This window comes from Burkholderia sp. 9779_493, assembly GCF_015712215.1.
In the GTDB taxonomy this organism is placed as follows: Bacteria; Pseudomonadota; Gammaproteobacteria; order Burkholderiales; family Burkholderiaceae; genus Burkholderia; species Burkholderia cenocepacia.
Map to the genome: position 1 here is coordinate 1 of NZ_JACCQA010000020.1, position 51,929 is coordinate 51,929.

At 64.3% G+C, this 51,929-nt stretch carries 75 protein-coding genes and 1 pseudogene (1 of these 76 running past the window's edge); 45 read left to right on the forward strand and 31 right to left on the reverse strand.

What is annotated here, in order from left to right:
- From H0X95_RS20940 to H0X95_RS20960, 5 genes and pseudogenes are all read left to right on the forward strand, one after another.
- A pseudogene (locus H0X95_RS20940) lies at positions 1-266 on the forward strand (acetyl-CoA C-acetyltransferase); the annotation flags it as partial.
- A 121-nt stretch (positions 267-387) separates the two neighbouring features.
- Positions 388-1,128, forward strand: a complete 741-nt coding sequence (locus tag H0X95_RS20945) for a 3-ketoacyl-ACP reductase (protein ID WP_006491801.1) — start codon at positions 388-390, stop codon at positions 1,126-1,128.
- A 119-nt stretch (positions 1,129-1,247) separates the two neighbouring features.
- Positions 1,248-1,814: a polyhydroxyalkanoate synthesis repressor PhaR gene (phaR, locus tag H0X95_RS20950; protein ID WP_006485265.1), complete on the forward strand. Its 567-nt coding sequence runs from the start codon at positions 1,248-1,250 to the stop codon at positions 1,812-1,814.
- A gap of 406 nt (positions 1,815-2,220) precedes the next feature.
- Entirely contained in the window at positions 2,221-2,355 is a 135-nt protein-coding gene (locus H0X95_RS20955; RefSeq protein WP_034201652.1) for a hypothetical protein, read from the forward strand.
- Between the two features lie 40 nt (positions 2,356-2,395).
- Positions 2,396-3,004: a dihydrofolate reductase family protein gene (locus H0X95_RS20960; RefSeq protein WP_227746348.1), complete on the forward strand. Its 609-nt coding sequence runs from the start codon at positions 2,396-2,398 to the stop codon at positions 3,002-3,004.
- Positions 3,005-3,088: 84 nt separating this feature from the next.
- Here the strand turns inward: H0X95_RS20960 and H0X95_RS20965 are convergent, their stop codons facing one another.
- Positions 3,089-3,343 carry a hypothetical protein gene (locus H0X95_RS20965; RefSeq protein ID WP_012328614.1) on the reverse strand — a complete coding sequence of 85 codons (255 nt, stop codon included), beginning with the start codon at positions 3,341-3,343 and terminating at the stop codon, positions 3,089-3,091.
- A gap of 144 nt (positions 3,344-3,487) precedes the next feature.
- Positions 3,488-3,748 carry a transporter suffix domain-containing protein gene (locus H0X95_RS20970; protein ID WP_048986472.1) on the reverse strand — a complete coding sequence of 87 codons (261 nt, stop codon included), beginning with the start codon at positions 3,746-3,748 and terminating at the stop codon, positions 3,488-3,490.
- A gap of 785 nt (positions 3,749-4,533) precedes the next feature.
- On the opposite strand from H0X95_RS20970, the gene H0X95_RS20975 reads away from it, so the two are divergent.
- Entirely contained in the window at positions 4,534-5,583 is a 1,050-nt protein-coding gene (locus H0X95_RS20975) for a hypothetical protein (RefSeq protein WP_196446153.1), read from the forward strand.
- A gap of 328 nt (positions 5,584-5,911) precedes the next feature.
- On the opposite strand, the gene H0X95_RS20980 is transcribed toward H0X95_RS20975, so the two are convergent.
- From H0X95_RS20980 to H0X95_RS21015, 8 genes are read right to left on the reverse strand one after another with little or no spacing between them, the layout of a single operon-like run.
- A complete protein-coding gene (locus tag H0X95_RS20980) occupies positions 5,912-6,241 on the reverse strand; it encodes a hypothetical protein (protein ID WP_196446154.1) in 330 nt (109 codons plus the stop codon).
- 57 nt (positions 6,242-6,298) lie between these two features.
- Positions 6,299-6,577 carry a hypothetical protein gene (locus tag H0X95_RS20985; protein ID WP_196446155.1) on the reverse strand — a complete coding sequence of 93 codons (279 nt, stop codon included), beginning with the start codon at positions 6,575-6,577 and terminating at the stop codon, positions 6,299-6,301.
- On the reverse strand, positions 6,574-7,278 hold the full coding sequence (locus H0X95_RS20990; protein ID WP_196446156.1) for a hypothetical protein: 705 nt from the start codon (positions 7,276-7,278) through the stop codon (positions 6,574-6,576). Before H0X95_RS20990 ends, H0X95_RS20985 begins: the two co-directional genes overlap by 4 nt.
- Complete coding sequence (locus H0X95_RS20995; protein ID WP_034201656.1) at positions 7,275-7,472, reverse strand: hypothetical protein; 198 nt, start codon at positions 7,470-7,472, stop codon at positions 7,275-7,277. Before H0X95_RS20995 ends, H0X95_RS20990 begins: the two co-directional genes overlap by 4 nt.
- The gene (locus tag H0X95_RS21000) at positions 7,469-8,470 is read right to left on the reverse strand and encodes a phage Gp37/Gp68 family protein (protein WP_196446157.1); all 1,002 of its coding nucleotides are present in this window, start codon (positions 8,468-8,470) and stop codon (positions 7,469-7,471) included. Before H0X95_RS21000 ends, H0X95_RS20995 begins: the two co-directional genes overlap by 4 nt.
- Positions 8,467-8,847 carry a hypothetical protein gene (locus H0X95_RS21005; RefSeq protein WP_196446158.1) on the reverse strand — a complete coding sequence of 127 codons (381 nt, stop codon included), beginning with the start codon at positions 8,845-8,847 and terminating at the stop codon, positions 8,467-8,469. The genes H0X95_RS21000 and H0X95_RS21005 overlap by 4 nt, the downstream gene beginning before the upstream one ends.
- Positions 8,844-9,080 carry a hypothetical protein gene (locus H0X95_RS21010; RefSeq protein WP_196446159.1) on the reverse strand — a complete coding sequence of 79 codons (237 nt, stop codon included), beginning with the start codon at positions 9,078-9,080 and terminating at the stop codon, positions 8,844-8,846. Before H0X95_RS21010 ends, H0X95_RS21005 begins: the two co-directional genes overlap by 4 nt.
- Positions 9,077-9,637, reverse strand: coding sequence for a hypothetical protein (locus H0X95_RS21015; protein WP_196446160.1), 561 nt, complete (start codon positions 9,635-9,637; stop codon positions 9,077-9,079). The genes H0X95_RS21010 and H0X95_RS21015 overlap by 4 nt, the downstream gene beginning before the upstream one ends.
- 35 nt (positions 9,638-9,672) lie before the next feature.
- On the opposite strand from H0X95_RS21015, the gene H0X95_RS21020 reads away from it, so the two are divergent.
- Positions 9,673-9,897, forward strand: a complete 225-nt coding sequence (locus H0X95_RS21020; protein WP_196446161.1) for a hypothetical protein — start codon at positions 9,673-9,675, stop codon at positions 9,895-9,897.
- Between the two features lie 207 nt (positions 9,898-10,104).
- Here the strand turns inward: H0X95_RS21020 and H0X95_RS21025 are convergent, their stop codons facing one another.
- Together H0X95_RS21025 and H0X95_RS21030 are read right to left on the reverse strand one after the other, a co-directional pair.
- The gene (locus tag H0X95_RS21025) at positions 10,105-10,857 is read right to left on the reverse strand and encodes a hypothetical protein (protein ID WP_196446162.1); all 753 of its coding nucleotides are present in this window, start codon (positions 10,855-10,857) and stop codon (positions 10,105-10,107) included.
- A gap of 292 nt (positions 10,858-11,149) precedes the next feature.
- Positions 11,150-12,931 carry a DNA cytosine methyltransferase gene (locus H0X95_RS21030; RefSeq protein WP_196446216.1) on the reverse strand — a complete coding sequence of 594 codons (1,782 nt, stop codon included), beginning with the start codon at positions 12,929-12,931 and terminating at the stop codon, positions 11,150-11,152.
- 147 nt (positions 12,932-13,078) lie between these two features.
- Between H0X95_RS21030 and H0X95_RS21035 the strand changes: the two genes are divergently transcribed.
- Positions 13,079-13,666 (forward strand): DUF4145 domain-containing protein, encoded by a 588-nt coding sequence (locus tag H0X95_RS21035; protein WP_196446163.1) that lies wholly within the window; start codon positions 13,079-13,081, stop codon positions 13,664-13,666.
- A gap of 176 nt (positions 13,667-13,842) precedes the next feature.
- Here H0X95_RS21035 and H0X95_RS21040 read toward each other — a convergent pair whose 3' ends face one another.
- The 16 genes from H0X95_RS21040 to H0X95_RS21115 all read right to left on the reverse strand — a co-directional run bounded on the left by H0X95_RS21040 (position 13,843) and on the right by H0X95_RS21115 (position 23,653).
- Positions 13,843-14,325 carry a hypothetical protein gene (locus H0X95_RS21040; RefSeq protein ID WP_196446164.1) on the reverse strand — a complete coding sequence of 161 codons (483 nt, stop codon included), beginning with the start codon at positions 14,323-14,325 and terminating at the stop codon, positions 13,843-13,845.
- A 1-nt stretch (position 14,326) separates the two neighbouring features.
- Positions 14,327-14,521: a hypothetical protein gene (locus H0X95_RS21045; RefSeq protein WP_196446165.1), complete on the reverse strand. Its 195-nt coding sequence runs from the start codon at positions 14,519-14,521 to the stop codon at positions 14,327-14,329.
- Positions 14,518-14,958, reverse strand: a complete 441-nt coding sequence (locus H0X95_RS21050; RefSeq protein ID WP_196446166.1) for a zinc-finger-containing protein — start codon at positions 14,956-14,958, stop codon at positions 14,518-14,520. The genes H0X95_RS21045 and H0X95_RS21050 overlap by 4 nt, the downstream gene beginning before the upstream one ends.
- A gap of 83 nt (positions 14,959-15,041) precedes the next feature.
- Positions 15,042-15,656, reverse strand: a complete 615-nt coding sequence (locus tag H0X95_RS21055) for a 1-pyrroline-5-carboxylate dehydrogenase (protein ID WP_196446167.1) — start codon at positions 15,654-15,656, stop codon at positions 15,042-15,044.
- Positions 15,653-17,419, reverse strand: a complete 1,767-nt coding sequence (locus H0X95_RS21060; protein WP_196446168.1) for an AAA family ATPase — start codon at positions 17,417-17,419, stop codon at positions 15,653-15,655. The genes H0X95_RS21055 and H0X95_RS21060 overlap by 4 nt, the downstream gene beginning before the upstream one ends.
- On the reverse strand, positions 17,416-18,294 hold the full coding sequence (locus H0X95_RS36305; RefSeq protein WP_196446169.1) for a DNA translocase FtsK: 879 nt from the start codon (positions 18,292-18,294) through the stop codon (positions 17,416-17,418). Before H0X95_RS36305 ends, H0X95_RS21060 begins: the two co-directional genes overlap by 4 nt.
- Before the next feature lie 30 nt (positions 18,295-18,324).
- Positions 18,325-19,611: a hypothetical protein gene (locus H0X95_RS21070; protein ID WP_164531165.1), complete on the reverse strand. Its 1,287-nt coding sequence runs from the start codon at positions 19,609-19,611 to the stop codon at positions 18,325-18,327.
- A 15-nt stretch (positions 19,612-19,626) separates the two neighbouring features.
- Positions 19,627-20,436, reverse strand: a complete 810-nt coding sequence (locus H0X95_RS21075; protein WP_196446170.1) for a RecB family exonuclease — start codon at positions 20,434-20,436, stop codon at positions 19,627-19,629.
- The gene (locus H0X95_RS21080) at positions 20,433-20,732 is read right to left on the reverse strand and encodes a KTSC domain-containing protein (protein ID WP_196446171.1); all 300 of its coding nucleotides are present in this window, start codon (positions 20,730-20,732) and stop codon (positions 20,433-20,435) included. Before H0X95_RS21080 ends, H0X95_RS21075 begins: the two co-directional genes overlap by 4 nt.
- Before the next feature lie 93 nt (positions 20,733-20,825).
- Entirely contained in the window at positions 20,826-20,969 is a 144-nt protein-coding gene (locus tag H0X95_RS21085; RefSeq protein ID WP_196446172.1) for a hypothetical protein, read from the reverse strand.
- The gene (locus H0X95_RS21090) at positions 20,966-21,115 is read right to left on the reverse strand and encodes a hypothetical protein (RefSeq protein WP_176331581.1); all 150 of its coding nucleotides are present in this window, start codon (positions 21,113-21,115) and stop codon (positions 20,966-20,968) included. Before H0X95_RS21090 ends, H0X95_RS21085 begins: the two co-directional genes overlap by 4 nt.
- Complete coding sequence (locus tag H0X95_RS21095; protein WP_196446173.1) at positions 21,112-21,288, reverse strand: hypothetical protein; 177 nt, start codon at positions 21,286-21,288, stop codon at positions 21,112-21,114. Before H0X95_RS21095 ends, H0X95_RS21090 begins: the two co-directional genes overlap by 4 nt.
- A 1-nt stretch (position 21,289) precedes the next feature.
- Positions 21,290-21,562 carry a hypothetical protein gene (locus tag H0X95_RS21100; RefSeq protein WP_330165499.1) on the reverse strand — a complete coding sequence of 91 codons (273 nt, stop codon included), beginning with the start codon at positions 21,560-21,562 and terminating at the stop codon, positions 21,290-21,292.
- Positions 21,559-21,909, reverse strand: a complete 351-nt coding sequence (locus tag H0X95_RS21105) for a hypothetical protein (RefSeq protein WP_196446174.1) — start codon at positions 21,907-21,909, stop codon at positions 21,559-21,561. The genes H0X95_RS21100 and H0X95_RS21105 overlap by 4 nt, the downstream gene beginning before the upstream one ends.
- A gap of 48 nt (positions 21,910-21,957) precedes the next feature.
- Entirely contained in the window at positions 21,958-22,428 is a 471-nt protein-coding gene (locus H0X95_RS21110; protein WP_230878252.1) for a hypothetical protein, read from the reverse strand.
- An 880-nt stretch (positions 22,429-23,308) separates the two neighbouring features.
- Positions 23,309-23,653 (reverse strand): helix-turn-helix domain-containing protein, encoded by a 345-nt coding sequence (locus H0X95_RS21115; protein ID WP_059584260.1) that lies wholly within the window; start codon positions 23,651-23,653, stop codon positions 23,309-23,311.
- Positions 23,654-23,737: 84 nt separating this feature from the next.
- Here H0X95_RS21115 and H0X95_RS21120 point away from each other — a divergent pair, with 84 nt between their 5' ends.
- The 3 genes from H0X95_RS21120 (at position 23,738) to H0X95_RS21130 (ending at position 24,761) form a co-directional block, all read left to right on the forward strand.
- Complete coding sequence (locus tag H0X95_RS21120) at positions 23,738-24,049, forward strand: transcriptional regulator (protein ID WP_196446175.1); 312 nt, start codon at positions 23,738-23,740, stop codon at positions 24,047-24,049.
- Positions 24,050-24,165: 116 nt separating this feature from the next.
- Positions 24,166-24,540 carry a hypothetical protein gene (locus tag H0X95_RS21125; protein WP_124503284.1) on the forward strand — a complete coding sequence of 125 codons (375 nt, stop codon included), beginning with the start codon at positions 24,166-24,168 and terminating at the stop codon, positions 24,538-24,540.
- Positions 24,537-24,761, forward strand: coding sequence for a hypothetical protein (locus tag H0X95_RS21130; protein ID WP_196446176.1), 225 nt, complete (start codon positions 24,537-24,539; stop codon positions 24,759-24,761). The genes H0X95_RS21125 and H0X95_RS21130 overlap by 4 nt, the downstream gene beginning before the upstream one ends.
- 85 nt (positions 24,762-24,846) lie before the next feature.
- On the opposite strand, the gene H0X95_RS21135 is transcribed toward H0X95_RS21130, so the two are convergent.
- Positions 24,847-25,311 carry a hypothetical protein gene (locus H0X95_RS21135; RefSeq protein ID WP_196446177.1) on the reverse strand — a complete coding sequence of 155 codons (465 nt, stop codon included), beginning with the start codon at positions 25,309-25,311 and terminating at the stop codon, positions 24,847-24,849.
- A gap of 173 nt (positions 25,312-25,484) precedes the next feature.
- On the opposite strand from H0X95_RS21135, the gene H0X95_RS21140 reads away from it, so the two are divergent.
- Genes H0X95_RS21140 through H0X95_RS21175 form a run of 8 tightly spaced genes read left to right on the forward strand, consistent with a single transcriptional unit; the run spans position 25,485 to position 30,793 of the window.
- A complete protein-coding gene (locus H0X95_RS21140) occupies positions 25,485-26,273 on the forward strand; it encodes a hypothetical protein (protein WP_230878253.1) in 789 nt (262 codons plus the stop codon).
- Positions 26,270-27,508, forward strand: coding sequence for a phosphoadenosine phosphosulfate reductase domain-containing protein (locus H0X95_RS21145; protein WP_196446179.1), 1,239 nt, complete (start codon positions 26,270-26,272; stop codon positions 27,506-27,508). The genes H0X95_RS21140 and H0X95_RS21145 overlap by 4 nt, the downstream gene beginning before the upstream one ends.
- Complete coding sequence (locus H0X95_RS21150) at positions 27,505-28,092, forward strand: HNH endonuclease (protein WP_196446180.1); 588 nt, start codon at positions 27,505-27,507, stop codon at positions 28,090-28,092. The genes H0X95_RS21145 and H0X95_RS21150 overlap by 4 nt, the downstream gene beginning before the upstream one ends.
- On the forward strand, positions 28,089-29,075 hold the full coding sequence (locus tag H0X95_RS21155; protein WP_230878254.1) for a YdaU family protein: 987 nt from the start codon (positions 28,089-28,091) through the stop codon (positions 29,073-29,075). Before H0X95_RS21150 ends, H0X95_RS21155 begins: the two co-directional genes overlap by 4 nt.
- Positions 29,072-29,332: a hypothetical protein gene (locus H0X95_RS21160; protein WP_164531147.1), complete on the forward strand. Its 261-nt coding sequence runs from the start codon at positions 29,072-29,074 to the stop codon at positions 29,330-29,332. The genes H0X95_RS21155 and H0X95_RS21160 overlap by 4 nt, the downstream gene beginning before the upstream one ends.
- Entirely contained in the window at positions 29,329-29,799 is a 471-nt protein-coding gene (locus H0X95_RS21165; RefSeq protein WP_196446219.1) for a RusA family crossover junction endodeoxyribonuclease, read from the forward strand. Before H0X95_RS21160 ends, H0X95_RS21165 begins: the two co-directional genes overlap by 4 nt.
- Positions 29,800-29,810: 11 nt before the next feature.
- Positions 29,811-30,137: a hypothetical protein gene (locus H0X95_RS21170; RefSeq protein ID WP_196446181.1), complete on the forward strand. Its 327-nt coding sequence runs from the start codon at positions 29,811-29,813 to the stop codon at positions 30,135-30,137.
- Positions 30,134-30,793, forward strand: a complete 660-nt coding sequence (locus H0X95_RS21175; RefSeq protein WP_164531145.1) for a hypothetical protein — start codon at positions 30,134-30,136, stop codon at positions 30,791-30,793. The genes H0X95_RS21170 and H0X95_RS21175 overlap by 4 nt, the downstream gene beginning before the upstream one ends.
- A gap of 317 nt (positions 30,794-31,110) precedes the next feature.
- Here the strand turns inward: H0X95_RS21175 and H0X95_RS21180 are convergent, their stop codons facing one another.
- Positions 31,111-31,293 carry a hypothetical protein gene (locus H0X95_RS21180; RefSeq protein ID WP_156349303.1) on the reverse strand — a complete coding sequence of 61 codons (183 nt, stop codon included), beginning with the start codon at positions 31,291-31,293 and terminating at the stop codon, positions 31,111-31,113.
- Positions 31,294-31,488: 195 nt separating this feature from the next.
- Between H0X95_RS21180 and H0X95_RS21185 the strand changes: the two genes are divergently transcribed.
- From H0X95_RS21185 to H0X95_RS21295, 23 genes are all read left to right on the forward strand, one after another.
- Positions 31,489-32,148: a putative metallopeptidase gene (locus H0X95_RS21185; RefSeq protein WP_196446182.1), complete on the forward strand. Its 660-nt coding sequence runs from the start codon at positions 31,489-31,491 to the stop codon at positions 32,146-32,148.
- Positions 32,118-32,669, forward strand: coding sequence for an HNH endonuclease (locus H0X95_RS21190; RefSeq protein WP_077056326.1), 552 nt, complete (start codon positions 32,118-32,120; stop codon positions 32,667-32,669). The genes H0X95_RS21185 and H0X95_RS21190 overlap by 31 nt, the downstream gene beginning before the upstream one ends.
- A gap of 34 nt (positions 32,670-32,703) precedes the next feature.
- The gene (locus H0X95_RS21195; RefSeq protein ID WP_077056327.1) at positions 32,704-33,183 is read left to right on the forward strand and encodes a DUF2280 domain-containing protein; all 480 of its coding nucleotides are present in this window, start codon (positions 32,704-32,706) and stop codon (positions 33,181-33,183) included.
- Positions 33,134-34,687: a phage terminase large subunit gene (gene terL / locus H0X95_RS21200; protein WP_196446183.1), complete on the forward strand. Its 1,554-nt coding sequence runs from the start codon at positions 33,134-33,136 to the stop codon at positions 34,685-34,687. The genes H0X95_RS21195 and terL overlap by 50 nt, the downstream gene beginning before the upstream one ends.
- Positions 34,688-34,707: 20 nt before the next feature.
- Entirely contained in the window at positions 34,708-36,174 is a 1,467-nt protein-coding gene (locus H0X95_RS21205) for a DUF1073 domain-containing protein (protein WP_196446184.1), read from the forward strand.
- On the forward strand, positions 36,171-36,926 hold the full coding sequence (locus H0X95_RS21210; RefSeq protein WP_196446185.1) for a phage head morphogenesis protein: 756 nt from the start codon (positions 36,171-36,173) through the stop codon (positions 36,924-36,926). Before H0X95_RS21205 ends, H0X95_RS21210 begins: the two co-directional genes overlap by 4 nt.
- Position 36,927: 1 nt before the next feature.
- Positions 36,928-38,382 (forward strand): DUF2213 domain-containing protein, encoded by a 1,455-nt coding sequence (locus tag H0X95_RS21215; RefSeq protein WP_196446220.1) that lies wholly within the window; start codon positions 36,928-36,930, stop codon positions 38,380-38,382.
- Positions 38,383-38,392: 10 nt separating this feature from the next.
- Positions 38,393-38,899 carry a structural cement protein Gp24 gene (locus H0X95_RS21220; protein ID WP_059602238.1) on the forward strand — a complete coding sequence of 169 codons (507 nt, stop codon included), beginning with the start codon at positions 38,393-38,395 and terminating at the stop codon, positions 38,897-38,899.
- Between the two features lie 69 nt (positions 38,900-38,968).
- Positions 38,969-40,069, forward strand: coding sequence for a DUF2184 domain-containing protein (locus H0X95_RS21225; protein ID WP_196446186.1), 1,101 nt, complete (start codon positions 38,969-38,971; stop codon positions 40,067-40,069).
- Between the two features lies 1 nt (position 40,070).
- Positions 40,071-40,547, forward strand: coding sequence for an STY1053 family phage-associated protein (locus tag H0X95_RS21230; protein WP_196446187.1), 477 nt, complete (start codon positions 40,071-40,073; stop codon positions 40,545-40,547).
- Between the two features lie 63 nt (positions 40,548-40,610).
- Positions 40,611-40,991, forward strand: coding sequence for a DUF4054 domain-containing protein (locus H0X95_RS21235; RefSeq protein WP_077056335.1), 381 nt, complete (start codon positions 40,611-40,613; stop codon positions 40,989-40,991).
- Between the two features lie 29 nt (positions 40,992-41,020).
- Complete coding sequence (locus H0X95_RS21240; protein WP_196446188.1) at positions 41,021-41,500, forward strand: hypothetical protein; 480 nt, start codon at positions 41,021-41,023, stop codon at positions 41,498-41,500.
- A gap of 61 nt (positions 41,501-41,561) precedes the next feature.
- Positions 41,562-41,933 carry a hypothetical protein gene (locus H0X95_RS21245; protein ID WP_196446189.1) on the forward strand — a complete coding sequence of 124 codons (372 nt, stop codon included), beginning with the start codon at positions 41,562-41,564 and terminating at the stop codon, positions 41,931-41,933.
- A 4-nt stretch (positions 41,934-41,937) separates the two neighbouring features.
- On the forward strand, positions 41,938-42,528 hold the full coding sequence (locus H0X95_RS21250) for a phage neck terminator protein (RefSeq protein WP_196446190.1): 591 nt from the start codon (positions 41,938-41,940) through the stop codon (positions 42,526-42,528).
- A 9-nt stretch (positions 42,529-42,537) separates the two neighbouring features.
- Positions 42,538-44,013: a DUF3383 domain-containing protein gene (locus H0X95_RS21255; protein WP_196446191.1), complete on the forward strand. Its 1,476-nt coding sequence runs from the start codon at positions 42,538-42,540 to the stop codon at positions 44,011-44,013.
- A 15-nt stretch (positions 44,014-44,028) separates the two neighbouring features.
- Complete coding sequence (locus tag H0X95_RS21260; RefSeq protein ID WP_196446192.1) at positions 44,029-44,469, forward strand: phage protein; 441 nt, start codon at positions 44,029-44,031, stop codon at positions 44,467-44,469.
- A 137-nt stretch (positions 44,470-44,606) separates the two neighbouring features.
- Positions 44,607-44,966 carry an HNH endonuclease signature motif containing protein gene (locus tag H0X95_RS21265; protein WP_230878255.1) on the forward strand — a complete coding sequence of 120 codons (360 nt, stop codon included), beginning with the start codon at positions 44,607-44,609 and terminating at the stop codon, positions 44,964-44,966.
- Between the two features lie 8 nt (positions 44,967-44,974).
- Positions 44,975-45,538 (forward strand): phage tail assembly chaperone, encoded by a 564-nt coding sequence (locus H0X95_RS21270; protein ID WP_196446194.1) that lies wholly within the window; start codon positions 44,975-44,977, stop codon positions 45,536-45,538.
- A 47-nt stretch (positions 45,539-45,585) separates the two neighbouring features.
- On the forward strand, positions 45,586-45,729 hold the full coding sequence (locus H0X95_RS21275; RefSeq protein ID WP_164531129.1) for a DUF6889 family protein: 144 nt from the start codon (positions 45,586-45,588) through the stop codon (positions 45,727-45,729).
- Entirely contained in the window at positions 45,722-47,821 is a 2,100-nt protein-coding gene (locus tag H0X95_RS21280) for a mannosyl-glycoprotein endo-beta-N-acetylglucosamidase (RefSeq protein ID WP_196446195.1), read from the forward strand. Before H0X95_RS21275 ends, H0X95_RS21280 begins: the two co-directional genes overlap by 8 nt.
- The gene (locus H0X95_RS21285; RefSeq protein ID WP_196446196.1) at positions 47,818-48,393 is read left to right on the forward strand and encodes a phage baseplate protein; all 576 of its coding nucleotides are present in this window, start codon (positions 47,818-47,820) and stop codon (positions 48,391-48,393) included. The genes H0X95_RS21280 and H0X95_RS21285 overlap by 4 nt, the downstream gene beginning before the upstream one ends.
- Positions 48,393-48,710, forward strand: a complete 318-nt coding sequence (locus H0X95_RS21290; protein WP_034201702.1) for a phage baseplate plug family protein — start codon at positions 48,393-48,395, stop codon at positions 48,708-48,710. Before H0X95_RS21285 ends, H0X95_RS21290 begins: the two co-directional genes overlap by 1 nt.
- Entirely contained in the window at positions 48,707-49,675 is a 969-nt protein-coding gene (locus H0X95_RS21295) for a phage protein (protein ID WP_196446197.1), read from the forward strand. Before H0X95_RS21290 ends, H0X95_RS21295 begins: the two co-directional genes overlap by 4 nt.
- On the opposite strand, the gene H0X95_RS21300 is transcribed toward H0X95_RS21295, so the two are convergent.
- Positions 49,672-50,049: a hypothetical protein gene (locus H0X95_RS21300; protein WP_196446198.1), complete on the reverse strand. Its 378-nt coding sequence runs from the start codon at positions 50,047-50,049 to the stop codon at positions 49,672-49,674. The genes H0X95_RS21295 and H0X95_RS21300 overlap by 4 nt on opposite strands.
- A gap of 3 nt (positions 50,050-50,052) precedes the next feature.
- On the opposite strand from H0X95_RS21300, the gene H0X95_RS21305 reads away from it, so the two are divergent.
- The 3 genes in view from H0X95_RS21305 to H0X95_RS21315 are tightly spaced (at most 7 nt apart) and all read left to right on the forward strand, a layout consistent with a single transcriptional unit that may run on beyond the window.
- Positions 50,053-50,802, forward strand: a complete 750-nt coding sequence (locus H0X95_RS21305; protein WP_196446199.1) for a Gp138 family membrane-puncturing spike protein — start codon at positions 50,053-50,055, stop codon at positions 50,800-50,802.
- A gap of 7 nt (positions 50,803-50,809) precedes the next feature.
- Complete coding sequence (locus H0X95_RS21310; RefSeq protein WP_196446200.1) at positions 50,810-51,163, forward strand: hypothetical protein; 354 nt, start codon at positions 50,810-50,812, stop codon at positions 51,161-51,163.
- Positions 51,160-51,929, forward strand: the 5' portion of a protein-coding gene (locus tag H0X95_RS21315) for a baseplate J/gp47 family protein (RefSeq protein WP_196446201.1). It continues 412 nt past the right edge of the window; 770 of the gene's 1,182 nt are visible here — the first part of the coding sequence; its start codon is at positions 51,160-51,162; the stop codon falls past the right edge of the window. Before H0X95_RS21310 ends, H0X95_RS21315 begins: the two co-directional genes overlap by 4 nt.

Sequence of the window (51,929 nt, forward strand, 5' to 3'; positions counted from 1 at the left end):
GGACGCCGGGCGACCTGGACCTGATGGAAATCAACGAGGCGTTCGCGGCGCAGGCGCTGGCGGTGCACAAGCAGATGGGCTGGGACACGTCGAAGGTGAACGTGAACGGCGGGGCGATCGCGATCGGTCACCCGATCGGTGCGTCGGGCTGCCGGATCCTGGTGACGCTGCTGCACGAGATGGTCAAGCGCGATGCGAAGCGCGGGCTGGCGTCGCTGTGCATCGGCGGCGGGATGGGCGTCGCGCTCGCGGTCGAGCGTCCGTAACCGGCCGTTCGCCACCGGCGTACCGAATCCGTGCGCCGGCCGATTGCGGCTTCGGCCGGCGTCACGTGAAGTCAGAGGGGGCCTCAGGCAGCTCTCGAAACCAAAAAATGGAGTGAGATTTATGTCTCAGCGAATTGCGTACGTAACGGGCGGGATGGGCGGCATCGGCACCAGCATCTGCCAGCGTCTGTCGAAAGACGGCTTCAAGGTGGTCGCAGGTTGTGGCCCGAACTCGCCGCGCCGGGTGAAATGGCTCGAGGACCAGAAGGCGCTCGGGTACGACTTCATCGCGTCGGAAGGCAACGTCGGCGACTGGGACTCGACCAAGGAAGCGTTCGACAAGGTCAAGGCCGAAGTCGGCGAGATCGACGTGCTGGTCAACAACGCGGGCATCACGCGCGACGTCGTGTTCCGCAAGATGACGCATGAAGACTGGACCGCCGTGATCGACACCAACCTGACGAGCCTGTTCAACGTCACGAAGCAGGTGATCGACGGGATGGTCGAACGTGGCTGGGGCCGCATCATCAACATTTCGTCGGTGAACGGCCAGAAGGGGCAATTCGGCCAGACGAACTACTCGACCGCGAAGGCCGGCATTCACGGCTTCACGATGTCGCTCGCGCAGGAAGTCGCGACGAAGGGCGTGACGGTCAACACCGTGTCGCCGGGCTACATCGGCACCGACATGGTGAAGGCGATCCGCCCCGATGTGCTCGAGAAGATCGTTGCGACGATCCCGGTGCGGCGTCTCGGCGGCCCCGAGGAAATCGGCTCGATCGTCGCGTGGCTCGCGTCGAACGATTCCGGCTTCGCGACGGGCGCCGACTTCTCGCTGAACGGCGGCCTGCACATGGGCTGAGCGTCCTGGCTGCGCGGGCCGGGTGGCCGCGCAGCCGGGCGTTTTCCGAAGGCCCCCGCCTCCCGGATTCGGGCGGCGGGGATTCGTCACTTGCGCTACGCTGCACTCAAAGGCGTTACATGACTACTACAAAGAAGACGGCCGAACGGCTCATCAAGAAGTACCCGAACCGCCGGCTCTACGATACCGAGACAAGCACGTACATTACGCTGACCGACGTGAAGCAGCTCGTGCTCGAGCAGGAGGATTTCAAGGTCGTCGATGCGAAATCCAACGAAGACCTGACGCGCAGCATTCTCCTGCAGATCATCCTCGAAGAGGAAAGCGGTGGCGTGCCGATGTTCTCGTCGTCGATGCTGTCGCAGATCATCCGTTTCTACGGTCATGCGATGCAGGGCATGATGGGCACGTACCTGGAAAAGAACATCCAGGCATTCATCGACATCCAGAACAAGCTCGCGGATCAATCGAAGAACCTCTACGAAGGTAACGCGATGAATCCGGAAGTCTGGTCGCAGTTCATGAACATGCAGGCGCCGATGATGCAAGGGATGATGACGAGCTACATCGAGCAGTCGAAGAACATGTTCGTGCAGATGCAGGAGCAGATGCAGAACCAGGCGAAGTCGATGTTCAGCACGTTCCCGTTCAAGCAGCCGGGCGCATCGGAGCCCGAAAAGAAGTAACGGTTTCGCGGCAGGCCGGCCGCGGCGGCGCGAGCCGTCGGACGTCGGCGCCGCGAAGCAGGGCGGCCGGTCGCGGTCGTGCATTCGGGCACGACGATGCGCGGCTGCCGTCTGCGGAAAAAATCGCCGACGGTCGTCCAGGATCGTCGGCACCGAATGCCCGTGCTTGGTCTGCGCGGGCATCGCCGTTGTCCAGTCGATCGAGATCCAGTCCATACGAACGAAAGCCGGGACGCGCCGCGCCTGATGGTGTGGGCTCGTGCTCGCCTGTCGTACCATAAGCGGCGCTGCACGGCGAGGCGCGAAACGCGCGAGCGGTTCCCGCGCACGGCGAGCGGTACGATGCCGCGCCGATGCGGGGCGGGCGACACTCGCGCCGTTGTCCGCGAGGTCGGCGCTTCGTCCGATGACGAGCGACGGCGTGCCGCTCAATGGCTTTCTGCCCGGCGTCGCAGGCGTGTATGCGGTGGTTGCGCACCCCGGCGTGATTCTGACGCCGTGGCTCGGTCGCTTGGCGGCGAAGGCGACCATGGAAGCGTGATCCGGCCGGCGATCGAGCCGAGCGACGCCGCTCTGTCGATGTGGCGCAAGCAGCGGCAGGGTACGCGGATCGCCGCTATACTCGCCATCCTTGCATTCATGAAAGGATGCTTCGTATGCGCCCTCGCGTCAGTGTGTTTCTCGCGCTCAGTCTCGATGGATTCATCGCCGGCGACAATGGCGATCTGTCATGGCTGGAGCCGTTTTCATCGGATTCGCCGGATGACACCGGTTACACGGCGCTCATGAACGACATCGACGTGATCGTGATGGGGCGCAATACGTACGACACGGTGATCAACTTCGACCCGTGGCCGTATGCCGGCAAGCGGATGGTCGTCATGACGCGCCGCGAACTGGCGTCGCGCCACGGCGAAGAACCGTTCGACGGCACGCTTGCGGCGCTGTTCGAGCGGCTGGCGAAGCAAGGCCATCGTCACGTTTATCTGGACGGCGGCTTGACCGTGCGAGAAGGCCTCAAGGCCGGCGTCGTTGATCGCATCACGCTGAGCTGGGTGCCGATCGTGCTCGGCACGGGGATTCCGCTGTTCGGTGCTGACCTGCCGCAAACGGTGCTGCGGCTCGACGATACGAAGCGGTTGCCGAGCGGGCTGATGCAGGCCATGTATGTGCCCGTCACGCAGGAGTGACGCGTATGGCGGTGACGCATGCAGCGCCGCGGCCGGCGTTGCATGCGCGTTGGCTTTGACTGGCGTGACGCGTTTCGTCGTGACTCAGTGCGCCGGGCCGAAATCCTGATCGTCGTCCGACGGCGGCAGGTCGAGCACGAGCTTGACGGCGCTGTAGTTGGCCTTCAGCGAGAACACGCGGCCGATCACCAGAAACGTCTGCCGGGAGTTTTCGAGTTCGACGAAGTCGCCCGGTTGCGGGACATGGGCGCCCTGATCGTAGGAAAAGCTGGTGCTGGTCTGTTCGCCGATGGCTTCTGCGGCGTGTTCGGTGAATTCGATCGTGAGGTGGGTAGTCATGCGAGCCCCGTTGGGTCGATTGAAGAGAGCGGATGCCGCGATTTTCGCATAGCGGCTTCGCGAGTCCATGCCGATTCTCGTGCGATGGGCTTGACCGACCGCGTGGCATGTCTTCCCAGACCGCCGGCCGCCGGCGACAGAGCGTTACTTCCCGATGCCACTCGCGTTTTTCCTGCATAAGCGCCGAGTCACCCATCCTTTTATTTGGGCCCAGTATTCCTTTCCCAGCAGCGCGACGGCGGCCACGAACACGATCTCGCCGATCACGACCAGCGCCGGGATCACGAACGCCTTGTTCGGGATGGACGTAAACGGAAGGATCGGCACCGCGATCCAGTACAACAGCACGACGCCCAGTAGGGCCAGGCCGGTTTTCTTTCTGATGTTCGATTTCGATTGGGGCATCGCATGTCCTTCTGACGGGGATCGAGCAGGGTTTGTTTGCGCGGGCGTTGCGCGACCGGAAGTCCCGCCGGGCGGTCATCTCGCTGCTGGCAGATGCTTCGGTTCGCTGCGCGAAAATTAATAAACGGAGTAGTTCGTCGCATTATGTGGCGCGATGCCGCGCGGCGTCAATCTCGATCGCCGGACGAGCGGAAACATGCGCGTCCGACGCACAGGAGTCGGGACGGGAAGCGGCAGGCTTGGCCAGGAAGGCGGCGCGGCGGCATACCGTTGTCGCGGGCTGCCGGCGTACATCGGGTGTGGCTCGATATGGACCGTTCTCGGGCGGCGCAACGAAAAACCGCACCTTGGCCCTGTTTTTTTGCAGCGCAGCTTCGAAACCGCATGGCGATACTCGTTGCCGAGCAGAAGGCGCCCGCATGTGTCGATCGCACCGCCCGGCACCGCCGATGTGGCGCTTCAGCCAATCCGGCACGCGACGATCCTTCCCGGTCGCTCATTTTGCCTCGCCACCCCTAAATCCCTGTAAACTCACGCTTTTGCTGCCACGCCCCCACACTCCAGATGTCCCAATCCCCCAAAGTAGGGTTCGTATCCCTCGGCTGCCCGTACGATATGGAATATATATCGTCGCCGTTGTACACAGGACACATTGACTAGTTGCGTGCGCCCCGAACGCTGACGCTTGCTCATCCAATTTTCCGTTACACTTCCCTTGCAAGCGTCCGGCTGAGACTGGATAGACGTTCAATTAAAAGCGATACCAATGACCACGCGGGGGTAGTATGTCGGGCGGTAGACAAGTCAGCTTTGCAAATTTCATTTGTAAGTTTGGTGAGAAGAATCTCCTCGATGTAGCAGAGGACATCATTCTTCCTGCCTTCCTCGATTGTGATGAATTCGAGCCGAGGAGGTACAGTGATACTCGATACTTCTTCTACCAGACTCAGTTGTTGAACTTGGGAAGTGACAGGCTTCCGGTATTGGCGATTGCTGGCAGGTTCATCAAGGATACTACTCTGCGAAGCGAGCAAATTTTCGAAAGCGGCCATGGCCTGGTGAGGAAGGTTGGATCTCTCGATTCTGCTCCATCAGCAATCTTTGTATTGTTGCTGAATACCCACAAGATTATATATTGTCCGGAAACTGCGCACAGCCCTTCAATCTCCAGTTTTCGAAGTACTGCATATAATTATATCCGCCAGAGTCAAAATAAATTTATTAAAGAGGAGTATGATCGACGGGTTGAAGCCCGTAATCTGGCGATTGAAAATGGTGATGATTCGATTGAGCGTGTTACTAAGAAAAAGCTCTGGGAAGAATTCCCTCTTTCAACGCTAGACGTTGTGCCACTTCCAAGCGCATTGAGTCTTTCTCAATTTATTGAGCGCTATAAGCAGTTGTCGTCGATTTCTTTGCGTGTTCTGCAAACGAACAGTGAGTTGGATAATTCCAAGCTCTTGGAGGCTATTCGCACAACCGGTGGTCAGCTCGGTGCAAAAAATTCGCAGATCACCCATTCTGCTGGTGATAATCGTAGCTTGGATACAAACGAGGCTGTTCTTCAGCTTGGCGCTGTTGCAATGGACGGTAACGTGGATGTCAGGCTATCAGGAAAGGATTCGTCAGGGAACAAATTGATTGGTAACAATGAGGAGTTCAGGTTGCGAGTGGAAATGGACGGGGTGTCAAGAGACGTGTCGCAAGCTGCTCTGCAACTCAATAATGTTTTGAATCAAGAGATTCGGAGAAACAATATACAGATCGCGCAGGACGCTGACCCCCTACAGACTCGGGTTGCGGTGAGGCGGATCGCGAGAAAATTTGATGTCTAATCAAAAATTCGTATTCACAAGAGAGGATCTGCTAAAGGAGCATTCTCTCTTGGACGTTTACAGGATCGCTCGACTAACTCCACCAAACGGATTTAATGTCGCGGTAACGGTGGTGGTTTTCTTTGTGTCTGTGGTCTATTGCGTTAGATCAGGGGCGGATCAATCAACTGTCCTGAGTCTATTGCGGCAGACTACGACGGATGCAATCGCATTTTCGGCAAGCATACTTGGGTTTTTGGTGGCTGGCTTTACGATATGCGTATCTACTAGATCCGAAATATTTTTCGTAATGGCGAAGCATGAAAGAGGTGATACAGGAGTCAGTTATCTAAAATATAATCTCTCGATATTCCTTCTCGTGTTCATTCACTACTTGGCGTTCACGATACTCTGTGTTTCGATTAGGATATTCTTTGCGAGTGGTGGTCCAGGTGCTATTTTTTTGCATGACCTCCCCATAGACGGGGAGGCGCAGAGGCTTGTTAAGGTGAGTGGCATTGCGGTGGTTTTTATTGGGTTTGTGTCTTGGTTCTTTTATATTTTGATGTTGCTTAAGTCTTTTATATTCAATGTCTATCACATAGTGATGACGGGAATTGCTATGACCATTGACGACTGATGGCGTTTCTTTGTGTGCGGGTGATAGGTAGAAATCCATGCGCGGTCATCTAGGATCGAGATCGGAGTGAAGGAAACGGCGCCGAAGCGCCGTTTTTTATGCCGATATGGGTTTCGATAAAACGCGCAGATGCCCGCTACCAATCAAGAAATTTCTATACGATCGGATTGCGATTTCCCACACTGCACGCGTCACGTCCGGTCCTGCCTCCACGATTTTTCCGTTCTGGTCGACGACGGCGAGCGTTGCGGGGTTGCCATCTGGCGTCACGATGCTGAGCCCCTGAAAGCTGACGGCGCTTATCGTGCTCGAAATCGCTGCCGCAATCTGTGTGTCGGCAGTCGGGCTTTCGTGTTTCGATTGTTTCTTTGTCATTCCGACATACCTCCCATTCGTTTGAATTCGACAACCCAGACCCACGGGTTGGTGTCCCAGCAATGCCCGCGGGCGGCGTTCAGGCTGTCCCATAGGTCATGAAAGGCGCGGATGCTCGGCGGCCGGAAGGCTCCGGTGCTGTGGCTGCGCATGTGGTGGTCCGCGATCGTCACGCCTTCGTCGCGCGCGTCCGACTCGCTGATGCTCTGCAGGCGCTCGGCGCGCACGCCGGTGATCTCGAGCGTGATGCGAGAGGCCCAGCGCGGCATGTGGATCGCCGGCACGGTCGCGCCTTCCCGGCCGCGGTAGGCGTTCAGGTCGAGCCATCGCTCCGCAGCGAGGAGCGAATCTTCGATCTTGCGGAACGCGTCATCGGCCACATAGCGCACGCCGTCGAGCCCGCTGTCGAGTTCATACGCACGGCATGTCTCGCGCACCCACAGCCGGTCGCCGACCGCTCCGTGCGGGCACGGTAGCTGGTGACACGATTCGTTGCCTCGGAGAGCCCACCAGAACCCGGTGTCGGGGTCTTCGAAACCCCAACATACCGGGTCGTTCCAGTCCGGGCCGCCCTTCGGGCCGCCACCGATGAAGTCGATGGAACTGCGCTTCGGGATCGCGACGCGCCGCGTCTGCGTCTTCCGGCCTTCGAGGATGGCGCGCACCATGTGGCCGCTGAAAAGGATCGGGCGTTCCGTCACAGGTCGAGCTCCTTCGTTTCTGCGAACGTCGTCGTCGCGAGGCGCACCATCTCGCGGATGTTTGTCGACAACTTCCACGACGGGTAGGTGGTCGCGAGCTGCTCCTGCAGCTTCTTCCACTCGCCGAGCGTCATCGTCATGGTGAGCGTCATCGGCACGTCGTCGGGCCGCTGGATTTTGAATTCGGATTTCATCGTGCCTCCGGGAATTCGTCGTGCGTGCGGCCGTCGAGGTGGCGGCCGGCGGCACGCTTGCCGACCTTGGTGAAGTGGTGGTTCGCCGCGGAGCGAAAGGCAGGTTCACGAACAGGCGTCACCCCGCACCCGTTGATGGCCGCCCCATTCGGCTCGACAGGTAGCCACTCGCCCCATTGCTTGAACAGGAACGGCACGCCGTAAGCCGCACACTGGTCGCGAAGATCGCGAGCCCATTCGGGGTGCATCGGCCGCGCGCCGGTGCCGCTTTCGCCGCCGACGATCACCCAGTCGATCTTGGGCGAGCTGTAGCCCGTCCCGTCCTCCGCGTACTCGGTGGTGGGTCCGTGGATCCACGGCGCATCGGCGGGGCAGTCTTCGCAGGACTGCATTTCCCGCATGCAGCACACACCAGTCGGATCGAACCAGGCTCGAAGATCGACGGGCCCCAGAAGCGGCTCCATGGATAGGAACCGGCGGCGCGCCGGCGTCATGAGCAGTTTTTCGATGTCGCGGTCGGCCTCGGCCTGGTTGACGATCGTTGCGCCGAGCCAGACGTTGGGCCACGGCCAGTCGCGGTCAGCGTCCATCAGGCACTCGACTGATGCTTGGATCATTTCCTGCGCGTTGCCGATCCGTTTCGTCAGCAGCAGCCAGTCGAGATTGGGCGTGCGCTTGATGAGCTCGAACAGGTCGGCGCGCCACATCGGGTGCACTGCGTTGTCGAACACGTCCGCGAGCGACGCGCAGAACACGCGCTGGCGCCGGCCGTGCGCGGCGAAGAACTCGGCGTGCCGCTCATTCCAGCGGATCGGCTCGCGCCACGTCGCGGCCGACGTGCGGACGCGCTCTCCGTGCACCCCCCAGACGACCTTGTGCAGGCGCGTGTCCATCAGGTGCTCGGCGTAGCAGTTGTCGCATCCGGGCGATACCTTCGTGCATCCGATAAACGGATTGAAGGTATGGTCCGTCCATTCGATTTTGCTGTTCTCGCTCATGGTCTGTTGTCCGCGCCGCAGTGTGGGCAGTCGAGTGAATATCGGTCAGCGTCTCGCAGGAACCGGCCGCAGCCGACGCAGTTCACGAGATCGTCGCGCTGCTTCCGAGGCTTGGTCAGCGTGATTCCGGTGCCAGCGAGCGCCTGATCGCGCTTGATATGCTGGAAATCGACGGCCGGCCGCCACTTCGAGTCGATGTAATCCTTCGGCCACGGGATGTCAGTCGCGCGCTCGTTGTGGCGTGCCTGTGCCTCTTCCTGCGTGTACACGTGCGCTTTGCGCAGATCGGTCGTGTATCCGCTGCCGCCCTGAGCCCACCACATCACGTCGTTGCCGACGAACGAGCGGCTGTCCTGAAGATAGAAAAGAGCGCTCATATCTGGATGTCCACGTATTTGGTGATGAGCCGCGCGTCCTCGCTGTGGTGCCGGCGATAGACGATGCGGATGCCGCCACCGAGGTCGAGCGGCCGGCCGCGGCCGTTGTCGTCGTTCAGCTCGGCCTGGTGGTCGCAGCAGACCGAGCGCAGTGTGTCGGCGAGGCCGAGGGGGTCGGCTAGCAGTCGAAGCAGGAAGTCGTGGTTGATCTCGATGACGGTTCGCGTGCTCATGCCGCAAGCTCCTCGCCGTCGACCTCCATGGGCTGCTGAAAAACGCGGCCGCGCTCGCCGGTGGGGACCGTCACTAGGCCGGCCGCTGCGAGGAACGGATTGCGCTTCATGGCGCTACGCGCCGCGCGAGCAGCTTCGGTTTTGATGGCTGCCGGGCACGGCACGTCAGGCCCGGTGCCGACCGTCCAGACCGCCCGCCACTGGGCGCGACCCACGGGAGGAATCCAGTCGACGATGCGCACCTCGGTGCGATGAATCGTCAGCAGCTCGCTGATACGCTGCTGCGAGACACCGCAGCGTGTCACCAGCTCGCGAACCGACAGGCGCTCCGTTTCGAGAATGGCACGCATGCGGTCCCATGCCGGCGTTGCGCATACCTTGCGGTCGCGCTCAGGTCGCCTGACCTTCAGCACTCGAAGGGCAAAGGTCTGGACTGACTTACGCGAATGACGCGGAAACGCTGCGTACAGAGCCTTGGCCGGGATGGGGGACGGATAGAGGCGGGCGAGCAGGCGCGCCTCGGCGGTCGTCCACAGGTTGTGTGTCGACGTCGACATGCTACGATTCCTTTCCACAAATTCGCGAACAGACCATGTCAAAAATCCATCCGATGAAGGCGGTTTCGATCGCAGACATTGAAACCGCAATTGCACGCGGGATAGAGACGGCTACGGGGGCTGCCGTCTCCGTTTCGATCTCGTCTCTGAGCATCGACGACGCTTCAGCATTCGCATCGTTGACCGGGCAAATGCCAAGTGCGACGCTCAATGTGAGCGTCACGCCCGTGGCTCCGAAGCACGAAGAAGGTCTGTTTTAGGCTCGCGCGGCTCCGGCTGGCCCGGACTGGCGGCGAGGAGGGCGCGTATCGCTTCGATCTGCGTCTGCGACTTCGCCATGGATCGACGATCGTGCGCGCTGATGTCGGGGTGATATGTGTCCGCGAGCGATCGAAGGGCGACCTGCGGCAATTCTCCCTTTTCGTTTAGTTCGAGCAGTTCGCGGCAGCGCTGCAGCAAGTCGTCCGTCAGCCCCTCCCGAGCGTCTGCCTGCGCGGAGGCTGCGGGGCGGCGTAGAGCGGCACGACCTTTCCATCGCCATGGGCATCAGACAGCCTCTGCGCTGCGTCCTTGTCGCGCACGATCGGGGCAAAGTCGTTGCTGGCCGAGCACACATATGCCACCGGCTCCGCCGCATGCGCGGACGCACGCGAGGCGAGGGCCGCGAGTTCCTCGATTACCGCAGTCGCGGCCGTGAAGTCGTTCATGCGGCCGGTATGGTCGCGCGCCCACTTTGGCACGCCATTCGACCATTCGCCGTGCGTGCGCAGGTGCAGCCATTCGGTATAGCGCGGAAACGTCGCCCGTTCGTCCGCCCGCGCGGGCGCAACGGCGCGTTCCCGCCTGCAAGAGCCGTCCGTTCGTTTCTCGCACGGACCCAAGCCGGTGCACGTGCATGGCACTGGCACGCCGGCGAGCCGCGCGCGCAGCCACGTCGCGACGTCTTCGCCCTGCGGGCAGCCGAACTCCGCGCAGATTCCGTGCAACAGGTCGAGGTTCACGCGCACCGCGTTGTAGACCCAGCGGGCGATCGGGCGCAGCAGATCGCCGTCTTTCTGTGGCTCGATGGCGTCGAGCAGGTCGCGCACGATCTTGGCGCTCGCAGAGCTGTCGTTCGTGAGTTCGTCGATGTTGTCGCCGCCATGCTCCGCGTCGTAGTGGTGGCGGATGAACTCGCGCAGGTGGTCGGGGGTATAGCCGCCGTAGGTGTTGGTGGTCATGGTGTGAGCCTCGGTGGTCATGCGAATAGGTCGCCCTGCTTTTTGCCGCTCGACTCCGCGAGGTGCGTAGGGCAGAAGTGGATATCGGCGCCGACCAGATGTGCATGCACCGCGCAAAGGTGCCGGTCGCACGTCTTGCCCGGCTTCGTCTGGAAATCGCACTGGTAGCCGCTTGGCGCGTTACAGCCGTCTACCGAGCAGCGGCGCTCGCGCGTGCGACTTCGCGTGCAGATGATTCCGGCCATGCCTCCGGGGAGGCGAAACGGGGTGCAGGGCATCAGGTGCCTCCGTTCTAGAACTTCTGCGGCGCGACGGTCAGCGCGATAGCGATCGGGCGTACCCAGACAGGCGTCGACGAAAGCTGGAACGTCTCGCCGGATTCGGCGAGCAGCAGCGTGGTGCCCATCGCCTCGGCGATTGCCTGCGCGGCGTCCGGCGGCACAGCGTTGCCGATGCGCTCGCGCCACGCCTGGTCGGACAGTCCGTCGAGCTCGAGATACTCCTCCGGCTCGACGAGCGATTGCAGGACGGCCAGCTCGAGCGTGGTGAACGGGCGGTGCCAGGTCCCATCGAGCGCCCGGATCACGGCGACGGTCTTTTCGTTCGCCGCGGGCATGCGCGGATCAGCGACGGACCAGCGCCCGTTGTCGTGGCCGGCGGCGGCCGACACCGCGCCGCTGTGCTGATCCCAGCCGACCACGCCGTAGTGGCCGCCGGTCAGGTACGCGTCGCCGCGCTCGCGGCGCATGCCCGGGCGCGGGTCGGCGACCGCATATGCGCCCTGATCGTCGCCGCCGATGACCGTGCCGGCGTGGCCGGCCCATTCGGTCACCTTGTACTTGCTGAACAGCGGGCCGGCTGGCGGCCGCGGATCCTGCACGCATTGGCCGGTGCCGTGCGCGCTGGTGACGGCGCCTGCGGCGTCGCGCCACGGAACGATACGGAATTCGTTGTTGTGCTTTGCCGGCCCCTGGTGGCGCGGGTCCGCGACGCTGAAGGTGCCTTGCCCGGGCGACTTCTGGCCGGTGATCGTGCCCGCGTGGTCGTTCCAGTCGAGTACGCCGTACTGCTGGTATTGCGCGGCATCGGCCGGCCCGCGCGGGTCGGCCACGCTGAAGGCTCCATTCGTCGGAAGCGACTCGCCGGCGACGGTACCGGCCGGTTCGTTCCAGTCGACGACACCAAGGTGGCCGCCGCGGCGCTCGGGCACGATCAGATAGTCGCGCAGCTGCCCATTCTCGACCGCGAGCTTGTTCAGGCTGCGCCAGTCGCTGCCCGCTTCGACGAACGCGAGGCGCACCCACGTTTTCCACTGCAACGACGGCACGCGGTGCATCGGGCCGGCGGCCTCGACGTCGCCCGGCAGCGGCATGCGGCCCAGCAGCGTGCCGACGCCCTGCAGGCGCTTAACCGGCGGCTCGTACAGGCACGCCGGCACCTTTTCCATGTGCCGCGCGACGAGCAGGAAGCGCTTGCGGCTCTGGGCCAGCCCGCCGATCACACCGCAGTCGTGCGTCGTTTCGTTCACCGCGTAGCCGTAGTGCCGAAGAATTTGGCCGATTTGGTCGAGCAGATGGCGGCCGCGCGTCGCGAGCCGGGGCACGTTCTCGAACACGATCAGCTCGACCGGGTCGTCCTTCCATGCCTCGCACATCAGCCATATGCAGCGCAGCGTCAGCTCGTTGAGCGCCTGGTACTTCGGCGTGCGGCTGAGCGTTTCCGACAGCAACCCGGACGCGCCCTTGCACGGCGACGAGATGAACACGCAGTGCGGATGCTGGTATCCGGCGGCGCGGCGCACGTCTTCGGGTGTGGCCTCGCGCCAGACGGCCGGCGGCTCAACGCCGTGGAACGCGGTGTACTGCTCGCGCGTGAACAGATCCATGACCGTGCACGGCGTGCCGACCAGCATCTCGAAATCGCGCGCGGCCGCCGGATCGTTGTCGATGCCACCGATGCAGCGCCACGTCGCGGTCATGTTGCCGATGTGAGAGGTGGCCTTGGTGAATCCCTTCGCACCGCCGCCGAGGCCGCAGCAGAAACCGAAGCTGTTGTACACGCGCTGAACGTTCATAGATGTCGGAATAATCAGAAAAACAGGCGCTGTGCTGGCCGCCCATAAAAGAAGCCGCGCGTCCGAGGTACCGGAATATGCACGGCTTGGGGGTAAGGTCTCCGTGCTAGGATTTGCACCAACAATCACGAAGAGACGGGGTGCGCGATGGACGGATGGGAATTTACGTCCAAGATCGTTGAGGCAGCAGCTTGGCCGACGACAGTCTTGGTCCTCGCCTTCAAATTCAAGAGCCGCTTCGACGGCCTGCTCGATAAGCTCACGGAATTCACCCTCCCTGGGGGCTTCTCCGGTAAATTTCGAACTCCGTTAGATAACGCGGAGCACCTTGCACGCGAGTTGAACTTGCCGGTTCCAGACGTTGATCAAATGGAGGTTCGTCAGGATCCGGTGGCACTAAGTGCGAACCCGACCGGCGTGATCATGGAGTCTTGGAAAGAACTCGAATCCATGGGCGCGGAGTTACTCGTCGCAACGTCGTTTCCGGGGCGCGACAGTGACATTGCCCGGGGCGTTGTAGGGAAAGACATCCTCAAAGATCTGGTTTCGCGTGGACTTGTTCCGGACAAAGAGATCGAACTGTTACGAGAACTTCGACAAATCCGAAACCGAGCTGCACACTCAACGACTCAACGGCCAACTCCAGAGGAAGCCGAGCGCTTTACAACCCTCGTGGCATCACTCAAGGTAGCTTGGTTGGTTCGTATTGCTGCTGGGGAACCGCGGCGAGGCTGAACCCAGGTCAAGAATGCGCCGTTGCTTGCATTGACGGTCAATGCAAGCCGATGGCGCCCATCCATCAATTCGATCGCACAACGGAGAGCCGGTGGAAAAAGAAGGGCACTGAAAAAACCCGGTGCCCCCGAATGCCGCACGGACCGAGGTAAGCCGCGCGGGGATGCTCTGTCTTCTCAGCGAGGCATTCGCTGCGGCTCGGCGCGGCCGTGAGCGGCACGCTTCCACCATTGGTCGTCTGCGCCGGGCTTGTGTGCCGTGTACACGCGGCCCAACTGGCCCTTGTCGCGCAGAAACCCCCATTCCTTCGTGCGCCGCGCGCGGTGCGCGAAGATCGTCCAGCACTCGTGCACGCCGTGGTCGCGCGGCAGGATCACGCGATGGAACGAGTCGCCGATCAGTGCGTTGAACCAGCGCACGATGTTCGTGCCAGCACGCGTCTGTTCGTAGTACCAGCCGGCGATGATCAGCGAGATAGCCCACGGCCACGGGTGATCGTGCAGGCCGCGATCGGGATCGCTGTCGACGAAGCGGTGCAGGTACACGCGCACGCCGAAGAGTGTGACCAGGTAGTAGCGCTCGAGGTAGGGCCGGCCGGCGTCGCTGATGATTCGGCACGGCAGGCGGCCGCTGACGAAGAACAGGAAGGTGCGCAACATGTCAGGTCTCCAGCGCTTTCGGCAGCGTCGCGTCGAGGCGTCGAATCAGCTTCACGATGTCCTCGGGGATGCGCATTGCATGGCTGCCGTGCATCGCGGCGAACGCCGGCCGCAGAAGGTTGCGTTCATCGTCGCTCAGCGCGGCGTGTTCGAGGCGTGCGAGCGCGCGCAAAAGCGGGTCTTGCGTATCGGTCATCGGGGATACTCCTGTTGAATGACGGCCACGACGCGATCGCATGTCGCGACATCGAACCAGCCGATGTGACATTCCTCATGGTTCGCGATGCCGAGCTGTCGAGCCAGCCAGATATATGCGTCGGTGCGCGTCATGCGGCCGGACTGCCAGATCGGGTTGAAGGCTGCTTTCGCGCGTTTCCGCGCTTCGCGGGTCGGCCCGTCGGCTAGCGTGCCGAGGGGGATGGCGGTGAATGGGTGCAGGCCGACGTATGCACGGCACCTGTGGCAGAGGAACGCCCACGGCCACTCGCCGTACTCGCGGCCGTAGATCTCCGAGTTGTTCACGATATCGACGGGGCCGCCGTCGTACGGGCATGTCGTCGGAGCCGGGAGCGGGTTCTTGACGCGTGAGGTCGCGCGCCGTGATGGATTCCACGGTGTCTTCGTCGTTTGCATGATCAGATTGAAAAAGCGGGCGCTGGGCGAGCCGCCCGAATGCGCCGCGCAATCCGAGGCACGGAAGGCGCGCGGCGGTGCTGCTATCGGGGCATCCACTGCGTGCCGCGCACGATCCGGCCAACCGGTTCGAGCACGAGCACCTCGGATTCCTTCTCGCTGCTTACGAGCGCGCTGCCGCGCCGCTGGGCTTTCTCGAGCGACGTGTGACGCCTCGGCTTGCAATACCGGCCAACTGTCACGAACAAAGGCGCACGCGCGCCGACCGGCCCGAGCGTCAGCTCATCGATGCGGGCTTCGAGTGCCGCGGTATTCACGCGCCAGGTGTCGGCTCGTTGCTGCGCGGCGTCGCGCTCGGCGGTGAGCCGCTCGACCTCGGCTCGCAGCTCCGCGATGACGCGTGAGGTGGTGTCGGCCGCTACGGCCGACGGCGGCAGGCTCGCAATGGCCTCGGCCAGCGACAGAGCGACGACCGGCGGCGCGGCGTTGGCCGGTGGTATCGGCGCGACGCCGCGCGCGAGCCAGTACACGTACTCATTGCCGCCGCCCGCGCGCTTCTCACGCTCGACGAGCGCCTCGCCGAGCATCCGGTTCAGCTCCTTCGTCACGTCGAGATGCGGGAGCCCGGTTCCGGTCGCCACGGCCTTCGCGGTGGCTTCCGATGTCTCGGCGAGATACTTCTCGATGTCCTCTCTCACGCTGCCTCCCGTATTGCGTGCTGCGCGGCCGGCGCGACCTGACCGTCCTCGACCCAGAACGCTTCGATGGCTTCGGGCAGGCCGCCGGGCGGCGTCTTCAGGCTCATGAACACGAGCGCCGTGTCGATCTGGTCGGTGTACGCGAGATCGTCGAGCCAGTAGAGCAGCCGGTCTCGCTCGGGGCCGACCAGGACGTCGGCGCGATCGAGTACGAGCAGCTTCAGGCCCGAGAAGTGGCTGATCGCCGCGGCGATGTGCGCGTCGACACGCCAGCGCTCCGATTCGGACAGCAGGGCGTAGGCGCGCCCGTCGGCGAAGATCTCCATCTCCGGCGTGATCGTCACGTGGGCCCATTCGGACATCTCGGCGAGCGCGACGAGGCGCTCGTTCATCGGCGTCAGGGCTTCGCTGAGCAGGTCGGCCGGGATGCCATTCGGCGCGAGCGCGTCGGCGATCGCTTCATACGCGGCGACGTCTTCGTGCAGCGCGGCAGCTTGCTTCGCCAGATCGGCGGCGCCGGCGGCGCGCCGTTCGATTTCGCGGAGCGTCGCGATGTCGGTGTCGAGTTGCTTGCGGCGGCGCTGAAGGTCGGCCAATTCCGAGCGCGCTGCGTCGCCGCTCTCGCGTGCAGCGGCCGCGCCGCTGTCCTCTGCGTCGTCTTCGAGCGCCCGCAGCTGGGTCGCGGCCGTGTCCGCCGCTTCGACGTCGCGTTTGCGATTCGCGGCCGCGTTCTGCAGCGTCTTCAAACCCTGCTCGTACTCGGGCAGCTTCGCGGCGGCTTCATCGTCGCGCGCGCCGGCTGCGGCCGCCGCCGACAGGACGCCGTTGAGGTAGCGCAGGAGGGCGCCGCACTCGGGGCACGAGCATTCGGTGCCGGCCGGCGCCGCCCCGGCGCGCACCCGAAGCGCTTCGACCTTGGGCAGGAATTCGGCGACCTGCTCGTCGGCGAGCTGCGCCAGTTCAACCGCCTTCGCGTAACCGGCGGCGCGCGTGCGTAGGTCCGCGATTTTCGACGCACGCGCACGAGCCGCGGTGTCCGCCGCGTCGGCTGCGCCGATCTGCTGCTGCAGGTCGCCAATCCGGTCGTCGAGCGCCGCGCGATCGCCCGTGAGCTTCCGCAATGCTGCCTCGTTGAATTCGACCAGTGCCGGGCGCCAGGTCGCTCCCTTCTGGCTGCCGTACGTCTCGCCGGTTGCGTTGCGCCACGACTGCTTCGCGCCGCGCGCGCGGTCGGCCGCTTCCTTCTGCGCCGCTTCAAAGCCGGCGCGCAACATCGGCGTGATCGCCGCGAGCCGCGCGGCGGCCGGTGCCGGCACCGCATCAGCGCGAAGCCCGAGTTTGTCGAGCAGCCGGGCGCGCATTTCGTCGACACCGATCTTCACGCCCATCAGGTCGTACAGGAACGCCCGGCGCTCGGCCGCGCCGAGGTGCGCGAACCGCTGCGCGTCGAGCACCAGCGGAAGGCGCGGATCCTCGGCGAGCTCGCGCTTCAGCTTGCCGGACGGCAGCATGACGCTGTTCGCCTGCTCGCCGCACGCGACCACGATCTGGCCGCCGTCGGCTCCCTCGGTGACGAGCGAGCCGTATTCCTTCTTCAGCGCGACGCGCACGGTGTCGCCGGTGAGCGCCATGCGCACGGCTTCCTGCAGGCTGCTCTTGCCGGCGCCGTTCGGACCGGTGAAGAGGGCGACAGGCTTCGCGAGCCGGATATCCGCCGTGCGGATACCGAGCACGTTCGCCACGTAGATGTCGGTGATTTTCACGATCCCTCCTCCGTTCCGCGCGGCCGCAGTACCGTACGGCCGCCGTCCGAGTCCATCTCACTGACGATGCCCTTCGCTTCGAGCAGCTCGACCAGGCGCGCGGCGCGGTTGTAGCCGATCTTGAACTGGCGTTGCACGCTCGAGATCGTGACCTTCTGCTGCTCGATCACGAACGCTTCGACTTGGGCGTACAGCGGATCCGCGTTGCCGGAGCCGGCTTGTTCCTCGTGCCACTCCTTCCAGCCCTTCACCCAGGCGATGCACAGCTCGCCGGCCATCACGGGGCATTCGCTCTCCGGTTTGCCGTCGGCGGCCGCTTGCCGGCCGGCCTGATGCTGTTCGTCGATCTGCGCTTGCGTCGGGCCGTCGCCGAGCTTCGGCACCTCGCGGAACTCGGCGTCGACGACGTCGCCGTCGGGTTTGTCGCCGTCCATGCCGTCGCCGTCGTGGTCGGTGTACTCCCGACCGAGGTCGAAACCGCGCTGATCCGATTCGCCGCGGATCTCGTCCATGCCGCCCGTGTGCTCGCTCGGGTTTGCGACGACGACCAGAACGGTTTTCCCGCTGGCTTCGTAGAGCTCGTGCAGGTTCGGCTGCGAGCCGCCGAATTTCACGACCGCCTTGACGCCGTCTTTGATCGTGATCTGGTCGAGGTCACCCTGGACGACGATGCGGCCATCGCTCGCGATCAGGTGCGTCGCCATCTTCACGTTGTGCTCGACACGCGCCCGCAGGCGGTCGATGACGTCGTTCTGCTTTTTCTCGGACAGCTTCACCCAGATGTCGGGCATCAGCTTCATTTCGGTCACCAGCGCCGAAAGCAGGTCTTTGCCGATGCTGTCGGCGGTCATCTGGAGGACGTTCTTGTCGGTCATGTCGAAATCCTTGGCGGCGGTAGGCGCGCGTTAGTCGGCGTTGATCGGGTTGCGCGGGCGGCGGCTGGCCGGCGCGGTCGTCTGGGAAGATGCCTTGCCGGCGGCCGCCTGTTCGGCTGCCGACGTGATGGCGCGCATGCGCGCCGAGGCGAGCGCGTTCAGTTCGGCCTTGGCGGTTTCATCGGGCACGCCGCTGATCGCGCTGCGGGCGAGATCGAGGTCTTCGGGCGTCTTCGCGGACTCGATGTCCTCGCGGATGCCGCGCACGAGGCCGGCGATGTCGAAGTCGAAACCGCCTTGACCATGGTTGCCGTCTTCCGTCGGGCCGCCGTGGTCGTCGACCGGATCGGCTTGGGCGGCAGCCGGCGACGTGCCGTGCGTGTGCGATTCCGTCGTGGGCTCCGTTTGAGCCTGCGCTGCGCCGCGCGGGACTTCCTCGGCGGGCTCAGCACGGCCCCCGCGCAGCTCGTCGAGGGTCGTGCTGTAGACCGTATAGGAACCGTCCGGGGAGACGTCGACGACGTCTGCTTCTTCCTCGGAAGTGCGGCCCATGCCCATCACGATGTCGGGGGCGTGGATGTTGCCGAAGAAGCTCCCGGCGCGGTACTGGAACATCAGCGTGCGCAGGCCGGTTTGCCACTTAGAGCCCGCCTTCCCGTACCAGCCTTCTTCGACGACCATTCGCATGCTGACCGGCGCCGATTCGATCACGGGCATGCCGATGTCCCGGTACAGGTCGAGCATGCGGCCCGCGTACTGGCGAACTTGCTCGGGCGAGAGGCGCGGCTCCGGTGTGCCCCGCGGGAGCGCCCAAGCGATGCACTCGATGTCGTCGACCTCGACCTCGCGCTCTTCGAAGATCGGCTTTCGAGCCTGCTGATTCCAGCCGGTCTTTTCCTTGTACTTCGCGGTGATCTTGCCGCGGCTGATCATCTGGAAGCGCAGCGGCGTGAAGCGGCCCGATGCGTTGATGGCCGCGATCACGAACTTGCCCGACCACCGCAGCTTGCCCTCGATCATGTCGGCGTTCTGCATCACGGCGGTAATCGACATGCGCACGGCGCGCGCGACCTCGATCGCGACAAGGCAGTTGCCGATCGCAGAAGGGTTCTCGACCCAGATTTCCTCGCCGTTCGCCTTCTTCAGATTGTGCGATCGAAACTGTGCCGGAACCGCGTCGCTGCTTGCGTATGCCTTGGCGATGCGGTTCGCCAGGACAAAGCCGCGCTCGGTGAACATGTCGACGGCCTGGTCGGGTGTCAGGGAAGGAACGCCGCCGGCGGCCTTGACGTCTTGCAGTTGAACGGGGGTGCTCATCTTGATGTGCTCTCGCTATTCGTGGAATTGACAGATGCCGTAGCGCGGGCAGTATTTCTTGTCGCACAACAGCGATTTCGGGTTGGGGTAGAAGCGACCAGAGCGGAACATGTCGGCGGCGAACTGGATCAGCCCAGGCGTTTCCTCGGTGCCGAGCATCACGCGCTTGGCGTTCTTGACCGGGGCAGTCGCGACCTCCGGCGTGCCCTTCGTCTTGAGCCCGATGATCTCGGCCGTGTCGGCGATCAGCTCGCCGGTCGTGTGCTCGTAGAGCATCTCGTAGGTGCCGATCTGTGGCCCATGGCCCTTCGTGACAGCGACGCCCTGCGCGACAGCCTTCGATCCGCTCTTCAGGTCGGCGATGCCCGGGCCGAGCGCCGTGCGGCGGACACGTGCGCGGTCCATCGTGCCGGTGAGGCGGATCACGATCCCACCGCCACAGTCGATGTCGAGCGGCTTCGTTTCCATCTCGACCGCGACGAAGTCGTACCGCGGCGTGATCTCGAGGCAGTACTTCGTCGTGAGCGAGATGCCGATGCGCTCGGCTTCTTTCAGATTGAGATCGTCGCTCGCCGGGTTGTACTCGTTCGACGGGTCGTGCAGCTTATCGACGAATGCTCCGGCCGCGTCGTCGACGGTCAGGCCGGAGCCGTCGAGCACGCTTTGGTCGTACGCGGCCGTGCCGGCGTGGATCGCGGTACCGAGCGCGGCGCGCAGCCCGACGACGTTGCGCATCTTCAGGAGGTGGATTGCCTCCCACCGGTAGGCGCATTCAAACAGTGCGCCCCAGCTCGACGCGCGCACGGTATAGACCGAGGGAGTCACGCCGCACCTGCGGTTTCGGCGTCGATGTCCGCCGCCGGCGCCGGCATCTTCTCGATGCACATGTACGGGAAGCGCTCGGGGAACGGCTTGATATGCTTGTAGAAATGCGAGCCGAGCGAGTCGGCGGTCTTGAGCGCGTCGAAGTTCGCCTGCGTGAAGCCGGTGTAGTGGTACAGCGACGTCGGCGCATTCGTCTTGCGATCCTTGAAGCGGACCGCGAGCGTTTCGGATTCGGCGTCGTAGCCGATGCTATGGATCTGCGACGACTCGACGGGTTGGGTGTCGATGGTTTTCATGGCGTGGAACTCCAGATAGAACGACGAGAGATGCGCATCGGACGGCGCGGCAGGTGGCGGACAACGTGGCGTCGATTGGTGCGACGGCGGCGCTTAGAGGATTCCGAAGCGCTTGCAGAAGTAGTCGATCGCGATCGCGACAACTGCAACCGCAATGAAGGTCGCGAGAACGAGGGCTCGGGCAGCACGCGGGTGCCGGCGCTCGAAGAGGTCAGCGTGATCGGTGAAGCGGCTCATGTGGGCCTCGTGGAAACGGTGACGGGCACGTCGTCCGGCGCGCTGATCAGCGTCGGCACGACGAGCCAGACGAAGACGAACAGGATCGTCGCGACGACGACCCACAGGCCGACCAGCTCGCCGACCTTGCGCAGCAGCGACTTCATCCGAGGCTCCGGAGATAGGGGCCGGCCAAATCGGCGCCGAACCAGAGCGCGCCGATCGCGACGCCGTACGCGATTGCCCATGCCGAGCCTTCGATCACGTAGCGCAGTCGCGATACAGGCGATTGCCTGTACTGACGAAATACAGGCTGAAAGTTGTTGAGAGGTGAGCGCATGTCAGTCCTTCCCGCGGAAGTAGTCTTCGTTGCTGAACAGATGCGCGTCGGCAAATTCCGTCGGCTCGTCGCCGCGTTCGCGCGCCTCTTGGCGATCCCAGTACGCGCGGCACTGGCCCGTGCGCTGTTCCTGCTTGATGGCCTTGCACGACTTTGAGCAGAACAGGCCCCAACCGCGCTTCACATCAGCAGCGCGCGCGAAGAACGGCGTCTTGCAGCGCTTGCATTTGCGCTCGACCATCTTTGGCGCCGGCGTGCGTTTGATTGCGCTCACGGCGCACCTCCCGCGACCGTGATGCGGCGAACGGGATCCGACACCGGCATCGGGGCGCGGAAGCCGGCCTTCGCCAGCGCGTCGTCGACGACGGCGCGGATGCCGGACGTGAGGACGGTCTTCGACGCGACCAGGTGCAGTGCGTCGATCAGATGCGCCATCGGTTGAAGGTGCGCGTCGAGCAATCGATCGGCCGCGAGCGAGCGCGCGTAAGCGTCGGCCGACTCGGTTTCGCCCGCGTCGGACGGCAATTCGCCGTATGCGAAGCTCGAATCGGCCCGCTCCTGTGCGAGCTCCTTCGCGCGCCGCAGCCATGCTTGACCGAGCGTGTACTTGATCTCGTTCATGTGGTCTCTCGGTGTGGTTTGAGCGCCAGTCGTAGCGAGCGCGGGTGATCAGTCGTCGAGCGCGCGACGAACGGTATGGTCGGTGCAGCGGGAGAAACCGGCGTTGCCCGGGCCGAAGCGTCGGCCACATTGCGAGCAATCGACGTTTTCGAATCTCGGCGCAGCCGCGCCGAGATCGGCTTCGGCGATGCGCCGCTTGATCTCGGCGGCGAGCACGTCCTTGCAGACGTTCCAGACCTCGTACACGTCCTCGATGTAACCGCGGCGCAGCGCCGCATCGAGCACCGCGATCTGTTCGGCCGAGAACGGCAGCACATCGAACGTCACGCGCTCGGCGATCGCTTCGTTGCGCTCGTCGCGCGCCAGCACGGCGTCGTCCGCCGCAGCCTGCAGGTGGTCGGCGTGTCGGTCGACCCGCACGGGCAGAGCATGGACGTTGCTGTGATGAGGTTGAGGCGTGTGCATCGCGCCCTCCATTGAAAGTAGGATTACTAACTGAATTGCAGTCTTGAACTGCAACGCTGCTTGCGCAGCTCTGACTGGTGACGCCTCGAGAGTACGAACCGCCACCAGTCAGAGCTGTTTCGGGACAGTCTCATGGAGCCGGGCCGGTGCTGATCTCCGGCTTCGGGACTCCAGCGCTCAGCTGGTCGCGCATCAGCCTGCGCATTCCGGCTCCATGAGACTGCATCACTCGCGCGCCCGGCTACACCCGGCCGTGCCGGCTCCGGGCCGCGCGAGGTTTGTGCCGATTACGACGCCATCGGTCACGTGTTGCTGGCTGTCTTGTGTCAGGTCCACTCGGGTTTTGCATGCCGCTGCGGTCTTCCGCAGCGTCCGTCCTGACTCACGACGCTGATCGCGCCGGCCGGTTGCTCCGCATGTGCGGTCCCGGCTTACCTTCGATTGTTAGAGAGCGATCCGCCTGGGGCGGTGGCGCGGCGTCGATGTCGCGTTGATGGGAATTATAACTAAGGTTATCGACGTGTCAACAACCAAAGTTATCGATTGGGCGGGAAATTTGTAACAGGGCGGCCGGCGGCCCGTTTGTTAAGCGTCTGCTGACGGCAGTTGAAAGTCTTCGGGAAGTGGGGCTAAACTACTGTACATGCATACAGTGGTGTGGCGAACCGAAGACGAGGGCGGCCAGTGGAAGAAGAAACGAAGACGCGCCTGCGCTGCAGGCCGGGGGACTTGGCGATGGTGGTGACGAGCAGAAGCCCAGCGCTGACCGGCACGATCGTGACGATTCAACGGCTGCGTTCTGACGGTCGGTGGGATGTGCTGCTCGAGACGCCCGCGTTCGGTTTCACGGGGCGGATGAAGCGGCCGATCGTGACGCGCGAGTTTGCATTCTGGGATGCGTCGCTAGAGCCGCTTCCGCAAGAGGCACGGCGGATCAGTCGCCGAACGGCCTGTCCTCGTCCTGAGCAGATGGGTGATGCGGAGCTGACTGAGCTAGCAGCCCACTGATATACGCCTCGACTTTGGCCCGGCCGATCTCGTCGAGCTGATCGTAGCCAGGCGGTACGGGTTGAGCCTCGTCGCCGAATTCGAGCCACTCCAGTGTGGTTTGGAGCGCGCGCGCGAGTGCAAACCCGTTCGTGGTCGTGGTGCTGCCACCTCTTTCGACCTTGGCGATCGCCGGCTGCGATACGCCAACAAGTTCAGCGACGTGCTTCTGGGATAGGCCCAGTGCCTCGCGACGTTCCTTTGCCCGGCGCCCGAATTCAGGATTTTCCATAGCGGGCATCCTATAACCTTGGTTGTAAGCCGGCAAATAACCAAAGTTCTTGCGGATGAATAACTTTGGTTATAGTATTGCCGCATGAAACCGACCAATTGCTCCGTGCCGGCTCTTGAGGCAGCGATCCAAAAAGCCGGGTCGCAGTCCGCACTTGCCCGCCTGATCGGCAAAAAGCAGCCACACATCCATAAGTGGCTGCATTCCCCCAATCCAATGAGACCCGAGAACTGCGTCCTCGTCGGGAATGCCGTCGGCATCCCGTACAGGGACTTTCGTCCGACCGATTGGCACCTGATCTGGCCTCATCCGGCGGAAGCCGCCGCGCCGGAGCGCATGGGCGCGTGCACGTCAGATGGGGGGCAGCACGACGCGCTTCGTGCAGGTGTCGACTGATGGCATTGGATTGCATTCGTTGATAGCTGGCCAGGTGTTGTCCTGGCCTTTATTTCGCCCCGGCGCCAACTGGGTAAGCAAGTGGGTAATCAACTGGGTAACGATTGATTTTTCGTATGAACCAGACCGAATTCAGGATGTTCGCGCCGTGGGTGCAGGCCGCGACGCTGCCGGATGGGGAGATCGAAGCGATGAGCTTCGAGGACTGCCTCGCGCACGCGCTCGAGCTCGGGCTGCGGCGCTTCGATCGCAAGACGCTCGCGCGCAACTGCGACATTCACTATCCGCACTTCGGTGACCTGGTGGCCGGCCGCCGGCCGTTTCCGGCGACGAAGCTGCACCTGTTCTGCATGTTCACGGGCTGCGACTACCCGCGGCAGTGGCTCGCCATCCAAGAGCGGAAGGCGATCGAGGAATACCGCCGGCTCAGCCAGCAGGCGATCGGCGAGTTCGTCCAGCAGGCGTTCGGCCAGCGGCAGGTGGCCGCATGACGCTGACTCTCAGCCAGCGCGACGTTGGCAAGCACTTCGCCCGGAAGCTCGGGCGCCCCATGACCTATCTCGGCATCGTCGAGGAAAAGCACCTTTTCATCTTCCGCGATCCGCCGCAGGACTACCTCGCGTTTCGGGCCGACCAGCTCTGGATGCTCGAGCGCGTGCGGCCCGAGGCGGCGCCGATCGACAACACGAAGGGGGCGGCTCATGGTGACTGAATTGTCCGAGCGTGCGGCGTGTGCCGGCGCCCAGATCTACCGTGGAACGCCATCGGCAGGCGGCACGATGAGCGTCGCATCGAAACTATCCGCGCACGATGTTCTTGCACGTCGGGCAGACGTAATGGGCCGCGTATCTTCCGTTGATCGGATTGAACTTAAGGACGGTCTTTCGGTGACCTGGGCCGTCGTAGCACGGCTGGCAGATGAGGTGTTCGGGCTCGTCAGGACCGACGTATCTGTACGCATACCCGTACTCGGAGAGCTTTGTGAGCTCGTAGTTATTGGACTGAGAACGCTCGGTTTCAAGAGCTTCGATTGTCTTCTTTGCTTCTCGAAGCTCGTCTTTGAGGCGGTCGATTTCATCGCGTGCGCTCGATTGCTTCTCCTGCAACGCGAGAGCGGCATTCTGGACGTCGATGATGCGATCGTTGATCGATTGCTGCATCTCGGCGAGCTTCAATTCGTCCCGCGCGGCGACTGCTGCTTTGGCAAGGTCAATTGTATTTTTCAGCCCGGCAATGGCTGCCGTTACGGTCATGATCGGCATGTGGTTCCCCGTCTTGAAATGGACCGCGCACGCCCGCGGCCAAACCATCATAGCGCACTCGCGGTGGCCGCTTGCGCGCGCGGGGAATTCGCATGAACTGGGCGCACGATGACCTCGCGAAGGATCTCGCCGCGCATCTTCGCGGCGCATCCGATCGCCTCGTATGGACCGACATGCAGCTCGGGCCGGCTGGCTCGCCGCGGCCCGATGTCTACACGGTGCCGTGCTCGTTCGCACGGTTCCAGCCCGTCGCCTACGAATGCAAGATCAGCGTCGCCGACTTCCGCCGCGACGTGACGGCGGGGAAGTGGACGTCGTACCTGCGCTTCGCCGCCGGCGTTATCTTCGCCGCGCCGGCTGGCCTGCTGAAGAAGGAAGACATCCCGACCGGCTGTGGCCTGATCGTGCGCGGGCCGGACGGCTGGCGCTCACTAAAGGGCCCGACGCTGAAGAACGTCGACAACCTGCCGCGCGACGCGTGGATCAAGCTGATCATCGACGGCATGGGGCGGCTCGCGGACCAAAACTACGAGCAGCTGCGCGCTGGGCTGTGCAACGAATGGACGCTCGCAAAGAAGCTTCGCGCGCGCCTCGGCGACGTAGTCGCGGATGCCGTGCGGGATCAACTGGACGCGGAGCGCCGACTGAAGGCCGCCACCGAGCGGCTCGAAAACCTTGCCGAAGAGGCGGAAAACGAACGGCGGCTGATCCTCGATCGGGCGAAGCAGCATGCAGAGCGCGACGCAGCGCAGATCGACAGCGCGCGCATCGAACTCGCGCGTGCGCTCGGGTTGCCGGAGAGCGCGGGGGCCTGGGAGATCGCCAGCGCCTGCAAGCAAGCCGCGCGTCGCGTCTGCCTTGATTTCGAGGTCAAGCGGCTCCGTCAGCAGCTCGAGCGCATTCAGGCTGCGATCGAATCGGCTGCCGAGCCGCTGCCGCACATCGCACGGGAGGGAGCATGAGCGCCCAGCAACTCGACTTCCTCGCTGCTGGCGCGCAGCGCCTGCAGATGACCGAGTCGATCGAACTGACTATCCAATCGATGCAGGCCTATGGGCCTGAGCACGATCATTGGGGCATCGCCTGGTCTGGCGGCAAAGATAGCACCGCGACGCTGACGATCGTGTGCTGGTTGATCGACACCGGCAGAATCGCCGCGCCGAAGACCTTGACGGTCTTCTATGCGGACACCCGACAAGAGCTTCCGCCGCTTGCAATCTCCGCGCTGAAGATCATGGACGAGCTTCGCGACCGTCGCATCCAGGTCGAAGTCGTGCGCGCGCCGCTCGACAAGCGATTCATGCTGTACATCCTCGGCCGCGGCGTGCCGCCGCCCAACAACAACACGCTCCGCTGGTGCACGCGGCAGATCAAGATCGATCCGATGGAAGAAGCGTTGCGCCGGCGCCTCGATGGTGTCGATGGCGGGATCCTGATGATCACCGGTGTACGCCAGGGCGAAAGCGCGATTCGCGATCGCCGCATTGAGATGAGCTGCGGCAAGGATGGTGCCGAGTGCGGCCAAGGCTGGTATCAGCAGGTGCTGCCGAACGCGCGCGGCCTGCGCGGCCGCATTGCGACGCTCGCACCACTGTTGCACTGGCGAGTCTGCCACGTCTGGGAGTGGCTGAAGCATTGGGCGCCGGAGGCCGATTTCGGCGACTGGTCGACCCGCGCGATAGCGGATGCCTACGGTGGCGACGAAGCTGAAGAGCTGAACGCGCGCACGGGCTGCATCGGCTGCCCATTGGCGCAGGAAGAGAAGGCGCTGGAGACGGTACTCCGAAGTTCCCAGTGGTCCTATCTCGCTCCGTTGCGCGGCATCAAGCCGTTATGGCGTGAGCTGCGCGAACCGCACCATCGCCTGCGGAAGCCGGGGCTCGAGAAGCTGAAGGGCGGCGGTGTTGCGAAGAACCCGCAGCGCCTGGGCCCGCTCACGTTCGAGGCTCGGCTGATGGCGCTCGACCGAATCCTTTCAATCCAAAACGAATGCAACCGCGTTGCGCACGCTACGGGCCGTCCGATGATCGACCTGATCGACGCGGAGGAAGAGGCTCGTATCCGCGAGCTGATCGCAGCACGGACCTGGCCGCAAGGATGGGAGGGTGACGAGCCGACAGGTGACGTCATCCTCGACGTCGTGTATGCGAACGGCGCCGTGCAGCCGCGGTTGTTTTCGGAAGAGGAATACGTGTGAACGACCTCCCGAATCCTCTCACCCCAGCGGACTGCAACCTCCGCGATTTCCCGTTCATGCCGCTCGAGGTGAAGCGCCTGCTCACGTCCGAAACGTGGATCCTCGGCACCGGCGACGAGCGCGCGGCCGCAATCACGTTGTGGCTCGAGAGCTGGCATCAGATCCCGGCCGCGAGCTTGCCGGCCGACGACCGCACGCTCGGACATCTGTCCCAGTCGAAGAACTGGAAGCGCGTGAAGGAACATGCGCTGCGCGGCTGGGTGAAGTGTGCCGATGGCCGTCTCTATCACCCCGAGGTCGCGGCGCATGCGCGCCGCGTGTGGCCGATCAAGCTTCGTCTGATGGCGCGGAAGATCCGCCGCCTGGAGATGGAGTCCGGCGAGTGGGCGCGCATCCGCGCCGTCGTCTTCGCGCGCGACGACTACACCTGCCGGTATTGCGGCGCTCGCGGCGTCTACCTTGAGGCCGACCACGTCGTGCCTCTCTCGCGCGGCGGCCCGACCACCGAACAGAACCTCGTAACCTCCTGTCGGCCGTGTAATCGGTCGAAGGGCGCGAAGCTCATGGAGGAATGGCGCCCATGAACTACTACCCCCATCACATCGGCGATTTCCGCTCCGGCACGGTCAATATGACCCGTGTCGAGCGCTGGATTTATCGCGACCTGATCGACGTCTACTACGACACGGAGAAGCCTCTCCCACTCGATCTCGACGCAGTGTGCTATGCCGTCGGCGTCAGCTCCGAGGACGAGCGTCGCGCGGTTGCCAATCTGCTGCGCTTCAAGTTCACCCAGACCGACGCCGGGTATGTGCACGATCGTTGCGAAATCGAGATCGCGGCGTACCGTTCGCGCGCAGAAACGGCCCAAGAGAACGGGAAGAAGGGCGGCCGGCCGAAGAAGCGAACAGGCACCGGGTCGGGTACCAAACCTAACCCATCCGGAACCCAAGAAAAACCCAGTGGGTTTTCTCCGGGTTCCAATCCGGATACCAGCGGCCCCCCAGACATAACCGGTTCTAAAACTAACCAAGAACCAACAACCAATAACCAAGATGTAAACCCAAGCGGCGGCGGCACAGCACAGGCAGTAGGCGACGATGCGCCGATCGCCGCCGCCGCTTTCGTCGAAATCCTTCGCTCGTCGGGCGTCGGCTTCGCCGCCGATGACACGCGAGTGGCGGCCTGGTCCGGGCGCGGCGTGACTCCCGACGACCTCCGCGCGGCCATCGCCACGGGACGCAAGCGCCGGGAGCGCGAGCGCTCCGAGCAGCCGCTCAACGCCGGGCTGCTCGACCTGATCCTCGGCGACCTGCTCGCCTCGCGCGCCGCGAAGCCCGCAACGGGGACGCGCACCGTCGGCGACTGGTGGCGGTCATGGACCGGCATCGTCGAGCACGGGCTCGCGCTCGGCGTCGAGCAGGGCCGCGACGAACCTCCATTCGATTTCAAGCTGCGCGTGTTCGACGCGGCCGGCGATGGCCCGTGGTGGGACGACCACAACCGCGCATTTCGCAACACGGCCGGCCCGGTCGCGGCCGGCGCTTTGATGGGGGAAGGGCGATGAACTGCAAAGTCGGCGACATGGCCGTGATCACGCGCGGCAAAGCCCGCGACCGCATCGTCGAGGTGAAAGCACCCTACGGCGACTACCTCGGCTTCGGCTTTTGCTGGTACGTCGAGGCACCGACACCGATCCCGGGGACGGACGTTCTCACGTTTCGGCCGTGCGAGCTGAAGACCGGATGGATTCCGGACGCGTGGCTGCGCCCGATCAGCGGCGTGCCGGTGACCGACGACGTGAGCGACGAGGTGACGGCATGACGCAGCAGTCCCTCATCGCCGCTTCGCCGATCGCGAAGCGTGTCGAGTTCGTCGTTCCCGGTACGCCGGTCGCGAAGGGGCGCCCCAAGTTCGCGCGCCGCGGCGCGCACGTCACGACCTACACGCCCGAGAAAACCGAGCGGTACGAGAACCTCGTGAAGATGGCCGCGCGCGCCGCGATGCGCAGCGCCTCGCCATACGCCGGCCCGATCCGCCTGATCGTGCACATCGGCCTGCCGATTCCGGCGAGCTGGTCGATGAAGCGCCAGGGCGAAGCGGCCGCCGGCGCCATCGGCGCGACGAAGAAGCCGGACGCCGACAACGTTGTGAAGGCGTTGAAGGACGGCATGAACGGGGTGGTGTACGTCGATGACGGCCAGGTCGTCGACCTCTGGGTGTCGAAGCGCTACGCGCGCACGCCGGGTGTGCGCATCGAGGCGATCGAGTTGAATTTGAAGTCAGCATAAGGAGCGGGGCCTTGAAAGCAAAAAGCAAACTCACCATCAACGAGGTGATCGGGAAGATGAAGCCCGGCGTCCGGTATTCGGCGCACGACCTCGCGCGCCGTCTGAAGCATCCCGTCTCGTCGGTGCGCCAGCTGCTGTCGCTCGACGTCGCGCTCGCGCGGCTCGACTGCCATTCGGAGAGCCGCGGCCGGATGTACTCGCTCGCGGGCACGAGCCGCTCGCCGGGCACGCACGTCGACACGCGCATCCGGCCGGACTTCACGAGCAACCTGACGGGCTACATGGCCGAGCTCAACACGCGCCAGGCACTGGCGATGACGACGCGGGGTGGCCGGTGATCGCCATCTTCGAGAACACGCAGCAGGCGCTGCACGTCAGCTTTCTCGTGACTTCGCTGCCGCCGCGGCAGAAGCAGCAGTTCCGACTGGCGCTGATCCAGATCCTCGAATCGGTCGGCCATCTCACCGCGCGCCAGGCTGAATTTCTCGACTACCTGTACGGCACCTCGTCAGGCACGATCAACTTCGACGGGCTGAGCGGTGACGAAATCCGGGCCCAGTGCGCGATGGTCGTCGGAGCGGTGCGCGATCACCTGCTGAAGCCGGAACGCAATGCGGTGTGGCTCCGCTATGCCTGCGGCATGCCGGCGCGGCCCGCCAGCGCGACGCGCGCGGCGGACCCGGGAATCCCGCCGTCGGCCGAGTGGAAGCGCGCGCTCGTCGAAATGCGGACGTACCTGCGGCCGTCGCTCACCGTCACGAATGGCAAGGCGATCATGGCGCTGATCGCAGGCCACTCGCAGGTGCGGCTGCGCCAGGATGGGCTGTCGTATCGGGAGATCTCCGACGAGACGCACGTCACGGTCCGCACGCTCGAGCGCAACGCGCAGATCATCCGGAAGCGCCTCGCCGAGCTGGAGCGCGAAGCCGTGAAGCGGCTGACGCCGCTCTTCGAGCGAAACAACGTGACGATCGCGGAGGCCGTTGAGGCATAAGGGGTACGGCGAAAATTCCCCTTGCAAATGTGGCGGATAGGGTGTAGATTTTCGCCAAATTGCAGAGTTGCGACCAAAGCCCGCTGAGCCGACAAGCCAGCGGGCTTTTTCGTTGCGGCGTGTCCGCGCTATACTCAACCCGGCCTTAACTGCGCCGGCGGGAAAGACGCAGCAAGGTGATCAGCCAGCGCGCCGAAAGGTGCAGACGGATTTCCGCCGCCCTGCTGGCACCAGATTCGTTGAGCCCGCTGAGCGAAAGTCAGCGGGCTTTTTACTGGGTCGGCTGGATCTAAACCGACTTTTAATAGTCCCGATTCCTACAGCGCGTCTATTTCCTTGGCGATCTTGGCCACGGTTGCGCCGATAAATTGTCCGAGTTGCTCTCCATTTTTGGCAGGGTCAGTGAACCACCGGTCACCGGTGGCTGGTGCTACCAAACCGGATGCGAGTGCTGTTTTGACGAGTTCGACGGCCTGTTCGGTTGCTCGTGCGGTAGTCATTAATGCTCTCCTGTTTGCGCTTATTAGACGATTTTCCGCGACCGCGTTCTAAGCACGCGGCCATGAGGATATTGCGTTAATCGAGTGATTTAAGTCAACGCCGTTTAATTATCTTAATAATTTCGCTATTTGAATAAAATTGGCGGAATTGACTTGAGCGTTTCATTATTCGAATCAAACTGCAGATGTCACAAGATGAGCAGATCTGCTGCGATAGCGAATGTGTTACCAGTGTCTCGTCCGGTGCCGCCGGACATCCTCTTCGACGACTCGAACTGGATTCGGCGCATCGTGCCGGCCGACGGCATAGCCGAGTGGGTAAACGAGACGCTCCTCCGCGAGGGCGCGCCGCTGCACAACCCCGATCACGCGCACCTGATCGACGCCGACGTCGCCTACCTCTGGGCGGCCGTCGAGAACGTGCGCCAGATGCGGCGCGTCGTCGGTCAGTGCGAAGAGGTGGCGATCCGCGCCGGCGGCTGGCAGCGCGCCCGGCAGGAACAGCAGTTCCTCGAATGGTTCGGTCGCGTGCCGGCGTTCCTGATCACGCTCGACGCGCACTACGCGCGCGAGTGCAATGACCTGCAGTGGTGTGCGCTCGTCGAGCACGAATTGATGCACATCGCTCAGAAGACGGATGAGTTCGGCGCCCCCGCTTTTACGAAGGATGGCTTTCCGAAGCTGGGGCTTCGAGCGCATGACGTCAGCGAGTTCGTTGGGATCGTGGCGCGTTACGGAACCGGTGGTCCGGATAGCGACATTTCCAGAATGGTCAGAGCTGCAAATGCTGGACCAACAATCTCTCACGCATCGATAGCACAAGCATGCGGAACGTGCATATTGAAGGCTGCGTAGACGCCGAGCGATGGAAGCCCGTGCTGGACTTTCCGGACTACGCTATCAGCGACTATGGTCGTGTGAAGCGTCTGACGACGCGAACGCGTGCGAAGGCAGGCTCCATCTTGAAGCCATGCAATCGCAGTAAGGATCGGCCGTACCCATCAGTGGATCTGAGCAGAAACGGGAAGCGTCGCACCCAGATGATTCATATTCTGGTTGCGCGCGCATTTCTGGGGCCTGCGCCGTTCGTTGGAGCCGAGGTGAACCACATCGACGGCGACAAGACGAATCCTCACTTCAGGAATCTGGAATGGGTTACGTCATCGGGGAATTCGCTGCATGCATATGAGGCTGGCCTTGCTGACGCCAGGGGTGAGGCGAACGGGCAAGCGAAACTTACCGAAGCCATGGTGCGCGAGATTCGCGATTTGGCTGTAGGCCGCCGAGGCGAGAAAACAAGGATTGCACGACAGTTCGGCGTGTCAGAGACAGCGATCCGCGACATATTGAATGGCCGAACCTGGTCGCACATCTGACCCGCCGCATAGCCTTCTCTGAACTTCTCCCTCCATGGCAGCACTTCCCGACCCGATCAAGGTGTTCATCGTGCAGTCGCTGGCGTGCTTCGACACGATCGCGCGCACCGTGAAGGACGTGCGCGAGGTGTTCGGCGTCGAGGTGTCGTCGCAGCAGTGCGAGCGCTACGACCCGACGAAGCGGGCCGGCGCGACGCTCAGCAAGAAGTACCGCGAGATCTTCGAGCGCACGCGCGAGGAGTTCCTCAACGACACGTCGCGCATCGGCGTGTCGCACCGCGCCGTGCGCCTGCGCGCGCTCGACCGAGCCGTCGCGGAAGCGGAGCGGCGCAACAACCTGCCGCTGATGGCGCAGCTGCTCGAACAGGCTGCGAAAGAATCCGGCGACGCCTACACGAACCGGCGGCGCCTCGAACACACTGGGGAGAACGGCGGCCCGATCGAGAACAGGACGGTCGTCGTCGATGAAAGCCAGGTCGCAGCCGCCGTCGCCAAACTCGAAGACGAGTATTGACCCCGCCATCGAGCGGGCCGTCCTGAAGGCGAAGTGCGAGCGGGATCACCTGTTTTTCAGCCGGTACTTCTTCAAGCACCGGCAGGCGATCAAGTTCCGCGTCAACTGGCACCACGTGCTGATCGCCGACACGGTGCAGCGCGTGATCGATGGCACGCTGAAGAACGTCGTCATCAACGTGCCGCCGGGCTCGTCGAAGACCGAGCTGGTCGCGATCAACCTGATCGCGCGCGGCCTCGCGCTGAACCCGCGCGCGCGGTTCCTGCACATCAGCTACTCGGACGATCTCGCACTGTTGAACAGCGAGACGGCGCGCGACATCGTCGCATCCGACGAGTACCAGGCTCTCTGGCCGCTGAAGGTGGCTGACGACGCGAAGTCGAAGAAGCGCTGGAACGTGCTCGTCGACGGGAAGAAAGCCGGCGGCGTGTACGCGGTTTCGCTCGGCGGTCAGATCACCGGCTTCCGGGCCGGGCACATGGCCGAGGGCTGGCAGGGCGCGATCATCATCGACGACCCGCTGAAGGTCGAGGACGCGTACAGCAAGACGAATCGGGACAAGGCGAACCGCAAGCTGCAGTCGACCGTGAAAAGCCGGAAGGCGAGTCCGGACACGCCGATCATCGTGATCATGCAGCGGCTCGCGGAGGAAGATCCGACGGGCTTCATCAAGGCGCGCAAGCTGCCGGGCGAGTGGGAGTTCATCGAGATCCCGGCGCTGATCACGGACGAGTACGTCGCGAAGCTGCCGGCGCACATCCGCGATCGCGTCGAGTGCGACGAGCGAGATGCTGACGGCCGGTACAGCTACTGGCCGTACAAGGAACCGCTGCAGGAGCTGCTCGCGTCCGAGAAGGCCGACGCGTACGTCTTCAACGGCCAGTACATGCAGCGGCCGTCGCCGCTGGGCGGCGGGATCATCCAGAGCGGCAAGTTCCTGCGCTACGGCGCGCTGCCGCAGCTCCAGTACCGGAAGATCTTCGCGGATACCGCTCAGAAGACCGCCGAGCGGAACGACTACAGCGTGTTCGAGTGCTGGGGTCTCGGGTACGACAACCGTCTGTACCTGATCGACCTGGTGCGCGGGAAGTGGAAGGCCCCCGAGCTGAAGCGCCGCGCGATCGACTTCTGGAACAAGCACGCGGCCATCGGCGCCGACGATCCCGGCGCGCCGGTGCTGCGCCAGATGAAGGTCGAGGACAAGTCCAGCGGCACCGGGCTGATTCAAGACATTCAGGCCGAGGGCGGCATCCCGATCGAGGGCATCGAACGCGTGAAGGACAAGCTGACGCGCGTCATGGACGTCGTCAGCCACATCGATGCCGGCAACGTCGGCATCCCGCTGGATGCCCCGTGGGTCAGCGACTTCTTGACCGAGTGCGACTCGTTCACGGCTGACGACACGCACATGCACGACGACCAGATCGATCCGATGGTCGACGCAATCAACGACATGCTGGGAGGCGCGAAGGACCTGTCGGTCTGGGAGCGGCTTGCCGGTTGAGCACGACAGGATTTCCCGGAATGTCGAAACGGAAGCAACAGACCCGGCCGCCGCGCGCGCCGGCGGCGACGTACGCCCATCGCACGGTCGACTCGTTCGCCAACTTCGAAGCGCGGCTCGGATGGGGCACCGACAACCAGGCATCGGCGGCACAGTACACGCTGTCGTACCAGAGCCGTAACCGCGTCTGGCTGGAGGCGGCCTATCGCGGATCGTGGATCGTGCGTGCCGCGGTGGACGCGATCCCGGAGGACATGACCCGCAAGGGCATCGAGATGTCCGGGCTCGATCCGACCGACGTGTCCAAGATGGAGACGGCGCTGACGCGCAAGGCGATCTGGGACCAGCTCTGCGACACCGGCAAGTGGGCGCAGCTGTACGGCGGCGCGATCGCCGTGATGCTGATCGACGGCCAGGACATGTCGCAGCCGTTGCGACGCGAGACGATCGGGAAGGGCCAGTTCAAGGGCCTGCTCGTGCTCGACCGCTGGATGGTTGCGCCACTGGTCGGCGAGGTCGTTACCGAGTTCGGTCCTGATCTCGGCATGCCGAAGTACTACGACGTGCTGCCGACAGCGATCGGCTTGCCGCAGGGGCGCATTCACCACTCGCGCGTGCTGCGAATGGACGGTGAGGCACTGCCGTACTACCAGCGCATCAGCGAGAACGGCTGGGGTCTGTCGATCCTCGAGCCGATGTGGGACCGGTTGATCGCGTTCGACAGCGCGACGGTCGGCGCCGGGCAGCTCGTCTACAAGGCGCACCTGCGCACGCTGAGCGTCGAGAAGCTGCGCGAGATCATCGCGGCCGGCGGCCCGGCGCTCAACGGCCTGCTGAAGCAGGTCGAGATGATCCGGCTCGGTCAGTCGAACGAGGGCATCACCCTCATCGACTCGACCGACAAGTTCGAGACGCATCAGTACGCGTTCAGTGGGCTGTCCGACGTCTTGCTCCAGTTCGCGATGCAGCTCAGCGGCGCGACGGGCATTCCGCTCGATCGCCTGTTCGGCCAGCAGCCGGCGGGCCTGAGCGACACCGGCGAAGGGTCGCGCCTGCTGTATCACGAGAAGGTGCACACGCGGCAGGAGCGTCGGCTGCGCAACCCGCTGCACGGACTGCTTGACGTGATGTGCCGGTCGGAGATCGGGCAGCCGTTGCCCGAGGATTTCTCGTACGAGTTCAACCCGCTGCAGGAGATGTCGGCCGCCGAGAAGGCGGAGATCGGCAACAAGACGGTCGACTCTGTGACGAAGGCCGTCGACGCCGACCTGATTCCGCGCAGCCAGGGCATGCGCGAGCTGAAGGCGTCGTCGCCGGACACCGGCATGTTCGGCGACATCCCCGACGAAGCGATCGAGCAGGCCGAGCGCGATGAAGAGGGCGAAGACCCGCCGGGAATTGATCCGGCGCTTCCGCTCGGACCGGCGCCGGGCGCGGCCGCGCGCACGAACGATTCTCTGCTTCGCAGGCTTTTCCGACGTCGATGATCCTCACCCTCGATCGAAAGCGCGACCGGCGCAAGAACCCGGTCCGGCTGAGCGGTGCCGAGCGGCAGTACGGCAGCCAGTTGCGAAAGATCGCCCATCAGGTCGGCGTGCTCGTGAACGGCTTTCCGGCCGATGACGCGTCGTATGCGCCGACGATCGAGGAACTGTTACGGCGGTACGCCGAGGCGCTCGCGCCGTGGGCGGAAGCGACCGCGGCGCGGATGATCGCCGACCTGAACCGGCGCGACGAGCAGATGTGGATGAAGCAGGCCGCCGACATGTCGCGCGCGCTGCGCGAGGAGATCCGCGGCGCGGCCACCGGCGAGACGATGCGCGCTCTCCTGGCCGAGCAGGTGCGGCTGATCAAGTCGATCCCGCTCGACGCAGCCGAGCGCGTGCACCGGCTCACGCTGGAAGGAATCGTTGACGGCGCGCGCGCCGCGCATATCTCGAAGGCGATTCAGGAGTCTGGGCAGGTCGCGAAAAGCCGGGCGGACACGATCGCGCGAACCGAGGTGAGTCGCACGGCCGCGACGCTCACCGAGGCGCGCGCTCTCGACGTCGGCAGCCCCGGCTACTTCTGGCGGACGTCGGGTGACTCGGACGTCCGCGAGGACCATCGCGAGCTGGAAGGCAAGTTTTTCACGTGGGACAAGCCGCCGGTCGCGGATAAGCGGTCGGGGGCGCGGGCGCACCCGGGCTGCATTTACAACTGCCGATGCTGGGCCGAAGTCGTGCTTCCGAAGGACTGATATGCGCATTTTCACCACTGACCACGCGTGCACCTGCGGCTCGCATGCGCCGCGCGCCCGCGCACACACCCGCGACGGGATCACCGCATCGGGCATGTACGCGGCCGAGCAGCTCGGCGAGCGGCAGTCGATCACACCGGAAGGCTTCTTGCTCTGCGAGGCCGTGCCGATCGCGCGCGTCGGCGCGCAGGACTACGCCTACTTCGAACTGCCGGAGATCGAAGCGAAGGATGGCGTCATCGTCGCCGAGCGCACGGCCGACGTGCTGTTCAGCCCTGAGACGCTCGCCAGCTTCGAGGGCAAGCCGATCACGATCGACCATCCGCCGGACTTCGTGACGCCGGCGAACTACATGTCGGTGGCGCGCGGCACGGTCCGTAACGTGCGGCAAGGCGAAGGCGACCAGGCCGAGCTAATGCTCGCCGACTTGCTGATCACCGACGCGGAAGCGATCCGCCGCGTCCAGAGCAAGGGCGCGGACGCGCTCACGCAGGTCAGCAACGGCTACGACGCCGACTACGAACAGATTGCGCCTGGGCGGGCGCGACAGGTGGTGATCGTGGGCAACCACGTCGCCCTCGTGAAAAGCGCCCGCTGTGGCCCCGTGTGTTCGATCGGGGATAGCAGTTCCAACCTACTCCCGACAGGAGATGCAAGCATGGCAACCAAGAAAAGCTCCAAGTTCGTCGACGCGTTGCGCAAGGCGTTCATGACGCGCGATTCCGAAGCGTTCGAGAAGGTCGCGAGCGAGATGACTGGCGACGAAGGTGGCGAGGGTGGCGACGGCCAACCCCAGATTCACATCCACATGCCCGGCACCGGCACCGATCCGAAGGCGGGTGTCTCCGCGACTGGCGACGAAGGCGCGGGCGGCGGCGAAGGCGATCCGCTCAAGCAGGTGCTCGACGCGATCCAAGCCACCAACGGCAAGATCGATGCGCTGGCCGATCGCGTGACGAAGCTCGAAGGCGGCGGCACGCCGACCGGCGACGGCGATGACGACGATCTGGACGGCACCACCACGACGGACAACGACGGTGCCGGCGAAGGCGGCGACGACAAGACCGGCACGCGCACGGGCGACAGCACCGCGCTGCGCGACCAGTTTCAGGATGCGCTCTCGCGCGCCGAGATCCTCGCGCCGGGCGTGCGGCTGCCGACGTTCGATGCGAAGGCGGTCCGCAAGAAGACGGTCGACGCCATCTGCGTGCTGCGCCGCCGCGCGCTGCGCGCCGCGATGGACAACGAAAACGCCGAACTGGTGAAGTCGGTGGTCGGCGGCGCGAACGTCGCCAGCATGACCTGCGATTCCGTCGCGGCGTTCTTCAATGCCGCGTCGGAGCTCGTGCGCAGCAAGAATTCCGGTATGACGCAGCGCCGGACGAACGATTCCACTCAAACCGAGCGGAAAGACATCAACGAAATCCACGCGGAATTCTGGAAGGTCCGCAAGTAAAGGAGCCGACATGCCCTCGTATCAAGCCTATCAGTACCGCATGCCGGCGGGCTTCCCCGGCGACCTTCAGCGCGCCGAAGTCGCGACGATCGAGACGCAGCTGATTGACCCGACGGCACCGCCGACCGCGTTCGGCGTTCCCGTGAAAATGGTGAACGGCAAGATTCAGCCGATCAACAACGCCGCCGATACCGCGGCGTCGGTGTACGGCGTGAACCTCCGCGCGTACCCGATTCAGGGCAACGGCACGGATCCGCTCGGCACGTCTACGCCGCCGACGAGCGGCCCGACCGACATCCTGAAGCGCGGCTACTTCGACGCTGCGCTGGGCGGCACCGCGCCTGCCACGAAGAACGGTACGGTGTACGTGCGCGTCGCGGCAGCGGCCGCCGGCAAGCCGCTCGGTGGTTTCGAGGCGGCAGCCGACGGGACGAATACCGTCGCGATGCCGGCGAACTGGTACTTCACCGGCCCGGCCGACGCATACGGCATCGTCGAAATCGCCGTCAACATCTGATCCGGCGCTGAACAGCGCTTCACCCGAGGCCCCGCAATTGCGGGGCTTTTGCATTTTTGGAGCCATTACATGGACATGTCCGAACAGAAGCACCTGCGCCGGGCCGGGGCGTCGCTCGCGGCGGCCCCGATGTCGGCGGCCGTGGCGGACGCGACGCGCCGGCTGATTCGCGCGCGCACCGCCGACGGCATGATGACCTACGACAAGCAGACGATCGACTCGACCGGCGCATTCCTCGTCGGCCAACTCGAACGCCTCGACCAGACGCTCAACGAGCCGCTCGTCGAGTACACCTGGTCGCGCGACATCTACATCCGCAGCGACGTGTCCGCGGCCGACGAAGTCGCGTCGTTCACGAACTCGGCGTTCGGGATGAGCGGCGGTATCAACCCGAACGGTCTGAACTGGATCTCGAACGAGGGCAACGCGCTCGCGGGCCCGTCGGTCGACATCGGCAAGACCGCGCAACCGATGCTGCTCTGGGGTGCCGAGGTCAAGTACACGGTGCCCGAGCTCGTGAAGTCGCAGCAGCTCGGCATGCCCATCGACTCGCAGAAGGTCGAGGCGATGAACATGAAACGCAACATGGACCTGGACCAGATCGTCTACTACGGCGATCCGCAGATGAGCTTCACCGGCCTGGTGAACTCGATCAGCGCGGTTGGGAGCGTTTCGAACGTCGCGAACGGCGCGGCCGGTACGCCGCAGTGGAACACGAAGACGCCGGACGAAATCCTCAAGGACGTCAACGAGATTCTGACGTCGGCGTGGCAGGCGTCTGGCTGGAAGGTGAAGCCGAACCGCCTGATGCTGCCGCCGGCAACGCTCGGTGGCATCGCGTCGCGCCTGATCAGCACGGCCGGCAGCAAGTCGATCCTGACGTACCTGCTCGAGAACAATATCTGCACGCAGCAGGGCACGCCGCTCGAAATCCTCGAGCTGAAGTGGCTGATCGGCGCCGGCGCGGGCGGCACGCAGGGGCAGCTCAACACCGTCGACCGGATGGTCGCGTACAACAGCGACAAGAAGTATGTCCAGTTCCCGATGACGGACCTGCAACGCACGCCGCTCGAGTACCGCTCGCTGTTCCAGATCACGACCTACTGGTCGCGTATCGGCCGCGTCGAGTGGCGCTACGGCACGACGGCCGCTTACCGGGACGGGATCTGACATGGCGAAGATGGCGAAGATCAATGTTCTGACGGCGTTCACGATCCGGCTGCTCCACGAGGGCGAGGAGGTCGTCCGCCGCGTCGAGGCCGGTGTGCAGGAGGTCGAAGACTTCATCGCCGAGCACTGGTACGCGAAGGCGCACACGGGCCCGCTGCCGGAGAAATCCGGCGATGTGGGTGACCCGCAAGGCGGCCCGACCGATCAGGCTGCGGCGCTCGCCGCGTCGAAGTCCGATCTCCAGGCCGAGTCGGACCGCCTCGAAAAGCTGCGCACCGAGCTCGATACGTTCGGCAAGGGGCTGGACGACCGCGCGGCCGCGCTCGACACGCGCGAAGCTGCGGTCGCGGCGAGCGAGCAGGATCTCGCCGCGCGGGTCGCGGCCTTCGAAGCAGCCCAGAAGGACGCCGCGGCGGCTGCGAAGGATGGCGCAGCCGACGGCGCGGCGCAGAAATCCAGCAGTGGGAAGAAGGCATAATGGCCTCCCGGCGCCGCGCCGTGAAGGCGCGCGCCGGGCATCCGCTCATTGGCAAGGTGACACGTGGATATCGCCCAGTTCCGACAATCGTTCCCCGAGTTCGACGCAGCCACCTATCCGGATCCCCTCGTCCAGTTCTGGATGACCGTGGCGGTGTCGCTCGTCAATGCTGACCGGTGGCGCGAGCTGACCGATCTGGGTATCGCGCTGGTCACGGCGCACCATCTCGCGCTCGCGCTGAAGGACCAGAAGACGGCCGCAGTCGGCGGCGTGCCCGGGCAGGTGACCGGCCCGCAGTCGTCGAAGGCTGTTGACAAGGTCAGCGCCAGCTACAACACCGACGCCGTTGCCATCAAGGACGGTGGCTTCTGGAACGCCACGATGTACGGCGTTCGCTATCTCAGCCTCGCGCTGATGATGGGCTCGGGCGGCATTCAGCTGTAGCGCCGCCGCTGCCCGTCGGGAGAAATCCAATGGGCAGTATGAAAATCGATCGCCTCGACGAGGTGCTGAAGTCGATCAGCGGGCTGGTACAGAAGGAGGTGCTGGTCGGTGTGCCGGACAGCACCGCCGGCCGCAAGGACGAGGGCGAGCCGCTCAGCAACGCCGAGATCGGCTACATCATGGAAAACGGCTCGCCGGCGAACAACATCCCGGCGCGGCCGCACTTGGTGCCGGGTGTGCAGGACGCGCGGCCGAAGTTCGAGCCGCAACTCCAGAAGGGCGTCGAAGCGGCGCTCGACGGCGATCTCGAACAGGTCGAACGCCGGCTGAACATGGCCGGCATCGCGGCGAAAAACTCTGTGCGCGCGAAGGTCAACAGCAATATCGCTCCTGAACTGGCCGAATCGACGCTGGCCGCGCGCCGGCGCCGCGGCGTCACGCGCGAGAACACGCTTGTCGACACCGGCCAGTATCGCAACGCGATCACGTACGTGGTTCGCAAGAAGTAGTTTCCAGTCTCCCAGCTCCGAGGGCCGCCATGCGCGGCCCTTTTTCGTTGGTGCGCTCGCTATGGCCTTCCTCGACGTAACTGAGGTCTTGCTCGATCCGGATTTCATGGACACGGGCCTGATCTGCAACCGCATGACGCAGACGATCGACGGCCACGGCCGGGCGCAGAACACCGCCGCATCGACGCCATTCGCCGCTGTCGTGACGAGCGACAAGGGCGACATCCTGCATCGCAACGCGGACGGTAGCCGAATCATCGGCTCGATCACGCTGCACACGATGTTCCGCCTGATGGACGGCAGCGCCGGCCACGACGCCGACGAAGTCGTGTGGGCCGGCCGTACCTACACGGTCGTGAACGTGAACGACTACTCGCACTTCGGCCGCGGCTTCGTCTGCGCGACGTGCGATCTGAAGCCTCTCTCGGGATGACCCCATGAACGACAGCTCGACCGGTGGATACCTGGCGCCAGCCGTCGATGCGCCGCCGGCCGAAGACGATGCCCTCGACGATCTGGTCCACGACCTGGTCGCGGGCGTCACGGCTCTGCCTCCGGACCTTGTACGGCCGCGCTGGCAGCCGACCGTGCCGAAGCAGCCTGAACCGTCCATCGACTGGTGCGCGTTCGGCGTCCAGGAGCAGGAGCCGGACGCGGGCCCCGCGATCCAGCACGACGGTACCGGAGAGGGGCACGACACGTACATCCGGCACCAGGACATCGACGTCATGTGCACGTTTTACGGGCCGCGCGCGAAGGGATACGCGCAGCGGCTCGCCGACGGGCTCGCGATCCCACAGAACCGCGAGCAGCTCCAACTCCAGGACATGGCGTTCGTCGGCGTCGGCGCGATTCGCGCGGCACCCGACCTGGTCAACCAGCAGTGGGTGCGGCGCTACGACATGACCGTGACGCTGCGCCGCAAGATTACCCGGACCTACGCGGTCCTCAACCTCAAATCGGCCACCGTGGCGACGACGACCGACTCGTCGACGCCAGTGGCCGGCGTTTCGAACATCCACTCCTAGGGGACCAGCATGTCCAACGGATTGCCGGTATCGCGTCTGATCAACGTGTCGATCAACCTGGCAGCGCTCGCGGCGCAGGGCGCCGATGTGAATACACAGCTCATCATCGGAGCCTCGTCGTTTATCGACACGAACGAGCGGCTTCGGTCATACGGGAGCATCGCCGAGGTCGCAGCAGACGCTGGTGTTAACTCGCCGGAGTACGCCGCGGCGGCTTTTGCGTTCAACCAGGTTCCGCAACCGCAACGAGTCTGCATCGGCCGATGGGCGAAGACGGCGACGGCCGGCTCGCTGCGCGGCGGGGTGCTGTCGGCAGCGCAGCAGGACATCACCCTGTGGGATGCAGTCACGGCCGGCGCATTCAGCATCACGATTGATGGCGCAGCGAAGTCCGTCAGCGGCCTCGACTTCTCTGCACAGACGAACCTCAACGGCGTCGCCAGCGTGATCAACGCGAAGCTGACGGGTGCGACAATCGCCTGGACCGGTTCGCAGTTCATCGTGACGTCGAACACGACCGGCACGAACTCGAAGGTCGGCTATGCCACGGCTCCGGGCAGCGGCACCGACATCTCGGCGATGCTCGGCCTGACGAGCAGCCTTGCTGGCGTGCCGGCGGACGGCATTGCCCCGGAGCAGCCGGTCGACGCGGCCGCGCTGTTCCTCGATCGCTTCGCGAATCAGTTCCTCGGCCTCGACTTCGCTGACGCGTCGATCACCGACGCGCAGCACATCGCGGTCGCGAACCTCATCGAAGCCGACCAGCGGCACATCTATGGCATCACGACGCAGAACCCGCAGGTGCTGGACTCGACCGTGTCGACCGACATCGCGAGCAAGCTGCAGGCACTGAAGCTGAAGTACACCATCGTGCAGTACTCGAGCGCGACGCCGTATGCGGTGTCGTCGCTGCTCGGCCGACTGCTGACGGTGAACTTCAACGGCAACAACACGACGATCACGCTCATGTTCAAGCAGGAGCCGAGCGTCGCCGCCGAACAGCTGACCAGCACCCAAGCGAACACGCTGCAGGCGAAGAACTGCAATGTCTTCGTCAACTACAGCAACGACACGTCGATCATCCAATACGGCGTGACGCCGAGCGGCCTGTTCGCCGACTCGGTCTACAACGCGATCTGGTTCCGCAACCGCATCGAGACGGACGTCTACAACCTGCTGTACCAGAGCCCGACGAAGATTCCGCAGACCGACGGCGGCAACGCGCAGATCGCGGCGACGATCTCCGCGGCCTGCGAGGCGGCGGTGAACAACGGGTATCTGGCGCCGGGGGTCTGGAATTCGGCCGGCTTCGGCGCACTGAATCAGGGCGACACGTTGGCCCAGGGCTACTACATCTATGCGCCGCCGATCGCGACGCAGTCGCAGGCCGATCGCGAGGCGCGCAAGTCGGTCACGTTCCAGGTCGCGGCGAAGGAAGCCGGCGCGATCCACAGCGTCGACATCCTCGTCAACGTCAACCGCTAACAGGGGCATCTCAACATGACGACTTACAGCTTTCAGGACGTCGCGTCGACGATCGTCGGCCCGGGCGGCGCGTTCTCGCTCGGCTACGGCGAAGCGACTGCGGAAGAAGGCATCACGATCGTGCGCGCGGGCGACAAGAACACGATGACGATCGGCTCGGACGGCGAAGGCATGCACAGCTTGCATGCCGACAAGTCCGGGCAGGTCACGCTGCGCTACCTGAAGACCGCGCCGATCAACGCGAAGCTGATGGCGCTCTACGACGCGCAGTCGCTCGACAGCCGCCTGTGGGGCAAGAACCTGATCGAGGTTCGGCAGACGGCCGCCGGTGACGTGCTGACCGCGCGCAGCTGCGCGTTCAAGAAGGCTCCGGATCTGAAGTACGCGAAGGACGGCGACATTGTGGAATGGCAGTTTGATTGCATCAAAATCGACAATATCTTGGGCACCTATTAATGGATACATTGACTCAAGATCGACTCCATCAGGTGCTTTCATACGATCCAGTCACCGGCGCTTTTGTTTGGCTGCAATCTACATCGAATCGAGCGCCTACCGGGGCAATAGCAGGAACAATGCAACCGAATGGGTATTTGCGCATCACCATTGATGGCATTCGCATGTATGCGCACCGTCTCGCATGGTTCTATGTGTACGGGGAATGGCCATCCGGCGACATCGATCATATTGATGGTGTTCGCACGAATAATGCGATCAACAATCTGCGCGACGTGCCGCGCGGCGTCAACATGCAAAACCAACGGCGCGCACGATCGAACAATCGGACGTCTGGATTGCTCGGCGTCACGTGGCACGCGCGCCGGTATCGATGGTGTGCGCAAATTCAAGTCGATGGAAAGCGCAAGGGCATCGGGTATTTCGACGACGCCGAAACTGCTCATCAGGCATATCTCGACGCAAAGCGCAAGCTGCATGCAGGATGCTCAATCTGAGAAATCAAATGACGACCGAAATCCAACTCAACGGCGTGCGGTACGCGATCGGCAAGCTGAGCGCGATGCAGCAGTTCCACGTATCTCGACGCATCGCACCGATCATCCCGCCGATGATCCCGGTGCTGATGAAGTTCTATGCCGAGCTCGAGCAGGCCGACGTTGCGCGCGAGCAGGCGCGCGCGAATGCAGCGCTCGCAGCGCTCGCCGAAGGCGCAGGCGAAACGGCGACGCCGGGCGCGGAAGCGCCGGCACCTGCGGCCGACCGCTCGCGGGATCTGCTGTCGATGGTCGACGCGATCGCGCCGGTGCTGCAGCCGTTTGCTGATGCGCTGGCCGGTCTGAAGGACGAGGACGCGGAATACGTCTTCGGCACGTGCCTGTCCGTTGTCGAGCGCTGGCAGGGGGCGGGTTGGGCGAAGGTCTGGAACTTCACCCACAAAACGTCGATGTTCGACGACATCGGCATAGACGTGATGCTGCCGCTCGTCGTGCGCGTCGTGGTGGCGAACCTCGGCCCTTTTATCAGCGGGCTGCTTACCAGCCAAGCGAGCAGCCCGGCGGCGACGTAGGCTGGATCCGCACGCTGCCCGGCGGAGAGGATTGGCTGCTCGCGCCCGTGCACGCGCAGATGTGCCGGTACGAGTCGCTTCTCGACGGAACGCTCAGCCTGGCCGACGTCGCGCTCATGAACGATTCACTCGCCGTCCGGGCGGACAACGAAGCGGCGTACCGCCGCAAGATGGAAAGAGAAAATGGCTGATTCGGTCGTCATCCGCGAGTTCCTGGTCGCGCTCGGCTTCAAGGTCGACGAGAAGGGCCTGAAGAACTTCAAGGAAGGCGTCGAAGGCACGACGAAGGGCGTCAAGCAGCTGATCGCCACGGTGTCCGGCGCGGCGCTCACGGTGAGCGCGGGCGTCGCTGCATTCGCGTCGAAGCTCGAGCGCCTGTATTTCGTGTCGCAGCGCACCGGCGCGTCGGCGACCAACTTGCGCGGCTTCGAGTTCGCCGCGCGCAACATGGGCGTCTCGGCGGAGGCGGCCACTGGCACGATCGAGAACCTTGCGCGCTTCCTGCGCAACAACCCGGCGGGCGAGGGCTATCTCGCGACGCTCGGCGTGCAGACGCGGAACGCAAACGGCGAGCTGCGCGACACGGTCGACATCATGTCTGACCTCGGGAAGTCGCTCGCGAACAAGCCGACCTGGCTTGCCAGTCAGTACGGCAACATTCTCGGCATCGACGAGAACCTGATGCTCGCGATGCGCAACGGGGACTTCGAGAAGCTCCTCGCGCAGTACCGCGAGATGTCGAAGTCGACTGGCCTGGACAAGGCGGCCGACGACTCGCACCGCTTCATGACGCAGCTGCGCGGACTCGGCACGTCGTTCGAGAACCTCGGCATCCGCGTCGAGGGCGCGATGCTGCAGAAGATCGGGCCGCAGCTCGAACGGTTCCAGCGTTGGATGGATGAGCACGGCGACGAGATCGCGAACCGGATCACGGACATCGCCAACGCGGTCGTGAAGGCGGCCGCGGCGATGGGGCCGCCGCTGGCGTGGCTTGCGGAAAAGTTCGTCGAGCTCGATCGGGGCACGGACGGCTGGTCCACGAAAATCTTGCTGCTTGGTGTAGCACTGAATGCCCTCGGCGTGTTTCGCATCGCTGGCGGCATCTGGAAGATGGTCGCGGCACTGCGCGCGGCCGGCGCGGCCACGACTGCCGCATCCGCAGCGGGTGGCGGATTGCTTTCCGTGCTCGGCAGCCTCGCGACGGCTGTGGCCGCCGTCGGAGCTGCGTTTGCGGGTTGGAGGATCGGCGACGCGCTGCGCGACAAGGTCGACGGCTTGATCACGCAATTGTCTGGCGGAAAGTACCGCTCGCTCTGGGACGTGCTGACCGGTAAGGATCGGCGCGGTTTGGAAGCGACCGGCGGCTACACGCAGGAGGAAATCGACAGTGTGAAGGATGGGGGCGGCGCGAAGCTGACGCCTGAGCGGGCCGAACAGTCGCGGCCTCCCGCGCTGCCCTCAACGGTTGCCCCGGAGCCCAACCCGGTGCGGTATGACGAAAAGGTGCCGGTACCGGCGCCGCTGGCTTCAAATGCGCAGAACCCGGCGCCGCGGATCGAGCGCGTTGCTGCTCGGGACGACAGCAGCCTCGCCGGCCGTCTCGGCCAGCTTGCGGATACGGCGTTCGGAAAGCTGATCGCGCGCGGAGAAGGCGATTACAACAGCGTGAACCGCGGCGCGCGCGGCGGCTACCGTGCCGGCACTGAGAACCTCGAAGGCATGACGCTGGCGCAGGTCATGGCCGCGCAGCGCGCGGGACAGTTCAACGCGGCGGGCCGATACCAGATCATCGGCAGCACACTGGCCGAGGCTGCGCGCGGGTTGAAGCTGAACGGGTCCGAGATGTTCGACCGGAAGCTGCAGGACCGGATCTTCGAGCAGTACCTCGTGCGCAACAAGCGCCGTGCGATCGCCGAGTACGTCGAAGGGCGTAGCGACGACCTGCGCGGCGCTCTGCGCGCGGCGTCGCGCGAGTGGGCGAGCGTCGCAGACCCGGATACCGGTCGCAGCTACTACGCTGGCAAGGGCAACAACCGTGCGAGCATCACAGCCGCTGAGATGGCGGCCGCGCTGCGAAATACTCGCGCAACTTACCAGCCGCCGGCCGCGCTGGTCGCGCAACCGGCAGCGCGCGCCGGCGCGGCGAAGGTCGAGCTGCACCAGTCCACGCAGATCCATGTGACCGGCGCTAGCGATCCGTCGGCGGCCGGTCGCGCGGTCGAGCGCGAGCAGCGCGCGGTGAATGCAGATATGGTGCGCAATCTACAGGGGGTGATCTCGTGATCCTCGACATGATCATGATCTCGCCGAAGAAGATCGGCAGCATCACGGTGCAGGTCGCGATCGAAGAGGTCTACAACGACGAGCTGACGATCACCGAGCACCCGGTCGAGAAGGGCGCGGAGATCACCGATCACGCGTTTAAGCGGCAGCCGGACCTTGCGATGCGCTGCGGCTGGAGCAACGCCGACTACGAAGCGCTGCTCGGCGCGGCGGAGGCGACGTTCGACGGCGGCGGCCTGCCGTCGGCGCAGTACATCAACGCTATCTACTCGCAGTTGCTGGCGCTGCAGCAGGCGCGCACGCCGTTCGACGTCACCACGAGCCGCCGCACCTACCAGAACATGCTTATGCAGGGGCTGCGGCTCACGGTGGACGCGAAGACGTCGAGCGCGCTGATCCTGACGGCGACGCTCAAGCAGATCCGCATCGTGTCGACGCAGGTGACGAAGCTGCCGCCGCGCGAGAATCAGGCCGACCCGGCATCGACGGCCGAGACCGGCAACGGTGGTACGAAGGCCGCCATGCCGGCGACGCCAGCGCCGGGCGGCGCGGTACCGCCGGGGAGTATGTGATGCCGAGCTTCTTCGAGATTCCGTTTTCGCCGCGCCCCGAGCGCTTCACGGTCACGCTTAGCGGGACCGACTACCGTCTGACCGTCCAGTACCGCAAGGCCGGCGGCGCGGGGTGGGTGCTCGACGTCGCGGACGCGCAGGACAACCCGCTGGTGTCCGGCCTCCCGTTGGTGACCGGCATCGACCTGCTTGGCCAGTACAAGCACCTGGGGTTCCAAGGGCGGCTATGGGTGCAGGGCGCCGCTGATCCGGACGACGTTCCGACGTACGAGGATCTCGGCATTGGATCGCACGTTTTCTGGGTGACGGATCAATGAGCATTCAGCAGTTCGGCCGGAAGGTATCGCTGGTCATCGGCTTCGATAGCGGCGATTCGCTCGATCTGTCCGAGCTGCGTATCGTGTTCCGCGTGCAGCGGGGCGACCTGCAGACGCCGAACTCGGCGCGGATCCGGGTCTACAACGTGTCCGCGACGACGGCGCGGCGCGCGCAGAAGGAATTCACGCGCGTCGTCCTGCAGGCCGGCTACGAGGGCAACTACGGGATCATCTTCGACGGGCAGATCAAGCAGGTGCGGCGCGGGCGCGAGAGCCAGACCGATACGTTCCTCGACATCACCGCGGCGGACGGCGACTCGGCGTACAACTTCGCCGTGGTCAACACGACGCTATCGGCCGGCTCGGTGGCGAGCGACCACGTGTCCGTCGCGACGGCGGCCATGGGCTCGTATGGCGTGTCGCTTGGCTACATGCCGGAGGTGACATCGAACCCCCTGCCGCGCGGCAAGGTGATGTTCGGGATGGCGCGCGATTTTCTGCGCGGTATCGCGAAGACTACCCAGACAGTCTGGAGCATCCAGGATGGGAAAGTCGTGCTGGTGCCGGAGACCGCGTACATGCCGGGCGAGATCCCCGTGATCACTTCAGCGACTGGCATGGTCGGCCTGCCGCAGCAGACAGCGAACGGCATCGAGGTGAAGATGCTGCTGAACCCGAGCGTGAAGATCGGGCGGCTGATTTGGCTCGACAACGCGAGCATCCAGCAATACGAGTACAGCCTGAATGTCGGCCAGCAGGCCGAAAACGAGCGGATCGAGATGCAGGCGAAGCTGCAGGACGATGGCTTCTATTACGTGATGCTCGCGGAGGTGAGCGGCGATACGCGCGGCGAAGAGTGGTACACGAGCGTGATCTGTCTCGCGGCCGACGTCACCGTGCTGCCCGACTCATTTAAGGACAAGGCGGCGGTGCCGTCCGCCGACGTGATCAAGCGGTTCGGTTAGTGGCCGTACGTCGGCAGTGCCTTGATGGTCATCGTCGTGCTTTCGCCGTTGCGCTTCACGTCGGCGCGCGCAAGCACGTTGAGCGGCATCGACTTCGTCGGCATCTTCGGCACGATGATCACGGCGTCGCCGTCGATCGTCTCGCCCCAGCAGCCGATGTCCCACACGCCGCGGTATGACTCGTATCGCCGCATGTTCTTCGCGTTCGCGAGCGGCAGGTCGCACTTCTTCGTCGTGTACAGGATGGTCGGGAATTCGTTCTCGACCGTCGCGCCGACTTTCATGCCGGCGAACGGGTACACATAGGCATCGTCAGCGACGGCGGTGAGCGGCGCGAGCAGCGCGGCGATCAACAGCAGCTTCTTCATTTTCATCCCATGGATCGACGTGAAAGGGTAGGCGACCCGGAGGTCGCCTTGCGTGAAGCGTTCGACGGCGTGCGAGCGGGCATCTGGACAGCATTGCCCGGCATCATCCAGTCGTTCGAAAGCGCCGCCGACCGGCCGCCGACGTGCAGCGTGCAGCCGGCGATCAAGGCGCAGGTGCGCGGCATCGACGGCACGATCCAGAGCGTCGCGCTGCCGCTGCTGGTCGACTGCCCAGTCCAATTCCCAGCTGGCGGAAATTGTACGTTGACGTTCCCGGTGGCGCCGGGCGACGAGTGCCTCGTCGTGTTCGCCTCGCGCTGCATCGACGCCTGGTGGCAGTCGGGCGGCGTGCAGGAGCAAGCCGAGCTGCGTATGCACGACCTGTCGGACGGGTTCGTGCTGCTCGGCTTTCGATCGCGGCCGCGCGCGCTCTCCGGTGTCAGCGGCACGTCGACGCAGCTGCGCAGCGACGACGGCGCGACGTACATCGACCTGAACCCGACGCTGCAGAAGGTCAAGATCGTCGCGCCGGGCGGTTTCGACGTCGTCGCGCCGCTGTCGACGTTCTCGGCGGCCGTGACGATCACCGGGCTGCTGACGTTCGTCGGTGGGATGGTCGGCAGCGCGGCGAGCGGTGCCGCCGCGGTGTTCAACGGCATCCTCAACGTGGTCGGCCAGATCACGGCGAACGGCAAACGCGTCGACGACACGCATACGCACCCGGATGCGCAGGGCGGCAACACAGGCCCAGTCAACTGAGATTCCCATGCGATACCGAATACTTGACGCTGACGGCGACTACGTCTTCGGCGGGGGCGCGGCCGACTTCCTCGTGAACACGCCGGAGACGGTCGCGCAGGCCGTGCTGACGCGCCTGCGCCTGTTGCGCGGCGAATGGTTTCTGGATACGACGGCCGGCATGGCGTGGGCGACCGACGTACTCGGCAAGTACACGAGCGGCAAGTACGACGCCGCGATTCGGACGTGCATCCTCGGCACGCAGGGCGTGACTGAGCTCACAAGCTACTCGAGCACGGCCGATCCCGAGACGCGCGTACTGACCGTCACCGCGACGATCAACACCATCTACGGCACCACCACCGTACAGGCGACATTGTGACTATCACGACCCTTGCACCCACTATCGACGCGAACGGCATCACCGCGCCGACGTACGCGGACGTGTTCGCGTTTCTGCAGGATCAGTTCCGCTCGATCTATGGCGCCGACACGTACCTGGAGCCGGACAGCCAGGACGGCCAACTGCTCGGCGTGTTCGCGAAGGCGATCAGCGATGTCAATTCGGTGGCGATCGCGATCTACCGATCCTTCAGCCCCGCGACGGCACAGGGCGACGCGCTGTCGAGCAACGTCAAGATCAACGGCATCGCGCGGAAGGTCGCATCGTACTCGAGCGCCGACCTGGTACTGGTCGGGCAGGCTGGCAAGACGATCACGAACGGCGCGGCGAAGGACGCGAACGGTGTGCAGTGGATGCTGCCGGCCACGGTGACGATCCCGCCTAGCGGCACGATTACCGTCACGGCGACGTGCGCGACCATCGGTGACATATCTGCGCGCGCGGGCACGATCAACCAGATCGCGACGCCGGCGCTCGGCTGGCAGTCGGTGACGAATCCGGCGGATGCGGCCGAGGGGGCGCCAGTCGAATCCGACGCAGCGCTGCGTCAACGGCAGACGGTGTCGACGGCGCTGCCGTCGCTCACCGTGCTCGACGGCATCATCGGCGCAGTGGCGAACGTGCCAGGCGTCACGCGGTACGTCGCCTACGAAAACGATACGAGCGCGACCGACGCCAACGGCATCCCGTCGCACTCAATTTCGCTCGTCGTCGAGGGTGGCGACGCGACGGCGATCGCGAATGC

Coding starts and splice junctions, on each gene's coding strand:
- H0X95_RS20945 (WP_006491801.1), top strand. CDS start 388: ATGTCTCAGCGAATTGCGTACGTAACGGGCGGGATGGGCGGCATCGGC.
- phaR (WP_006485265.1), top strand. CDS start 1,248: ATGACTACTACAAAGAAGACGGCCGAACGGCTCATCAAGAAGTACCCG.
- H0X95_RS20955 (WP_034201652.1), top strand. CDS start 2,221: ATGACGAGCGACGGCGTGCCGCTCAATGGCTTTCTGCCCGGCGTCGCA.
- H0X95_RS20965 (WP_012328614.1), bottom strand. CDS start 3,343: ATGACTACCCACCTCACGATCGAATTCACCGAACACGCCGCAGAAGCC.
- H0X95_RS20970 (WP_048986472.1), bottom strand. CDS start 3,748: ATGCCCCAATCGAAATCGAACATCAGAAAGAAAACCGGCCTGGCCCTA.
- H0X95_RS20975 (WP_196446153.1), top strand. CDS start 4,534: ATGTCGGGCGGTAGACAAGTCAGCTTTGCAAATTTCATTTGTAAGTTT.
- H0X95_RS20980 (WP_196446154.1), bottom strand. CDS start 6,241: ATGGATTTCTACCTATCACCCGCACACAAAGAAACGCCATCAGTCGTC.
- H0X95_RS20985 (WP_196446155.1), bottom strand. CDS start 6,577: ATGACAAAGAAACAATCGAAACACGAAAGCCCGACTGCCGACACACAG.
- H0X95_RS20995 (WP_034201656.1), bottom strand. CDS start 7,472: ATGAAATCCGAATTCAAAATCCAGCGGCCCGACGACGTGCCGATGACG.
- H0X95_RS21000 (WP_196446157.1), bottom strand. CDS start 8,470: ATGAGCGAGAACAGCAAAATCGAATGGACGGACCATACCTTCAATCCG.
- H0X95_RS21005 (WP_196446158.1), bottom strand. CDS start 8,847: ATGAGCGCTCTTTTCTATCTTCAGGACAGCCGCTCGTTCGTCGGCAAC.
- H0X95_RS21010 (WP_196446159.1), bottom strand. CDS start 9,080: ATGAGCACGCGAACCGTCATCGAGATCAACCACGACTTCCTGCTTCGA.
- H0X95_RS21015 (WP_196446160.1), bottom strand. CDS start 9,637: ATGTCGACGTCGACACACAACCTGTGGACGACCGCCGAGGCGCGCCTG.
- H0X95_RS21020 (WP_196446161.1), top strand. CDS start 9,673: ATGTCAAAAATCCATCCGATGAAGGCGGTTTCGATCGCAGACATTGAA.
- H0X95_RS21025 (WP_196446162.1), bottom strand. CDS start 10,857: ATGACCACCAACACCTACGGCGGCTATACCCCCGACCACCTGCGCGAG.
- H0X95_RS21030 (WP_196446216.1), bottom strand. CDS start 12,931: ATGAACGTTCAGCGCGTGTACAACAGCTTCGGTTTCTGCTGCGGCCTC.
- H0X95_RS21035 (WP_196446163.1), top strand. CDS start 13,079: ATGGACGGATGGGAATTTACGTCCAAGATCGTTGAGGCAGCAGCTTGG.
- H0X95_RS21040 (WP_196446164.1), bottom strand. CDS start 14,325: ATGTTGCGCACCTTCCTGTTCTTCGTCAGCGGCCGCCTGCCGTGCCGA.
- H0X95_RS21045 (WP_196446165.1), bottom strand. CDS start 14,521: ATGACCGATACGCAAGACCCGCTTTTGCGCGCGCTCGCACGCCTCGAA.
- H0X95_RS21050 (WP_196446166.1), bottom strand. CDS start 14,958: ATGCAAACGACGAAGACACCGTGGAATCCATCACGGCGCGCGACCTCA.
- H0X95_RS36305 (WP_196446169.1), bottom strand. CDS start 18,294: ATGACCGACAAGAACGTCCTCCAGATGACCGCCGACAGCATCGGCAAA.
- H0X95_RS21070 (WP_164531165.1), bottom strand. CDS start 19,611: ATGAGCACCCCCGTTCAACTGCAAGACGTCAAGGCCGCCGGCGGCGTT.
- H0X95_RS21080 (WP_196446171.1), bottom strand. CDS start 20,732: ATGAAAACCATCGACACCCAACCCGTCGAGTCGTCGCAGATCCATAGC.
- H0X95_RS21085 (WP_196446172.1), bottom strand. CDS start 20,969: ATGAGCCGCTTCACCGATCACGCTGACCTCTTCGAGCGCCGGCACCCG.
- H0X95_RS21090 (WP_176331581.1), bottom strand. CDS start 21,115: ATGAAGTCGCTGCTGCGCAAGGTCGGCGAGCTGGTCGGCCTGTGGGTC.
- H0X95_RS21095 (WP_196446173.1), bottom strand. CDS start 21,288: ATGCGCTCACCTCTCAACAACTTTCAGCCTGTATTTCGTCAGTACAGG.
- H0X95_RS21105 (WP_196446174.1), bottom strand. CDS start 21,909: ATGAACGAGATCAAGTACACGCTCGGTCAAGCATGGCTGCGGCGCGCG.
- H0X95_RS21115 (WP_059584260.1), bottom strand. CDS start 23,653: ATGGAAAATCCTGAATTCGGGCGCCGGGCAAAGGAACGTCGCGAGGCA.
- H0X95_RS21120 (WP_196446175.1), top strand. CDS start 23,738: ATGAAACCGACCAATTGCTCCGTGCCGGCTCTTGAGGCAGCGATCCAA.
- H0X95_RS21125 (WP_124503284.1), top strand. CDS start 24,166: ATGAACCAGACCGAATTCAGGATGTTCGCGCCGTGGGTGCAGGCCGCG.
- H0X95_RS21130 (WP_196446176.1), top strand. CDS start 24,537: ATGACGCTGACTCTCAGCCAGCGCGACGTTGGCAAGCACTTCGCCCGG.
- H0X95_RS21135 (WP_196446177.1), bottom strand. CDS start 25,311: ATGCCGATCATGACCGTAACGGCAGCCATTGCCGGGCTGAAAAATACA.
- H0X95_RS21140 (WP_230878253.1), top strand. CDS start 25,485: ATGCAGCTCGGGCCGGCTGGCTCGCCGCGGCCCGATGTCTACACGGTG.
- H0X95_RS21145 (WP_196446179.1), top strand. CDS start 26,270: ATGAGCGCCCAGCAACTCGACTTCCTCGCTGCTGGCGCGCAGCGCCTG.
- H0X95_RS21155 (WP_230878254.1), top strand. CDS start 28,089: ATGAACTACTACCCCCATCACATCGGCGATTTCCGCTCCGGCACGGTC.
- H0X95_RS21160 (WP_164531147.1), top strand. CDS start 29,072: ATGAACTGCAAAGTCGGCGACATGGCCGTGATCACGCGCGGCAAAGCC.
- H0X95_RS21165 (WP_196446219.1), top strand. CDS start 29,329: ATGACGCAGCAGTCCCTCATCGCCGCTTCGCCGATCGCGAAGCGTGTC.
- H0X95_RS21180 (WP_156349303.1), bottom strand. CDS start 31,293: ATGACTACCGCACGAGCAACCGAACAGGCCGTCGAACTCGTCAAAACA.
- H0X95_RS21185 (WP_196446182.1), top strand. CDS start 31,489: ATGAGCAGATCTGCTGCGATAGCGAATGTGTTACCAGTGTCTCGTCCG.
- H0X95_RS21190 (WP_077056326.1), top strand. CDS start 32,118: ATGCGGAACGTGCATATTGAAGGCTGCGTAGACGCCGAGCGATGGAAG.
- H0X95_RS21195 (WP_077056327.1), top strand. CDS start 32,704: ATGGCAGCACTTCCCGACCCGATCAAGGTGTTCATCGTGCAGTCGCTG.
- terL (WP_196446183.1), top strand. CDS start 33,134: ATGAAAGCCAGGTCGCAGCCGCCGTCGCCAAACTCGAAGACGAGTATT.
- H0X95_RS21205 (WP_196446184.1), top strand. CDS start 34,708: ATGTCGAAACGGAAGCAACAGACCCGGCCGCCGCGCGCGCCGGCGGCG.
- H0X95_RS21210 (WP_196446185.1), top strand. CDS start 36,171: ATGATCCTCACCCTCGATCGAAAGCGCGACCGGCGCAAGAACCCGGTC.
- H0X95_RS21215 (WP_196446220.1), top strand. CDS start 36,928: ATGCGCATTTTCACCACTGACCACGCGTGCACCTGCGGCTCGCATGCG.
- H0X95_RS21220 (WP_059602238.1), top strand. CDS start 38,393: ATGCCCTCGTATCAAGCCTATCAGTACCGCATGCCGGCGGGCTTCCCC.
- H0X95_RS21225 (WP_196446186.1), top strand. CDS start 38,969: ATGGACATGTCCGAACAGAAGCACCTGCGCCGGGCCGGGGCGTCGCTC.
- H0X95_RS21230 (WP_196446187.1), top strand. CDS start 40,071: ATGGCGAAGATGGCGAAGATCAATGTTCTGACGGCGTTCACGATCCGG.
- H0X95_RS21240 (WP_196446188.1), top strand. CDS start 41,021: ATGGGCAGTATGAAAATCGATCGCCTCGACGAGGTGCTGAAGTCGATC.
- H0X95_RS21245 (WP_196446189.1), top strand. CDS start 41,562: ATGGCCTTCCTCGACGTAACTGAGGTCTTGCTCGATCCGGATTTCATG.
- H0X95_RS21250 (WP_196446190.1), top strand. CDS start 41,938: ATGAACGACAGCTCGACCGGTGGATACCTGGCGCCAGCCGTCGATGCG.
- H0X95_RS21255 (WP_196446191.1), top strand. CDS start 42,538: ATGTCCAACGGATTGCCGGTATCGCGTCTGATCAACGTGTCGATCAAC.
- H0X95_RS21260 (WP_196446192.1), top strand. CDS start 44,029: ATGACGACTTACAGCTTTCAGGACGTCGCGTCGACGATCGTCGGCCCG.
- H0X95_RS21270 (WP_196446194.1), top strand. CDS start 44,975: ATGACGACCGAAATCCAACTCAACGGCGTGCGGTACGCGATCGGCAAG.
- H0X95_RS21280 (WP_196446195.1), top strand. CDS start 45,722: ATGGCTGATTCGGTCGTCATCCGCGAGTTCCTGGTCGCGCTCGGCTTC.
- H0X95_RS21290 (WP_034201702.1), top strand. CDS start 48,393: ATGCCGAGCTTCTTCGAGATTCCGTTTTCGCCGCGCCCCGAGCGCTTC.
- H0X95_RS21295 (WP_196446197.1), top strand. CDS start 48,707: ATGAGCATTCAGCAGTTCGGCCGGAAGGTATCGCTGGTCATCGGCTTC.
- H0X95_RS21300 (WP_196446198.1), bottom strand. CDS start 50,049: ATGAAAATGAAGAAGCTGCTGTTGATCGCCGCGCTGCTCGCGCCGCTC.
- H0X95_RS21305 (WP_196446199.1), top strand. CDS start 50,053: ATGGATCGACGTGAAAGGGTAGGCGACCCGGAGGTCGCCTTGCGTGAA.
- H0X95_RS21310 (WP_196446200.1), top strand. CDS start 50,810: ATGCGATACCGAATACTTGACGCTGACGGCGACTACGTCTTCGGCGGG.